The organism is Ralstonia sp. RRA (genome assembly GCF_037023145.1).
Taxonomy (GTDB): domain Bacteria; phylum Pseudomonadota; class Gammaproteobacteria; order Burkholderiales; family Burkholderiaceae; genus Ralstonia.
The window spans coordinates 2897587-2953614 of sequence record NZ_CP146091.1 but is presented as its reverse complement, the minus strand read 5'-3'; the positions used below and the strand labels follow the sequence as shown (position 1 = coordinate 2953614).

52 protein-coding genes (2 of these 52 cut by a window edge) are annotated in these 56028 nt (G+C 64.4%); 27 read left to right on the top strand and 25 right to left on the bottom strand.

From position 1 onward, the window contains the following. Positions 1–1595 carry the 5' portion of an alkaline phosphatase family protein gene (locus V6657_RS14205; RefSeq protein WP_048933109.1) on the bottom strand. 427 nt of this gene lie to the left of the window's left edge, so the window shows 1595 of its 2022 coding nt (coding positions 1–1595); the start codon lies at positions 1593–1595; the stop codon falls past the left edge of the window. A gap of 648 nt (positions 1596–2243) precedes the next feature. On the opposite strand from V6657_RS14205, the gene V6657_RS14200 reads away from it, so the two are divergent. The 4 genes from V6657_RS14200 (at position 2244) to V6657_RS14185 (ending at position 8388) form a co-directional block, all read left to right on the top strand. After that, positions 2244–5219 (top strand): ribonucleoside-diphosphate reductase subunit alpha, encoded by a 2976-nt coding sequence (locus tag V6657_RS14200; RefSeq protein WP_048933108.1) that lies wholly within the window; start codon positions 2244–2246, stop codon positions 5217–5219. 154 nt (positions 5220–5373) lie between these two features. After that, positions 5374–6582 (top strand): ribonucleotide-diphosphate reductase subunit beta, encoded by a 1209-nt coding sequence (locus V6657_RS14195; RefSeq protein ID WP_048933107.1) that lies wholly within the window; start codon positions 5374–5376, stop codon positions 6580–6582. Positions 6583–6731: 149 nt separating this feature from the next. Next, on the top strand, positions 6732–7163 hold the full coding sequence (locus V6657_RS14190; protein ID WP_048933106.1) for a DUF1090 domain-containing protein: 432 nt from the start codon (positions 6732–6734) through the stop codon (positions 7161–7163). 142 nt (positions 7164–7305) lie between these two features. After that, entirely contained in the window at positions 7306–8388 is a 1083-nt protein-coding gene (locus V6657_RS14185) for a M14 family metallopeptidase (protein ID WP_048933105.1), read from the top strand. 1 nt (position 8389) lies between these two features. On the opposite strand, the gene V6657_RS14180 is transcribed toward V6657_RS14185, so the two are convergent. From V6657_RS14180 to V6657_RS14155, 6 genes are all read right to left on the bottom strand, one after another. Further along, on the bottom strand, positions 8390–9286 hold the full coding sequence (locus V6657_RS14180; RefSeq protein ID WP_048933104.1) for a DMT family transporter: 897 nt from the start codon (positions 9284–9286) through the stop codon (positions 8390–8392). A 107-nt stretch (positions 9287–9393) separates the two neighbouring features. Further along, complete coding sequence (locus V6657_RS14175) at positions 9394–10749, bottom strand: hypothetical protein (RefSeq protein ID WP_048933103.1); 1356 nt, start codon at positions 10747–10749, stop codon at positions 9394–9396. A gap of 135 nt (positions 10750–10884) precedes the next feature. Then, the gene (locus V6657_RS14170) at positions 10885–12432 is read right to left on the bottom strand and encodes a methyl-accepting chemotaxis protein (protein WP_048933102.1); all 1548 of its coding nucleotides are present in this window, start codon (positions 12430–12432) and stop codon (positions 10885–10887) included. Between the two features lie 228 nt (positions 12433–12660). Then, a complete protein-coding gene (locus tag V6657_RS14165; protein WP_048933101.1) occupies positions 12661–13116 on the bottom strand; it encodes a DUF2147 domain-containing protein in 456 nt (151 codons plus the stop codon). 65 nt (positions 13117–13181) lie between these two features. Beyond that, positions 13182–14294, bottom strand: coding sequence for a collagen-like triple helix repeat-containing protein (locus V6657_RS14160; protein WP_048933100.1), 1113 nt, complete (start codon positions 14292–14294; stop codon positions 13182–13184). 140 nt (positions 14295–14434) lie between these two features. Beyond that, entirely contained in the window at positions 14435–15277 is an 843-nt protein-coding gene (locus V6657_RS14155; RefSeq protein ID WP_048933099.1) for a collagen-like triple helix repeat-containing protein, read from the bottom strand. A gap of 1771 nt (positions 15278–17048) precedes the next feature. Here V6657_RS14155 and V6657_RS14150 point away from each other — a divergent pair. Further along, a complete protein-coding gene (locus V6657_RS14150; RefSeq protein ID WP_048933096.1) occupies positions 17049–17657 on the top strand; it encodes a histone H1-like DNA-binding protein in 609 nt (202 codons plus the stop codon). 253 nt (positions 17658–17910) lie between these two features. Here V6657_RS14150 and V6657_RS14145 read toward each other — a convergent pair whose 3' ends face one another. The 10 genes from V6657_RS14145 to V6657_RS14100 all read right to left on the bottom strand — a co-directional run bounded on the left by V6657_RS14145 (position 17911) and on the right by V6657_RS14100 (position 26602). After that, positions 17911–18378: a membrane protein gene (locus V6657_RS14145; protein WP_031329719.1), complete on the bottom strand. Its 468-nt coding sequence runs from the start codon at positions 18376–18378 to the stop codon at positions 17911–17913. Between the two features lie 9 nt (positions 18379–18387). Next, on the bottom strand, positions 18388–19323 hold the full coding sequence (locus tag V6657_RS14140) for a carbohydrate kinase family protein (protein ID WP_048933095.1): 936 nt from the start codon (positions 19321–19323) through the stop codon (positions 18388–18390). Positions 19324–19418: 95 nt separating this feature from the next. Continuing rightward, positions 19419–19919, bottom strand: a complete 501-nt coding sequence (gene tpx / locus V6657_RS14135; RefSeq protein WP_048933094.1) for a thiol peroxidase — start codon at positions 19917–19919, stop codon at positions 19419–19421. Positions 19920–20074: 155 nt separating this feature from the next. Continuing rightward, a complete protein-coding gene (locus tag V6657_RS14130) occupies positions 20075–21574 on the bottom strand; it encodes a DUF3426 domain-containing protein (protein WP_082170146.1) in 1500 nt (499 codons plus the stop codon). A gap of 108 nt (positions 21575–21682) precedes the next feature. Beyond that, complete coding sequence (prmA, locus tag V6657_RS14125) at positions 21683–22579, bottom strand: 50S ribosomal protein L11 methyltransferase (protein ID WP_048933092.1); 897 nt, start codon at positions 22577–22579, stop codon at positions 21683–21685. Continuing rightward, positions 22576–23943, bottom strand: a complete 1368-nt coding sequence (gene accC / locus V6657_RS14120; protein ID WP_048933091.1) for an acetyl-CoA carboxylase biotin carboxylase subunit — start codon at positions 23941–23943, stop codon at positions 22576–22578. Before accC ends, prmA begins: the two co-directional genes overlap by 4 nt. 139 nt (positions 23944–24082) lie before the next feature. Further along, positions 24083–24550 carry an acetyl-CoA carboxylase biotin carboxyl carrier protein gene (gene accB, locus V6657_RS14115; protein WP_048933090.1) on the bottom strand — a complete coding sequence of 156 codons (468 nt, stop codon included), beginning with the start codon at positions 24548–24550 and terminating at the stop codon, positions 24083–24085. A gap of 135 nt (positions 24551–24685) precedes the next feature. Further along, the gene (aroQ, locus tag V6657_RS14110) at positions 24686–25153 is read right to left on the bottom strand and encodes a type II 3-dehydroquinate dehydratase (protein WP_048933089.1); all 468 of its coding nucleotides are present in this window, start codon (positions 25151–25153) and stop codon (positions 24686–24688) included. 182 nt (positions 25154–25335) lie between these two features. Then, a complete protein-coding gene (locus tag V6657_RS14105; RefSeq protein WP_048933088.1) occupies positions 25336–25860 on the bottom strand; it encodes a TlpA disulfide reductase family protein in 525 nt (174 codons plus the stop codon). A 64-nt stretch (positions 25861–25924) separates the two neighbouring features. Then, positions 25925–26602 carry a UDP-N-acetylmuramate--alanine ligase gene (locus tag V6657_RS14100; RefSeq protein ID WP_171017952.1) on the bottom strand — a complete coding sequence of 226 codons (678 nt, stop codon included), beginning with the start codon at positions 26600–26602 and terminating at the stop codon, positions 25925–25927. 82 nt (positions 26603–26684) lie between these two features. On the opposite strand from V6657_RS14100, the gene mpl reads away from it, so the two are divergent. From mpl to mtgA, 7 genes are all read left to right on the top strand, one after another. After that, positions 26685–28070, top strand: coding sequence for a UDP-N-acetylmuramate:L-alanyl-gamma-D-glutamyl-meso-diaminopimelate ligase (gene mpl, locus V6657_RS14095; RefSeq protein ID WP_048933087.1), 1386 nt, complete (start codon positions 26685–26687; stop codon positions 28068–28070). Between the two features lie 7 nt (positions 28071–28077). Beyond that, positions 28078–28710 (top strand): YqiA/YcfP family alpha/beta fold hydrolase, encoded by a 633-nt coding sequence (locus V6657_RS14090; RefSeq protein ID WP_048933171.1) that lies wholly within the window; start codon positions 28078–28080, stop codon positions 28708–28710. Further along, a complete protein-coding gene (locus tag V6657_RS14085; protein ID WP_048933086.1) occupies positions 28707–29285 on the top strand; it encodes a chorismate lyase in 579 nt (192 codons plus the stop codon). The genes V6657_RS14090 and V6657_RS14085 overlap by 4 nt, the downstream gene beginning before the upstream one ends. Positions 29286–29452: 167 nt before the next feature. Further along, positions 29453–31558 carry an RNB domain-containing ribonuclease gene (locus tag V6657_RS14080; RefSeq protein ID WP_048933085.1) on the top strand — a complete coding sequence of 702 codons (2106 nt, stop codon included), beginning with the start codon at positions 29453–29455 and terminating at the stop codon, positions 31556–31558. A 62-nt stretch (positions 31559–31620) separates the two neighbouring features. Continuing rightward, positions 31621–32535: an energy transducer TonB gene (locus V6657_RS14075; protein WP_048933084.1), complete on the top strand. Its 915-nt coding sequence runs from the start codon at positions 31621–31623 to the stop codon at positions 32533–32535. A gap of 11 nt (positions 32536–32546) precedes the next feature. Continuing rightward, the gene (aroE, locus tag V6657_RS14070; protein ID WP_048933083.1) at positions 32547–33464 is read left to right on the top strand and encodes a shikimate dehydrogenase; all 918 of its coding nucleotides are present in this window, start codon (positions 32547–32549) and stop codon (positions 33462–33464) included. A 22-nt stretch (positions 33465–33486) separates the two neighbouring features. Next, entirely contained in the window at positions 33487–34191 is a 705-nt protein-coding gene (mtgA, locus tag V6657_RS14065; RefSeq protein ID WP_048933082.1) for a monofunctional biosynthetic peptidoglycan transglycosylase, read from the top strand. A 15-nt stretch (positions 34192–34206) separates the two neighbouring features. Here the strand turns inward: mtgA and corA are convergent, their stop codons facing one another. Beyond that, on the bottom strand, positions 34207–35169 hold the full coding sequence (gene corA / locus V6657_RS14060) for a magnesium/cobalt transporter CorA (protein WP_048933081.1): 963 nt from the start codon (positions 35167–35169) through the stop codon (positions 34207–34209). A gap of 212 nt (positions 35170–35381) precedes the next feature. Between corA and pyrF the strand changes: the two genes are divergently transcribed. Both pyrF and V6657_RS14050 read left to right on the top strand, forming a co-directional pair. Further along, a complete protein-coding gene (gene pyrF / locus V6657_RS14055) occupies positions 35382–36197 on the top strand; it encodes an orotidine-5'-phosphate decarboxylase (RefSeq protein ID WP_048933080.1) in 816 nt (271 codons plus the stop codon). 52 nt (positions 36198–36249) lie between these two features. Continuing rightward, complete coding sequence (locus V6657_RS14050) at positions 36250–36453, top strand: metal transporter (protein ID WP_082170145.1); 204 nt, start codon at positions 36250–36252, stop codon at positions 36451–36453. A gap of 277 nt (positions 36454–36730) precedes the next feature. Here V6657_RS14050 and V6657_RS14045 read toward each other — a convergent pair whose 3' ends face one another. Genes V6657_RS14045 through thiL form a run of 3 tightly spaced genes read right to left on the bottom strand, consistent with a single transcriptional unit; the run spans position 36731 to position 38846 of the window. Beyond that, on the bottom strand, positions 36731–37231 hold the full coding sequence (locus V6657_RS14045) for a CinA family protein (RefSeq protein WP_048933078.1): 501 nt from the start codon (positions 37229–37231) through the stop codon (positions 36731–36733). Between the two features lie 32 nt (positions 37232–37263). Further along, entirely contained in the window at positions 37264–37842 is a 579-nt protein-coding gene (locus V6657_RS14040) for a phosphatidylglycerophosphatase A (protein ID WP_048933077.1), read from the bottom strand. Continuing rightward, positions 37839–38846, bottom strand: a complete 1008-nt coding sequence (gene thiL, locus V6657_RS14035; protein WP_048933076.1) for a thiamine-phosphate kinase — start codon at positions 38844–38846, stop codon at positions 37839–37841. The genes V6657_RS14040 and thiL overlap by 4 nt, the downstream gene beginning before the upstream one ends. Before the next feature lie 240 nt (positions 38847–39086). Here thiL and V6657_RS14030 point away from each other — a divergent pair, with 240 nt between their 5' ends. The 3 genes from V6657_RS14030 to V6657_RS14020 all read left to right on the top strand — a co-directional run bounded on the left by V6657_RS14030 (position 39087) and on the right by V6657_RS14020 (position 42959). Continuing rightward, on the top strand, positions 39087–41432 hold the full coding sequence (locus tag V6657_RS14030; protein ID WP_048933075.1) for an NADP-dependent malic enzyme: 2346 nt from the start codon (positions 39087–39089) through the stop codon (positions 41430–41432). A gap of 463 nt (positions 41433–41895) precedes the next feature. Next, positions 41896–42327 (top strand): ribonuclease domain-containing protein, encoded by a 432-nt coding sequence (locus V6657_RS14025; RefSeq protein ID WP_048933074.1) that lies wholly within the window; start codon positions 41896–41898, stop codon positions 42325–42327. Continuing rightward, a complete protein-coding gene (locus V6657_RS14020; RefSeq protein ID WP_048933073.1) occupies positions 42324–42959 on the top strand; it encodes a barstar family protein in 636 nt (211 codons plus the stop codon). The genes V6657_RS14025 and V6657_RS14020 overlap by 4 nt, the downstream gene beginning before the upstream one ends. An 84-nt stretch (positions 42960–43043) precedes the next feature. Here the strand turns inward: V6657_RS14020 and V6657_RS14015 are convergent, their stop codons facing one another. The 4 genes from V6657_RS14015 to gcvA all read right to left on the bottom strand — a co-directional run bounded on the left by V6657_RS14015 (position 43044) and on the right by gcvA (position 45916). Continuing rightward, positions 43044–43610, bottom strand: coding sequence for a YidB family protein (locus V6657_RS14015; protein ID WP_048933072.1), 567 nt, complete (start codon positions 43608–43610; stop codon positions 43044–43046). 88 nt (positions 43611–43698) lie between these two features. Further along, on the bottom strand, positions 43699–44448 hold the full coding sequence (locus V6657_RS14010; RefSeq protein ID WP_048933071.1) for a 16S rRNA (uracil(1498)-N(3))-methyltransferase: 750 nt from the start codon (positions 44446–44448) through the stop codon (positions 43699–43701). A gap of 39 nt (positions 44449–44487) precedes the next feature. Further along, positions 44488–44910: a glyoxalase/bleomycin resistance/extradiol dioxygenase family protein gene (locus V6657_RS14005; protein ID WP_048933070.1), complete on the bottom strand. Its 423-nt coding sequence runs from the start codon at positions 44908–44910 to the stop codon at positions 44488–44490. A 79-nt stretch (positions 44911–44989) separates the two neighbouring features. Then, positions 44990–45916, bottom strand: coding sequence for a transcriptional regulator GcvA (gene gcvA, locus V6657_RS14000; protein WP_048933069.1), 927 nt, complete (start codon positions 45914–45916; stop codon positions 44990–44992). Between the two features lie 176 nt (positions 45917–46092). Here gcvA and V6657_RS13995 point away from each other — a divergent pair, with 176 nt between their 5' ends. From V6657_RS13995 to dgoD, 10 genes are all read left to right on the top strand, one after another. After that, positions 46093–47160 (top strand): porin, encoded by a 1068-nt coding sequence (locus tag V6657_RS13995; RefSeq protein ID WP_048933068.1) that lies wholly within the window; start codon positions 46093–46095, stop codon positions 47158–47160. A gap of 166 nt (positions 47161–47326) precedes the next feature. Then, positions 47327–48346: a 2-dehydro-3-deoxygalactonokinase gene (locus V6657_RS13990; protein ID WP_048933067.1), complete on the top strand. Its 1020-nt coding sequence runs from the start codon at positions 47327–47329 to the stop codon at positions 48344–48346. A gap of 110 nt (positions 48347–48456) precedes the next feature. Continuing rightward, on the top strand, positions 48457–49452 hold the full coding sequence (locus V6657_RS13985; RefSeq protein WP_048933066.1) for an arabinose ABC transporter substrate-binding protein: 996 nt from the start codon (positions 48457–48459) through the stop codon (positions 49450–49452). A 286-nt stretch (positions 49453–49738) separates the two neighbouring features. Then, complete coding sequence (araG, locus tag V6657_RS13980) at positions 49739–51274, top strand: L-arabinose ABC transporter ATP-binding protein AraG (protein ID WP_048933065.1); 1536 nt, start codon at positions 49739–49741, stop codon at positions 51272–51274. 17 nt (positions 51275–51291) lie between these two features. After that, positions 51292–52302, top strand: a complete 1011-nt coding sequence (araH, locus tag V6657_RS13975) for an L-arabinose ABC transporter permease AraH (RefSeq protein WP_048933064.1) — start codon at positions 51292–51294, stop codon at positions 52300–52302. Further along, the gene (locus tag V6657_RS13970) at positions 52299–53210 is read left to right on the top strand and encodes an SMP-30/gluconolactonase/LRE family protein (RefSeq protein ID WP_048933063.1); all 912 of its coding nucleotides are present in this window, start codon (positions 52299–52301) and stop codon (positions 53208–53210) included. The genes araH and V6657_RS13970 overlap by 4 nt, the downstream gene beginning before the upstream one ends. Beyond that, positions 53191–54069 carry an aldose 1-epimerase gene (locus V6657_RS13965; protein WP_048933062.1) on the top strand — a complete coding sequence of 293 codons (879 nt, stop codon included), beginning with the start codon at positions 53191–53193 and terminating at the stop codon, positions 54067–54069. The genes V6657_RS13970 and V6657_RS13965 overlap by 20 nt, the downstream gene beginning before the upstream one ends. A 3-nt stretch (positions 54070–54072) precedes the next feature. Further along, a complete protein-coding gene (locus V6657_RS13960; RefSeq protein ID WP_048933061.1) occupies positions 54073–54870 on the top strand; it encodes an SDR family oxidoreductase in 798 nt (265 codons plus the stop codon). 3 nt (positions 54871–54873) lie between these two features. Next, entirely contained in the window at positions 54874–55509 is a 636-nt protein-coding gene (locus tag V6657_RS13955; protein ID WP_048933060.1) for a 2-dehydro-3-deoxy-6-phosphogalactonate aldolase, read from the top strand. After that, on the top strand, positions 55506–56028 hold the 5' end (the start) of the coding sequence (gene dgoD, locus V6657_RS13950) for a galactonate dehydratase (protein WP_048933059.1). Its footprint extends 626 nt past the window's final position; only the first 523 of its 1149 coding nucleotides appear in the window; the start codon lies at positions 55506–55508; the stop codon falls past the right edge of the window. Before V6657_RS13955 ends, dgoD begins: the two co-directional genes overlap by 4 nt.

The window sequence follows — 56028 nt, the reverse complement described above, 5'->3', positions numbered from 1 at the left end:
CCGGAGTAATAGTTCTTGTTGGAGAGGATCGGCTCACCCGTGCCGTTGCCCTGCGTGCAGTCCGACTTGAACCAGAAGCCGATGGTGAATTGCGGGCTTTGCGCGATGTCGGCGCCAGTCTGCGTGAGCTTGTAGGCATCGATGCGCGAATCGACCGACAGTGCCTTGCCGCCAAACGGGTCGGTCACGGCCGAGCCGCCGTCGGTGCCGGCCACCCACGGGCCCAGCGTCGAACTGTTCTTGCGATCCGTCGGCGGCAGCGGGTCGAAGCTGTAGTACGTCGCCAGGCTGTTGGTCAGCGTCGTCGCCAGCGGTATCGGCGCCACGTAGTTGATCTGCGCCAGCATCGACACCGGCACGTTGTTGCGCACCAGTGTGTAGTTGATGCGGTAGAGGCCGTTTGCGGTGGCGATGGTGCTGTCGGTGTACTGCGTGGCCGTGGCGGGCAGCGTGGCGACTTGCGTGCCGTCGCGCAGCACGGTGATCGGGCCGCTGGCGGTGGTCGGGTTTTGCCAGTTCAGCACCAGCGAGGCGTTGTAGGTGCCCACCGTGCTCTGGAGGTTGCGCACGCCCACCGTGCTGGCCGTGAGCGCGGCGCCGTCGAGCTTGTGTGCCGTAGTCGGCACCGCAGCGTTCAGTTGCGCCAACACGGTCGGCACGATGTCGGCCTCGCTCGGCAGGGCGGCCAGCGCAGCTTCGGTCGTGGGGGCCGCCGTGCCGTTCTTGCCCAGCACTGGGTTGACGGTCTTGTTGAGCGCGATGAATGCGGTGCGGTTTTCCAGCGTGGGCGCCGAGGTGGTGGCGCCGGTGGCATCCAGCCCGTGGCTGGTCGTGACGACCACGAGCCAGTCCTCGTTCGGGTTGGCGGTGCGGCGTTGGGCGATGGCGGCCTGCAGCGTGCCGAGTGCCTGGTCGACGTTGCTCAGGGCAGCGGCATACGCATCGCTTTGCAGGCCCGAGGCGAGTGCGGCCGCGGCCGGTGCGGTGTACTGCGCAAAGACGACGTCATAGCCGGATTGCACGAGGCGCACGCTGTTTTGCGTGACGCAGCTGTCCACCTGGGCGCAGTCGACCAGCGTATCGAGGATACCGGCCTGTTGATCGGCCTTGAGCAGCGCAGGCAGGACCGCTGAGCTGACGGCCGCGCCCAGGCGTTGCGTGGTGCCAGCGGCCTTGGCGGCGGTGCGCGCGTAGCTGAAGACGCTCGGGGTGGCCAGGGTGGTGACAGTGTCGTCGGTGACGCCGTGGCGGTTCTGCCAGGTGCCCGACAGCACGGTGGCCCAGCTCGGCGTATCCAGCGGCGGTTGTGCGGTGGTCGTACCCAGCGTGCCGCCGGTCGAGGCGGGCAGTACGGACAGCGCGCCCAGGTTCGGCAGGCTGCGTTGCAGCAGCGCGCTCTGCACCTGCGCGTAGGTGGCGCCGTCCACGCCCACCACCAGCACCTTCTTGCTGGCGCTGGTGGCCGGCGCGGTCGTGCCGCCGGGGTTGGCGACGGGTGCACTGTCGCTGCCCCCGCCGCAGGCCGTCAGCGTGGCGGCCACGGTTGCGCCCAGCGCGGCCGTGAGCAGGCGGCGGGCAGGTTGGTTCGATGCCATGTTGGTTTCCTCGGTCGTGTGGTGCGCGGCATGTGCGCCGCGGTGATTGCGCTCCCCCGCAATGCGACCGAAGAGTAGGGACGGGGCCTGTCGCTCAGGTGACAGGCGCGGCAAGAATGCTGATGCCGCTATTTGGATTTCTTGAACGCACTAGGAATCGTCGGAAGCCGACGGCGGTGCATCGGCGCACCAGTGCAGTGCACGCCACACATACCCCTACCGCAGATGAGGTGACGTCTATCGAACTTGCGTAGGTGATAGAAAGAATTATTCTGGGAGAGTGCGCATTGCGACGCCGCACGCGAGCCCCGACGACCCGTTGTGCCGCCTGCGATGGCGGGCTTGCGGCACTGCATTTCGATTGCAAAAAAGCCCCTGAAACCCCATCTGTCAAGACTAGGCAAATTCGATTGGCCCACTATACTTAGCGCCAATCCCGGGGTGACACACTAGATGTAGTGGTGAATTTCCGGGATTCTCATTTCGGCGCCCGCGCGGGGGCGAGCGTACGGCAGGTCGAGCCGACGCTTGGGGGCCGAGGAAGGGCAAGGGCCTTTTCCGTCTCTTTTTCTCTGCGCGGCGCAAGGGTTTGCCAAGGGTTCATCACCCCGGGCGAGCCGCCAATCGAACGGTTCAACAGGAGTCCTTATGCAAACGGCCCAATCCGAAATCCACTCCGGCACCGCCAATCCTTCCCAATTTGCGCAAAGCGCCGGCGGCACGGCCGTGGCCTCCGGCACCGCCCTCGGCGTCAACCTGGCCGACTACAAGATCATCCGCCGCAACGGCGCCGTGGTCAGCTTCGAGCCCTCCAAGATCGCTGTGGCGATGACCAAGGCCTTCCTCGCCGTGAATGGCGGGCAGGGCGCTGCTTCCGCGCGTGTGCGCGAGCTGGTCGACCAACAGACGCAGAACGTGGTGCGCGCCCTGCTGCGCAGCCGCCCGAATGGCGGCACGTTCCACATTGAAGACGTGCAGGATCAGGTCGAACTGGCCCTGATGCGCTCGGGCGAGCATGACGTGGCCCGCGCCTACGTGCTGTACCGCGAGCGTCGCGCCCAGGAGCGCGCGCAAGCCGGCGAAACGCAGCAGCAACCGGCCTTCATTGGCCTGAATGTGACCGACGGCGGTATCACCCGTCCGCTGGACATGGCTGCGCTGCGCAACGTGATCGTCTCGGCCTGCGAAGGCCTGGGCGAAGCGGTGGATCCGGAGCCGATCCTCAAGGAAACGGTCAAGAACCTGTATGAAGGCGTGCCGATGACGCAGGTGTACGACTCGGCCATCCTGGCCTCGCGTACCCTGATCGAAAAGGACCCGGCGTACAGCCAGGTCACCGCGCGCATCCTGATGCACACGATCCGCCGCGAGATCCTCGGTGAAGAAGTCACGCAAGCCGAAATGAGCGCGCGTTACGTCGACTACTTCCCGCAGTTCATCAAGCGCGGCATCAACGCCGAGCTGCTCGACGACAAGCTGGCCCAGTTCGACCTGGCCCGCCTGGGTGCGGCGCTGGACGCCTCGCGTGACTTCCAGTTCAACTACCTCGGCCTGCAGACGCTGTACGACCGCTACTTCCTGCACATCAACGAAACCCGCATCGAGATGCCGCAGGCATTCTTCATGCGCGTCGCGATGGGCCTGGCGCTGAACGAAATCGACCGCGAAGCCCGCGCTATCGAGTTCTACCAACTGCTGTCGTCGTTCGACTTCATGTCGTCGACGCCGACGCTGTTCAACTCGGGCACGCGCCGTTCGCAACTGTCGTCGTGCTACCTGACCACCGTGTCGGATGATCTGGACGGCATTTACGAAGCGCTGAAGGAAAACGCGCTGCTCTCCAAGTTCGCCGGCGGCCTGGGCAACGACTGGACCAATGTGCGTGCCCTGGGCTCGCACATCAAGGGCACGAACGGCAAGTCGCAAGGCGTGGTGCCGTTCCTGAAGGTCGTCAACGACACGGCTGTGGCCGTGAACCAAGGCGGCAAGCGCAAGGGCGCCGTCTGCGCGTACCTGGAAACGTGGCACCTGGATATCGAAGAATTCCTGGAGCTGCGCAAGAACACCGGCGACGACCGCCGCCGCACGCACGACATGAACACGGCCAACTGGATTCCGGACCTGTTCATGAAGCGCGTGATGGAAGGTGGCGAGTGGACGCTGTTCTCGCCGTCCACCTGCCCGGACCTGCATGACAAGGTCGGCAAGGCATTCGAGCAAGCCTATCTGGCCTATGAAGACAAGGTCGCGCGCGGCGAGATCAAGCTCTTCAAGAAGATGCCGGCGCTGCAACTGTGGCGCAAGATGCTGGGCATGCTGTTCGAAACCGGCCACCCGTGGATCACGTTCAAGGACCCGTGCAACATCCGCAGCCCGCAGCAGCACGTGGGCGTGGTGCACAGCTCCAACCTGTGCACGGAAATCACGCTGAACACCAACGACAGCGAAATCGCCGTGTGCAACCTGGGTTCGGTGAACCTGGTCGCTCACCTGGTCAAGCAGGCCGACGGCAGCGTCGTGCTGGATCACGAGAAGCTGAAGAAGACCGTGCGCACCGCGATGCGCATGCTCGACAACGTGATCGACATCAACTACTACGCCGTCAAGAAGGCGCGTGATTCCAACCTGCGCCACCGTCCGGTCGGCATGGGCATCATGGGCTTCCAGGACGCGCTGCACGTGCTGCGTGTGCCGTACGCCAGCGATGCAGCGGTGCAGTTTGCTGACACCTCGATGGAAGCCGTCTGCTACTACGCCTACTGGGCGTCGACCGAGCTGGCCGAAGAGCGTGGCCGCTACAGCAGCTACAAGGGCTCCCTGTGGGATCGCGGCATCCTGCCGCAAGACTCGCTCAAGCTGCTGGCCGAAGAGCGCGGCGGCTATCTGGAAACGGATATGTCGTCGACGATGGACTGGGACAGCCTGCGCGCCCGCATCAAGCAACACGGCATGCGCAACTCGAACTGCGTGGCGATCGCCCCGACGGCAACGATCTCCAACATCATCGGCGTGTCGGCCTGTATCGAGCCGACGTACCAGAACCTGTACGTCAAGTCGAACCTGTCGGGCGAGTTCACGGTGGTCAACGACTACCTGGTGCGCGACCTGAAGGCACGCGGCCTGTGGGACGAAGTGATGGTCGCCGACCTGAAGTACTTCGACGGCTCGCTGGCCCGCATCGACCGCATTCCGCAAGACCTGCGCGACCTGTACGCAACGGCCTTCGAAGTGGAGCCGACGTGGCTGGTGGAAGCGGCCTCGCGTCGCCAGAAGTGGATCGACCAGGCACAGTCGCTGAACATCTACATGGCCGGCGCCTCGGGCAAGAAGCTGGACGACACCTACAAGCTGGCCTGGCTGCGTGGCCTGAAGACCACGTACTACCTGCGCACGATCGGCGCCACGCACGTCGAGAAGTCGACCGTGTCGCGCGGCACGCTGAATGCGGTGTCGTCGGGTAGCGATGTGGGTGGTGTGTCGGCTGCAGGTGCAGCCCCGGCCGCTCCGGCCAGCGCGCTGGATGCCGCGGCTGCCACCGCCCAGGCGATGCCGGAAGCTGAAGGCGCCGTGTGCACGATGCGCCCCGGCGACCCCGGTTTCGAAGAATGCGAAGCCTGCCAATAAGGCACTGAGCGGGCTGTTACCAAAGCGCCCCAGGGGCCGCATGGCATCAACAATGCGGCCCATTCACTGACATCGGCGACCGGGCCGGTGTTGCGTGTGTATCGAAACATGCGCTCCACTGGTCGGTCCAACAGAAATACAACGGAGAAACTCCATGCTGAGCTGGGACGACGACGTCAAACCTGCCGCACATCCGCAAGCTGCGCCGCAGCCCGCGTACCAACCGCAGCCGCAACTGCAACCTGTCTCTGCTGACCAGGGTGGCGTGCTGCCGCCGTCGGCCACGCAAGCTGTCGGCACGGGCATCCTGGGCAACAACCCGAACGCTGCCGCCGCACAGAGCAACCGCCGCGTGAACGCCGCCGACAAGCGCGTCATCAACGGTGCCACCGACGTCAACCAGCTGGTGCCGTTCAAGTACAAGTGGGCGTGGGAAAAGTACCTGGCCGGCTGCGCGAACCACTGGATGCCGCAAGAAATCAACATGTCGCGCGACATCGCCACGTGGAAGGACCCGAACGGTCTGACCGAAGACGAGCGCCGCATCATCAAGCGCAACCTGGGCTTTTTCGTGACGGCTGATTCGCTGGCCGCCAACAACATCGTGCTGGGCACGTACCGCCAGATCACTGCGCCGGAATGCCGCCAGTACCTGCTGCGCCAGGCGTTTGAAGAGGCGATCCACACGCACGCCTACCAGTACATCGTCGAATCGCTGGGCCTGAACGAGGCCGAGATCTTCAACGCGTACCACGAGGTGCAGTCGATCCGCGACAAGGACGAGTTCCTGATCCCGTTCATCGACACGCTGACGGACCCGTCCTTCAAGACTGGCACGCCCGAGAACGACCAGAAGCTGCTGAAGTCGCTCATCGTCTTCGCCTGCATCATGGAAGGCCTGTTCTTCTACGTCGGCTTCACGCAGATCCTGGCGATGGGCCGTCAGAACAAGATGACCGGTGCGGCCGAGCAGTACCAGTACATCCTGCGCGACGAGTCGCTGCACTGCAATTTCGGTATCGACCTGATCAACCAGATCAAGCTCGAGAACCCGCACCTGTGGACGGCCGAGTTCAAGGCCGAGATCACGGAGCTGTTCAAGAAGGCCGTCGACCTGGAATACCGCTACGCAGAAGACACCATGCCGCGCGGCGTGCTGGGCCTGAACGCCCCGATGTTCAAGGGCTATCTGCGCTTCATCTGCAACCGTCGCTGCCAGCAGATCGGCCTCGACGCGCTGTTCCCGAACGAGGAGAACCCGTTCCCGTGGATGAGCGAGATGATCGACCTGAAGAAGGAACGCAACTTCTTCGAGACGCGCGTGATCGAGTACCAGACCGGTGGTGCGCTGTCGTGGGAATAATCGAGTCCCGCTCCCAAGCTTGAAAAAAAGGCCCGTTCGGGCCTTTTTTCATTTGTCACGGCCTGTTGAAAATCAGTTGAATCTGATGGGGTGTGGTCACAAGCCGCCCTATCGTGGCGATTCGATGGACTGAATATAAGGACGCTCCTATGAAGAAGACCCTCCTCGTCGCCCTCACGCCATTTGCCTTGCTGGGCACGTCTGCGGCGTTTGCCGACACCACGAACTGCGCCACCAAGATCCGCGCGATTGAAACGCAGATCGAGATGGCCAAGCAATACGGCAACACGTTCCGGGTTGCCGGCCTGCAAGATGCGCTGGCGAGCACCAAAGCCAACTGCACCAACGCCGGACAGGCCGAACACGCTGAGCGCAAGGTGCGTGAAGCCGAGCGGGACGTGCAAAAAGCGCAATTGGAGGTGACCGAAGCCGAGGACAAGCTGAAGGAATCCCGCAGCAAGGGTGAGGTCAAACGCATCGCCAAGGCGCAGAAACGACTGGCCGAGAAGCAGGACAAACTGCGCGAGAAGCAGGAAGACCTACGCAGTGCGCAAGCGGATCTGACCGCGCTGAAGGGCTGAGTTTTTCAGCGGGTGTCATGACTGGACAGACAGGGGTTTCGGCCCCTGTTTTTTATGGACTCGCTGGAATTGCCTGCATTTGGTCGGGCCCTGATAATCCGAAACGTACGACCGTTGTCTTCCCACCATCCCTGGGCCCCAAATGACCGTCGAATCCTTCTTCTCCCAGACCTACGATGAAGCGCGCGCCAAGTTCCTGACGGCCGCCCAGGCCCGGGGGATGGGCGTCGAGCGGCATCTCCACCCGGATGCGCTCGGGCCTTCCGGAGAGCCGCTTTCCATTGACACCGCGCTGTTCTCGCCGGCACAGGCCGACGCGCTGCTGGTCGTCACCTCCGGTGTGCATGGCGTGGAAGGATTCTGTGGCTCGGGTTGCCAGATCGGTTTGCTGCACGACGCCGAACTCTTCGCACGGCTGGCGGCGTCCAGGCTGGCGCTGCTGCTGGTGCACGCCGTCAACCCATATGGCTTTGCCCATTTGCGGCGTGTGAACGAAGACAACGTCGACCTCAACCGCAACAGCGTCGATTTTGCCGAGGCGGCGTCGGCCAATCCGGCCTATATCGAAGTCGATCCGCTGCTGCTGCCGTCAACGTGGCCGCCCAGCCAGGCGGATCAGGCGGCGTTGCAGCACTACATGGTCACGCGCGGCGAGAAAGCTCTGCAGGACGCAGCAACCAGCGGGCAGTACCGCGTGCCAGACGGCATGTTCTACGGTGGCACTGCCCCCTGCTGGAGCACCATGCAGATGCGCGGACTGGTGTCACGGCACGCGGCGGCCGTTTCCCGTTTGATATGGATCGACCTGCATACCGGGCTCGGCCACTACGGCCACGGCGAGAAGATTTTCAACAGCCCCGACCCGGCTGAACTTGATCGCGCCATCCGCACGTGGGGTGCCGATGTCCGGCCGATTGCTGCGCCCGGGTCGGTGTCATCCGTGGTCAAGGGCGATCTGGTGGGCGTGGCATACGAGCTGCTGCCCGAGATCGAGAAAACCTGCATCACGCTGGAGTTCGGCACGCTTGCCCCACTCGCGGTGCTGCAGGCCCTGCGGGCCGACCACTGGCTGCATCGACACCCTGAGCAGGGCGCTGCGCAGGCAGATGGCATCCGCCGCACGCTGCGTGACGCGTTCTATTGCGATGTGCCGGAGTGGAAAGGCATGGTCTACGCGCAGACGCGCATGGCCGTGCTGCAAGCCGTGGCGCGGGTTTCCGGCTAGGTCACTCGCTGTGCGCTGACTTGGGTGCACGCACCGTCAGTGCGCACCCTGCAGAAGCGGCGATGATGGCCAGAATTGCCGTCCACTGCCGTCCGGTCAGTTGCTCGTGCAGCACGATGGCCCCGGCCAGCGCACCGATGGCGGGCTCCAGGCTCAGCAATACGGAGAACGTCTTACCCGGCAGGTGCTTGAGCGCCACCATTTCCAGCGAATACGGAATCGCGCTCGACAGCAGCCCGATGCCCAGCCCCGCCAGAATGAGCGACGGTGTCAGCAGTGCGGACCCCGCCTGCGCCACGCCAAACGGAATCGCGAACAATGCCCCCACGGTCATCCCCAGCGACGTTGCCTGGCCCGCATGCAGGCCACCGAGGTTCTTGCCGGTCAGGATATAGAGCGCCCAGCACACACCGGCCGCCAGCGCATACGCTGCACCCAGGTGATCGACCTGGCCCACCGCCTTGTCGCCCACTGACAGCATCAGCAGGCCCACCACCGCCAGCCCGATCCACACGAAATCGAGCGCCCGGCGCGACAGCACCACCGCCAGCACCAGCGGCCCGGTGAACTCGATGGCGATCGCAATGCCGATCGGCAATCGCTGCAGCGACAGATAGAACAGCAGGTTCATGCTCGCCAGCGTGACGCCGTACATGGCGATGCGACCGGCGTCGGCTCGGGTCAGGTGCAGGCGCCACGGCCGCCAGAACGCCAGCAGGATCGCCGCCCCAATGGTGACGCGGTACGTGACAGTGCCCGCTGCCCCCAACACCGGAAACAGCGTCTTGGCAAACGAGTTGCCCAGGCACACGGAGGCCATCGAACCCATCAGGGCAAGAATGGGCATCCAGGGGGACGACGTGAGGGAGGTGGAAGAGGCGGGGGCAGCGGAAGACATGGGCGGTGCAGCAAATGCAACGCTACAGCATAGCCGCACACCGCCGAGAAAACGTTGCGTTCTCGGAAGTGTGCGTGCGGGTTTTTCTCGAAACGCGGGGGGAGCGCTTACAGGGCAGCGGCGCTGGGGCGGATCACGTCGATCAGCAGCACGCGCTGACCTTCTCGTTCGCCGTCGGGGCGTGGAGTGACGCCGCGCTGCGGGCGTGGGGCGGCCAGTGGTGCCGGGTCTTCTGCGCTCATGCCGAACACGGCCAGCTTGGACGCTGCGATCCGCTGCAGTGTGCTGCGCACGCCGGGCACATCCAGGTCTTCGGGGTCGAAGCCGGTGGTGGCCGTCCAGTCGTCGCGGACAATGTCCTGCAGGCCGTTGGCCATCTCGAATTGCAGCGATGCGCCGAACCCCTTCTGCAGCGAATGCGTGCCGAGCAGGTATTCCGCCGTCAGGAAGCCGCGCAGCCGCGTCCAGAATGCCATCGAGGAGATATTGCCGCTCTTGAGCGCGTGGCTTGGGGCGACTTCCCAGCTATGGTCGAGCAGCTTGTTGATCAGGCGCCCCCAGGTCGGCACTTCGGTGCCGGCGGAGCAGTCTTCACCCGCGCCTTCGGGGCGGGCAAGCTGGCGCAGCAGGCCGGTGAACGAGCCGGTTGCCGGACGCACGCCACCTGCCTGCGGGCCGGAGGGCCAGCGCCATTGCAGCGGCGAGAGCGGCCGGGCGCCGGGCCATTGCGAATGGGCCTGCAGGCCGGTGCACGGTGTCAGGTAACGCCACTGACGCTGGTCGCGGCCGATGCGGCGCAGCGGCTCCAGCTCGGCCGACAGATCAAACTTGCCGAGGAAGGCGGCATTGCGCGACTTGATCGGCGAGCGTGCGTAGACGTTGAAGTCAGGCCAGCCTTCGTACAGGTTGATCTGCGGTAGCGTGTGGTGCTTGTCCAGCGCATCGTCGGGTTGATCGATGCGGCGGGCGGTGAGGAACAGTGCGCGGCAATCGAGCGTGGGCACGGCACCGCGCAGGCGGAACAGTACGAGCAAGTCGCCGAACTCAGCGGGGCGTGCTTCGGCGCGGGCCGGATAGGCGTGCGGTTGCTCTTCGGGCCAGAACGTCGTCAGGCGCAGGGCAGCGCCCGGAAATGCGCTGCGCAGTCCTTGCCGGAGCAGGCGCAGGCCATCGGCACCACGCAGGATACGCAGAATGGAAAGATCGTCACGCAGTGCGGCGTCGGGATGCGGGCCACGGCCGCCGTTCTCTGCTGCCAGGGCAAACCGCCACAGGGCGGTATCGCTGGCCAGATCCTGCGCGGCGGCATCGCGCGCGGTGTTGGGGCGACCGCCAGACATCGGCTCACGGGCGCCGCCGGGCGTGTCTTCAGGGTTGTCTCCTGTTACGGCCTGGGCGCTGGTAGTCGACCCGGCAATCGCGCCAGTAAGGCCCCTGAATGGCGGCCGGTTGCGCTCGGGCATGGCTATTCCAACGTGTTGTTTGTATTGATTCCTCTGCCGCGCAGCATAACACCATGCGGCAACCCCGAAAACGGACCGCCGTCCCTCCACTCGTTGGGGATTTGGGCGGCATTCGGCCCGCTGTCGGGCACTGGATCAGACCGTGCGGAACGACGCCACCGCGTCGCGCAGCACCTGCGCCTGCTCTTCCAGCGATAGCGCTGCCGCCGCGGCCTGTTCGACCAGTGCAGCGTTCTGCTGCGTCACCTCATCCATCTGGTTGACGGCCTGGTTGACCTGCTCGATCCCCGAGCTTTGCTCGTCCGACGCCGAGCTGATCTCGCCCATGATGTCGGTCACGCGCTTGACCGCCACGACGACGTCATTGATCACGCTGCCGGCTTCGGCCACGAGCGTGGTGCCGTTTTCAACGCGGCCCACCGAGTCGCTGATCAGTTCCTTGATCTCCTTGGCTGCCGTGGCACTGCGCTGCGCCAGGCTGCGGACCTCGCCGGCCACGACCGCAAAGCCGCGTCCTTGCTCGCCCGCCCGTGCCGCTTCCACAGCGGCATTGAGCGCGAGGATGTTGGTCTGGAACGCAATCCCTTCGATCACGCCGATGATGTCGGCGATCTTCTTACTGCTGTCGTTGATGCCGGCCATGGTGTCCACCACCCGGCCAACCACTTCGCCGCCCTTGATGGCGATGGACGATGCGTTGCCTGCAAGCTGGCTGGCCTGGCGCGCGTTGTCGGCGTTCTGTTTCACGATGCTGGTGAGTTCTTCCATGCTGGACGCCGTTTCTTCCAGCGAGCTGGCCTGCTCTTCTGTGCGCTGCGACAGATCCGCATTGCCGGCGGCGATCTGCTTGGTGGCGCTGGCAATCGAATCTGCCGACGTCTTGATATGGCCGATGGTGCCGGTCAGTTGCTGCTGCATCTGCGCCATGGCGACCAGCATGCTGTCGCCGTCGTCCGGGCGGGTTTGCACGCGCACGGCCAGGTCACCGGCGGCAATGCGGCGGGCCACCTCGGTGGCGTAGCTGGGTTCACCGCCCAACCCGCGCTGTACGTTGCGGATGATGAGCGACATGGCCACCGACACCACGCCACCCACCAGCAGGATGACGATCAGGTTGGCGATGAGCGAGTGGTGGTAGGCCGCATCCACCTCTTGCAGGAACACCGCACTCGACAGGTTCCAGTCCCACGGCGCAAAGCGCTTCACGTAGCCGATCTTGGGCAGCGCGGTTTCGCTGCCGGGCAGGCGGCCCTGGTATTCGGCAAAGCCAAAGCCCTTGTCCTTGGCCGCATTGACGATGGTCGGGTAGACGGGTTTGCCGGTCGGGTCTTTGAAGCCGGCGGTGCTCTTGCCGACCATGTCGGCCAGTGTCGGATGCATCAGCAGGATGAGCTGCGAATCGACAACGAACAGGTAGCCGGTAGTGCCATAGCGCATCGAGGCGAGGGTGGCCAGTGCGGTCTTCTTGGCGTCGTCTTCGCTCATGGCACCGGATTGCGCTTTGGCGTGATACAGCTTGGCAATGCCCTCGGCCGCATCAACCAGGTTCTGCAGGCCGACCTTGCGCTCATCGAGCATCGTCGAGCGGGTTTCCATGGCACTCCACACGCCGACGCCAATCAGGCCCAACCACATCAGGGCCAGCGCCAGGCGCAGTTTTGCTTTGAGTGTCCACTGTCGCATGTCGCGTTTTCTCCACTTTGTTGTGCCCCTAGCGGGCCGTTCCCTCCGGGTGTAACGGCGGTCGGCGGCTGGTTCTTTAGTGAAGGCTTAATTCAGGTGGAGCGTAGAGCGGCGCTGCGTATGCGCAAAAAAGAAGGCGCCGGCTTGCACCGGCGCCCGAAGAGACGGCGCCCCGCTTACAAGGCGGGGCACCGCCGCGCGTTGGGAGGCTTCTTTATTAGCGGGGGATCACTGCTCGCGAATCCACGTTTGCGAGCGGCCAATCAGGCTGATGCCGATGAAGCCGCGCACGGTGAGTTTCTGGCCCGATTCATCGAGCGACATCTTGGCGCTGTAGACCTTGCCGTTTTCCGGGTCGAGGATGTTGCCGCCATCCCAGTTGTTGTTTCCGTTCGCCTTCAGATCCTTCAGGATGGTCAGGCCCTGGATCGGCTGATCCTTGCGGTCGTCCGTGCACTTGGTGCAGGTCTTGTTCTCGTCGCCCGGCACCAGGATCTTGGTGACCTTGCCCGTGAACACGCCGCCGTTATCGACGATCGTCACCTGGCCTTTCTGCTTGCCCGTGTTGTCGTCGATAGTCTTCCAGGTGCCTGCGGGCGTGGCCTGTGCGAAAGCGCCGCCAGCCGCCAGTGCAAGAGCCAGCGCGCCGGCCAGACGTGCGAGAGAGTGAGGGGTGCGTTGCATCGTGGTGTCTCCTTATCAGGGTAAAAAAAATCGGTGAGGGTGATCGGCCGCGCAGATCGTCTTGATCAATGCGCGCTCAGCGCGCCGGTCAGGGGGGACAGCGGATTGCTGCCGGAGCCGCCGGCGGCGTTCGTGACGCCACCCAGCGCATTCGTGATCGGGGCGAGCGGGTTGCTACCGCCGGCTGCACCACCCAGGGCACCCGTGACCGGCGCCAGCGGATTGCTGCCGCCGGCTGCACCACCGAGGCCGCCGCCCAGCGCATTTGTGATGGGTGCGAGCGGATTGGTGGAGCCGCCGCCACCGCCGTTGACCAGGCCACCGGCGCTGGCCACCGTGCTGCCCACCGCGCCAACGAGGCCACCCACGTCACGCGTGAGTGCATTGCCGCCGGCTGCGCCGACTTGCGCGCCGCCGCTCTGCAGCGCACCGCCCACAGTGTTCAGCGCACCAGCCAGCGGGGCGCCCAGCATGGTTGCCGCGCCCACCTGCTGACCCGCCCCCGCAACCTGTGCAGACAGCGGCACGATCGCATTGCTCAACTGCTGCGTGACCTGCTGCACCGGTCCGCTGGAGGTGCCAATGGTCACCAACCCACCGGCGCCTTGTGCCACCTGGCCGAGTGCCGACACACCGCTGCCCACCGGCGACGTGATCGGATTCAGCGGCGCCAGCGGGCTGCCAGCGGCGCCCAGATCGCTCACGGTTTGCCCAGCATTCACCAGCGTGACGCCTGTCGAGCGCACCACGTCGCCCGAGCTCTGCACCGTCGTGCCGACCGGGTCGGGCGTCGAGCCGATCTTGCCCAGCCCGTTGCTGATGCCACCGCCCAGCGTTTGGACCGTGTTGCCGGCGGAGGTGACTGTTGCACCCAGATCCTTCTGTGCTGCCGTGCCGCCCACGATGGGCACCGATGCGGTGCCGATGGTCGTGCCGAGGTCGCTCACCGTCTTGCCGGTCTGCGTGACGACGTTGCCGCCGTTGCTCGCAACGTTGCCGACCGGCACCGCGCCCGGGCTGTTGTTGGCGTTCGACGACGGGGTGGTATCGCCGTTCGGATTGCCACCCGAGGCGCAACCGGCCAGCGCGAGCACGGCCAGTGCGGCCGCCGCCAGCAGCGTGCGCGATGACGCGGATGACGAAGCAGAAGAGGTTTGGAGCGGGGTTTGAATCTTCATGGTGAGTCTCCTTGTAAGCGCGGCCCGTACCGCGTAATCACCACCGGGTGTCAGAAGAACGCGCATCTGGCGTCCAGTGGGCAGCATCCGCCTGCGTTTGCCGTCGAATGCAAAGAAAGTTTTCCTAAGCGCTGAGGCCCTCAGCGATGTGCACCGGGTGACGTGCCCGACAGCAGCCCGCCAACCAGTCCGCCGACCGTCGAGCCGATGCTGCCCAGCCCGCCGATTCCACTCGCAGGCGAACTCGTGGTTGCGCCGCCACCGAGCGTGCCGACACCGGGAATCGCCGCCGTCAACGACCCGACAGCGGTCGTCACCGGTGCCAGCGCGCCGCCGAGCCCACCAGGCAGCGCACCAGCGAGTGCGTTGCCCGGCGCAGTAGCGCCGCCGCCGGCAGAAGGCGCAGTCGGCGTGATCACCGCCGACAGCCCGCCGGTGATCGCGCCGAGCGCAGTCACCGCATTGCCCAGCGTCGACACCAACGCATCGCCCTTGCCAGCCGTGGTGATCGTCTTGCCTTCGCTGCCGAGTGCGCTGCCCAGTGTCGTCAGCACACCGCCGACCGGCGTGCCCAGACCTGTTGCCGCGCCCAGTGTTTGCGTAGCGGAAGTCAGCGTGGTCGTGAGCGGTACGATGGCTGCCACGGTGGTCGTCGTCACCTGCTCGACCGGACCGGTCAGCGTCGCGATCGGCGTGCTACCGCTCGACGTGCTGCCGGTGCTGCCCGATGTGGTGCCGCTGCCGTTGCTGTTCGACCACGTGGGCGAACTCGACGCCGTAATCGTCGGCTTCGATCGCGCATCGCTGCCGCCGCCTAGCGACGTTCCCATGTCACCACTGCCCGAATTCGCACACCCGGCCAGCAATGCCAGCGACGCAGTTGCCAGAGCGCAAGGCATCCGGCGCAACGCATGACGCTGGAGCCGCGGGAAAACCCCACACTCCGGTGGGTTCGAACTGAACAAGAACGCTGGATCGCGCATCTTGTGCCTCCACTGCTTAGAACGCTTCTGTTGGACCCCTTCTGTCTTGCGCTCTTTCTTCGTCGGGTAGCTTGCTCACCGCGTGTCTGACACGTGGGGTTGGCAACGACTTCCCTGTCTCATCGCGGACCACGCGCCGGTCCGCACCACGCCGCGCGATCGATGCCGTGCTGACGTGGTGATCGGATCGTGAAGTGAAACTGAATGGCATGACAATCAGCGCCAACCTGACACGCCGATATGCGATTGCAGCATTCCAACTAGGTCGATCCGTGTAAAACGCCAGCTGAAGCTGGTCTCGGAGTATCGACGCTGCAGCAAAGTTGGCGCCCGGATTGCCGTAGAACAATCCTTCTATCGTCGCAAAACCGCCTCGTTTCAAACGCGATCGCGCGCGGTTTTCAGTCGCTGCTGAACAGGGTTTTCCCGCGATGAGCGACATGTCGGCGCGTGCGTGCGTCGCTGTGATCGCGCGTTTGTGCCCACGATGCATGTGCATATGTTCGTTTGCGCGTTCACCGACATGCACGACGACGTTGGTGCGTCCTCTCGCATCGACATCGATGCGAATGCGCCGACGCGGTTCACCTCGACACGCATCCCGCCCTCGGCGATCACGCATCCGATGCGCGGCACGCGAATTGCGGCACGAGCATGCGTTGCGTCGGCCGTGTTGGTCATCGCGATTGCATCGTGCTCGCACATCGCGCGTTGCACGCGAGCGAGGCGTGAGTGAGAAGCGCGTCATCGATGTCGATGAACACGCTCAACGTGTCGATGTGCATGCGTGTCGCGCGTCGATTGCGTGCCATCGCGCGAAAAAATCGCGCGCGTTGTCGTATCCGCGCATCGTTTTTTTAGACACGCATCGCGCTGCTCGCGCAACCGACACACACGACATCGCAGAGTGCACGCGTTGCGCGCGTGCATGCTTGCGAGCGAGACGGTCGCAACATTGCGTGTTGCTGTAAACCGGCATGAACATTGGGTTCGCGGGAAGCGAGTGTCTGCGCGAAGCAACGCGTTGACGTGATGTCACGACGCAAGAAAATGCGCATTCGAGAGGTCGACATGCATGCGTGCGCGATCCAAATCGCGACGACGCACAGACGCGGCGCAATCCTTCACCAAAACTCGCCGCGCTTTTTGCATAAATCTCTTAACATCACCGCGCAAACGAATTATGATTCGCCTTGACAAGACGTTGACTTCGATGCAAGGACGGTTCGCGCGATCAACGACGATGAACTTCCAAGCAAGCGGCAAGTGAAAGGTAGTCGAGGAGCGTAACCACTTTGATGCACGCCACGCCGACAGGGCTGTTTGAACTCGGTGCCGTCTCTGCGATCCCTTCGTTGGGATGGGCGTACTACCCCCAAAAGAAAACGCGCGCTCTCCAGATTTCCGCTGTCCGCAAAGTCACGCTGCAAGCGGCTTTGCACTCTACACAGCGACTCGCGCAAGATCAGGTTTCAACCGGTGTGGCCACGATGCCCCGGTTCTCTCAATTGATGAAGACTCGCCGGATGCAGTTTGTCCGGCCGGCTGCGGCTGCGCGTGTGTGCCCGGCCGAGGTGTGCAACTTGCTGCGTGCGTCCACCGCGCGGGTTGCGGGTCTTCCTACCGAATTCATTAGCGTGCGACTGCAGTTTGGTGGCGCGCCGATGAATCGCTCGCTCGGTTGGTCTGGCGATGCCAATGCATCGTGGGATCGGGCCGGTCGGGTTGCTCAATCTCGATAGTTCGATACCCAATCTCGAAGGAGTTTCCCATGGCAACTGCTGCTAAGAAGAAACCGGCCGCCAAGGCCCCGGCCAAGAAGGCCGCTGCGAAGAAGGCTCCGGCCGCTAAGAAGGTCGCTGCAAAGAAGGCTGCTCCGGCCGCCAAGAAGGCACCGGCAAAGAAGGTTGCTGCCAAGAAGGTTGCAGCTAAGAAGGTCGTTGCCAAGAAGGCACCGGCAGCCAAGAAGGCCGCAGTGAAGAAGGTTGCTGCCAAGAAGGCACCGGCAGCTAAGAAGGCCGCAGTGAAGAAGGTTGCCGCCAAGAAGGCACCGGCAGCTAAGAAGGCTGCAGTGAAGAAGGTTGCTGCCAAGAAGGCACCGGCTGCCAAGAAGGCTGCAGTGAAGAAGGTTGCTGCCAAGAAGGCACCGGCTGCCAAGAAGGCTGCTGCTAAGCCTGCTGCGAAGAAGGCTCCGGCTGCCAAGAAGGCTCCGGCTGCTAAGAAGGCTGCTGCCAAGCCTGCTGCGAAGAAGGCTCCGGCGAAGAAGGCTGTCGCTAAGCCCGCTGCTGCTCCGGCCGTTGCACCTGCTGCTGCACCCGCTGCCAAGACCGCGCTGAACCCGGCTGCTGCATGGCCGTTCCCGACTGGCAACCGTCCGTAAGTCATTCTTGCGACGGTGATCCTCCGGGACCACAGCGGCGCGCTGGTCGCGCCCACCTGATCGGATACAGCGTATCCGGTCCGCAAGACCTGGTGTCTTGCACCGCCCGCCGATCGGCTCACGCCCCGGCGGGCTTTTTGTTGTCCGTGCGATGGGCTGAGCGTCTTTCGCATGCAAAAAAAACCGCACCGGCGCGATGCCGATGCGGTCTTGCTGATGCGTCATGTCGCCAGCCCAATCGGCCAGCGATCGATCAGTGCGTCACGCGAGTCACGCCGCCCGACGACAGCAGGCGTACACGCTCGCCGGGGCGGAAGGCCTCGTCGGCGTCTTGCGTGATAGCGCGGTACTCGCCGTTGTCCAGCTTGACGGTGATTTCCAGGCCGGGGCGCTTGTTCATCTGACCTTCGATCGCGCTGCCTGCAACGCCACCCAGAATCGCACCCAGCACACCCGCTGCCACCGAACCGTTGCCGCGGCCAATGGCAGCTGCGGAACCGATGCCGCCGATGGCGCCGCCGGCAATCGTGCCCACGCCGGTCTGCTCGCGATCGATCACGACGTTGCGGACCGAATCCACCGTGCCGAAGCGCACGGTCTGCTCGCGCTGCGCCTGCCCCGAGGTATAGGCGCTGTTGGAGTTGGTGCCCATGGCGCAGCCTTGCAGGCCAAGGGCGGCGACCAGCATGGTCGCAGCGCCGATGCGATAGATGGGTTTCATGTTCATTCCTTATTGATACCGGTACCCGAAAGCAGATTCGAAGCGTCGGGCAATCTCGTCGACGGGCAGGCCGTGATTCTGCGGGCCTTGGCAAGCGATCTTGAGGGAGCCCATCAGGCTGGCGAGCCGGCCGGTGGTTTCCCAATCCAGACCGTTCTCGATGCTGTAGAGCAGGCCGCCGCGGAAGGCGTCGCCGCAACCGGTCGGGTCGACCACACGTTCGGCCGGCACGACCGGAATAGTGTACTGCTTGCCGCCGGCGTGAATTTCCGCCCCTTCTTCCCCGCGCGTGACGATGAAAGCCTCGACGCGTTGCGCAAGCTCCGTCGCACTGTAGCCCGTGCGTGACAGCATGACCTGCGCTTCGTAGTCATTGACCACCACGTACGTGGCGAGTTCAACGAAGCGACGGAGGTCGGCGCCGTCAAACAGCGGCATCGCCTGGCCCAGGTCGAAGATGAACGGCACGCCGGATTCGGCAAATTGTGTGGCGTGGTGCAGCATGCCGTCGCGGCTGTCGGGGCCGACCAGACCCAGCTTGGCCGGCAGCGCATCCTTGACCGAATTCACGCTCGACTGGCTCATCGCGCCCGGGTGGAACGCGGTGATCTGGTTGTTGTCGCGGTCGGTCGTGATCATGGCCTGTGCCGTGAACGTGTCCGGAATTTCCGTGACATGCGCGGTCGAGATGCCGAGCTTCTTCAGGTAATCCAGGTACGGCCCCGCATCCTGGCCGACCGTGCCCATGATGATGGGCTCGCCGCCGAGCAGCTTGAGCGTATAGGCGATGTTGCCTGCGCAGCCGCCGAACTCCCGGCGCATGGTCGGCACCAGAAAGGAGACGTTAAGAATGTGGATTTTGTCCGGCAGGATGTGTTCACGGAAGTGCCCGTCGAACGTCATGATGGTGTCGTAGGCAACCGAGCCGCAGATCACGCTGGCCATATTGGAAGGCTCCAGATGTGAACGCGGCCGTCCAAGCGGACGGCCGTGTGATAAATGCGAGACCGGAGGCCGGTCTCACGGCAATACGAGTGAGCTTACTTCAGCGCGGCCAGGGCGGCGTCGTAGTTCGGCTCTTCCTTGATCTCGGGCACGAGCTGCGAGTACAGGACGTTGTCGTTGGCATCGAGCACGACCACGGCGCGGGCGGTCACACCGGCCAGCGGGCCCGACGTGATGTCGACGCCGTAGGCTTGCTTGAAGCCCTTGTCACGGAAGGTCGACAGCGGCACGACGTTCTCGATGCCTTCAGTCGCGCAGAAGCGGCCGGCCGCGAACGGCAGGTCAGCCGAGATCGAGAACACCACCGTGTTGTCCAGCTTGGCAGCGGCTTCGTTGAACTTGCGCGTGGAGGTGGCGCACACCGGGGTGTCCAGGCTCGGCACGATGTTCAGGACTTTGCGCTTGCCGGCAAAGTCAGCCAGCGACACGTCCTTCAGGTCTTTGCCAACCAGCGTGAATGCCGGGGCCTTCGCGCCAGCCGACGGGAATTGGCCGCCGACTTCGATCGGGTTGCCGCCAAGGGTCACGTTTGCCATGGTGTTACTCCTTCCTTTGATGCGTGTTGGGGGTCAGAGCCGCTAACAAAACCCGCCTGGCGTCGTTGCGCCTCCTTGCCGTACTCCAGTACTGTCTGCGTCGGCACGCCTAGCCAGGTGGGTCTTGTTAGCGGCTCTAGGCCAGGGGTGAAAATTCAGGGGTAAAAAATCAGGACCCGGTAGTTGGCCGTCGGGCGCTGGGACTGGAATCGTACCCGAATCGGCAGTTCGGCGCGGGCGGGCAGACCTGACGTGCCGTATGCACTGTCGGTCGGGTTCAGGTAGTCGTTGGGCAGCAGCGCGCGTCGCGAGAGCAGCTGGTCCTGTAGATCGGTCGTCACCAGCTCGATGGCCGGCAAGGCGACCGGGTTGCCCGCACGGTTGCGAAGCGTAGCGGTCAGCACGTACTGGTCGGACGCATCACCTTCCTGGCGCTGCAGTTGCGACGATTCGATCTGCAGTGCGTCGAGGTCGCGCGGCGGGGCGATCTTGCAATGCAGCGGCTGGCACAGCACTTCCCACAACGGGCGTGTGGACGGCACGCGGCGGGCGATTTCCGAACGGCCAAGGAAGAGCACCTGTGCCGCGGCCAACACGATCAGGAATCCGAGCGCAATACGCGCCATCGCACGGCGCCCGGTCGACTTGCGCACCTGCTCACGCGCCTGCGCGGCACGCAGGAAATCGAGTGTGGCGGCCGAGACACCGTGGTTCGGCCCGCGCGCCTTGCGCGGACGTGGTGCGCCGGTCAGCGTACGCTGCGGCGTCGGGCCGTCGTGTTCATCATGCGCGCGGCGCGCGTGCTGGTTCCGGCGCGGCACCGGCGCAAACATCGTGTGCGGATCGGTCTCGTGACGCATCCAGACCGAATCGTGCTTGTCCTGGTTCTCTGCGGCGGCGGGTGCTGGTGCGGGTGCGGGCGTTTCGGGCTTCGTTACCGCAGGCGCGGGTACGCGTGTGACGGCCGGCGCGGGCGGCAAATCTGCCGACGGTTGCTTGGGCAGGGCCGCCGCGAACGCATCTTCGTCGTCCTCGAATTCACGGATCGGCGGTAGGCCGTGGAACGGATCTGCCGGTGCTGCGGGCGGTTCCGGCTCGGCGGGAGCAGCGGTAGGTACGTCGGCAGCGGGTTCAATGGCTGCCGGTGCGGGTTCCTCTGCGGCTTCTGCTTCTGCTTCGGCCGGAGCTTCATCCGCCAGCGGACGCGTATCGGGAGCGGTGGGATGCGCGTCGGGAATTGGCGTCGCACCTTCGACTTCGCCCAGATGCACTTCGGCGACGCCGTCTTCGGCAACGTCTTCTTCCCAGATCAGCGTCATGCCGAAGCCGTGGTCGTCTTCGGCCGTGGGCGTTGCCGGAGAAGCTTCGGCTGGTGCCTCAGTCGGCGGAGTGGAAGGCTCTGCGGGTACGGGTGCAGGCGTGGTTCCGACGGCCGGTACACGTGGATCCGCTTGCTGCGGTGCTGGGGTGGCGGGTGTTGCTGTCGGCGGCGTGGGCGTAGCGCCCAGCTCGATCAGATGCGCGCGTCCGTCAAAGACGTGATTGCAGCGCCCGCAACGGACGAGTCCGCCCCGTAGCCGAAGCTGGTCGGCGACGACGCGGAATGCGGTTTGGCAATTGGGACAGCGGGCGGCGAGACGTGGCGCGGATGCCATGCAGAACAAGGAGAAAAAAGCCGACCGCGCGAGTATTGCAGACAGTGACGCCAGCGTCGACCTTTGCAGGTGACGCCGGCGCCGAATGTTGCGAACAACGCCGTGAAATTACGCGGGTTTCACACCGTGCAGGCAGACCCAGCCGTCACGTGCGCGCCACACCGTGAGCGGAATGGCGGAAGCGTACGCCGCGGCAACTTCCTCCGCCTGGCGCTCCAGCACGCCCGACAGAATCAGCCGGCCGCCCGGGCGCACGCGTGCGCACAGCATGGCCGCCATCAGCTTGAGCGGGTTCGACAGAATGTTGGCGACGACCAGATCGAACGTACCTTCCGGCGCATCGTCGGGCAGGGCGAACGTGGCTTCGACGTGGTTGCGCTCAGCGTTGTAGCGCGACGCTTCCACGGCGTTCGGGTCGATGTCGACGCCGACGGTTTCACCGGCACCGAGCTTCTTGGCGACGATGGCCAGAATGCCCGAGCCGCAGCCGTAATCGAGCGTGCGCTCGCCGGGCTGGACGTGCTGCTCCAGCCATTCCATGCACAGGCGCGTTGTCGGGTGGCTGCCGGTGCCGAAGGCGAGGCCCGGGTCCAGTTCCAGCACCACGGCGTCGGGCTCCGGTGCGTCATGCCACGAGGGCACGACCCAGATGTGCTCGCCGATGTGGATCGGCTCGAACTGCGATTGCGTGACGCGCACCCAGTCCTGCTCTTCGACCTCGCGCACGGTGTACGCAGGGATAGGCGAGAGCTTGATCTCGTTGGCTGCGGCTGCCACCAGCAGTGCCGGATCGGCGTCGTCGGCCAGCAGCGCGACCACGCGCGAGCGGTTCCACGCCAGGCGGGTCGGCTCGTGACCGGGCTCGCCGAAGAGCGGTTGTTCTTCCGGCGTGTCGGCATCGGCGTCTTCCACCGACACCGACAGGGCGCCCAGGTCGAACAGCGCCTCGGACAACGCTTCCGCGTCGTCACGAGACACCTCAAGTACGCATTCGCGGTACGTCACTTGCCGCCACCCTTGGCCACTTCCTGTTGCGCCAGACGGTGCTCCAGGTAGTGGATGTCGGTGCCGCCTTCAACGAAGTTGGCGTCGAGCATCAGGTCGCGGTGCAGCGGCACGTTGGTCGAGATGCCTTCCACCACCATTTCCGACAGGGCGATGCGCATGCGGGCAATCGCCTGCTCGCGCGTGGCGCCGTACGTGATGACCTTGCCGATCATCGAGTCGTAGTTGGGCGGCACGAAGTAGCCGTTGTAGGCGTGCGAATCGACGCGAACGCCCGGGCCACCCGGCACGTGCCACGACGTGATGCGGCCCGGCGACGGCGTGAACTTGAACGGATCTTCCGCGTTGATGCGGCACTCGATGGCGTGGCCCTTGAGCGTGATGTCCTTCTGGCGGAAGCGCAGCTTCTCGCCGGCGGCCACGCGGATCTGCTCCTGCACGATGTCGACGCCGGTGATCATTTCCGTGACCGGGTGCTCAACCTGCACGCGCGTGTTCATTTCGATGAAGTAGAACTCGCCGTTCTCGTACAGGAACTCGAACGTGCCGGCGCCACGGTAGCCGATCTTCTTGCAGGCGTCGGCGCAGCGGTCACCAATGCGTTCGATCAGGCGGCGCGCGATGTGCGGTGCCGGCGCTTCCTCAATGACCTTCTGGTGGCGGCGCTGCATCGAGCAATCGCGCTCGCCCAGCCAGATCGCATTGCGGTGCTGGTCGGCCAGGACCTGGATCTCCACGTGGCGCGGATGCTCCAGGAACTTCTCCATGTACACCTCGGGGTTGCCGAAGGCACGGCCCGCTTCTTCACGTGTCATGTTGACGGCGTTGATCAGCGCGGCCTCGGTGTGCACCACGCGCATGCCGCGGCCACCGCCGCCACCGGCGGCCTTGATGATGACCGGATAGCCGACCTTCTTGGCCGTTGCCAGGATTTCCTTCGGGTCTTCGGGCAGGGCGCCTTCCGAGCCCGGCACGCACGGCACGCCGGACTTGATCATGGCCTGCTTGGCCGACACCTTGTCGCCCATCAGGCGGATCGACTCGGGCGTCGGGCCGATGAAGGTGAAGCCGGATTGCTCCACGCGCTCGGCAAAGTCGGCGTTTTCCGACAGGAAGCCGTAGCCGGGGTGGATCGCCTGGGCGTCGGTCACTTCAGCCGCCGAAATGATCGCCGGCATGTTCAGGTACGACAGCGGCGACGGTGCCGGGCCGATACACACGGCTTCGTCGGCCAGCTTGACGTATTTGGCTTCCTTGTCCGCCTCGGAATAGACCACCACGGTCTTGATGCCGAGTTCGCGGCAGGCGCGCTGGATGCGAAGCGCGATCTCGCCGCGGTTCGCAATCAGGATCTTGTCGAACATCGTGTTCTCGCTACAAAAAGGGGAGGCGAGGGCGCTGTGGCTAGGCCGTTTTCAACGGACCTGTGCACTCGGTTGCGTCAACTCGCGCTCGGATGCGGCAGGGGAGCCCGCCGCACGATGAGGGTCAGATGCCGGAAGATCAGCCGATCACGAACAGCGGTTGGCCGTATTCCACAGCCTGGCCGTTGTCGATCAGGATTTCCTTGATCACGCCAGCCTTGTCCGCTTCGATCTCGTTGAGCAGCTTCATCGCTTCGATGATGCAGATGGTCTGGCCTTCCTTGACGGTGTCGCCCACCTTGACGAACTCGGCGGCGCCCGGCGACGGCGAACGGTAGAACGTACCGACCATCGGCGACGTCACGATATGGCCGGCCGGCAGGGCCGGGGCAGTGGCTTCAGCGCTGACCGCAGCCGGAGCGGCAGCGGCGGGCACGCCCACAGCGGGTGCAGCCTGCATCGGCATCGGCGCGTATTGCATCGGGGCCACCACTTGCGGCGCCGACTTGACGATGCGGACCTTGCCTTCGCCTTCGGTCACTTCGAGTTCCGAAATGCCCGATTCGGCCACCAGGTCGATCAGCGTTTTCAGCTTGCGCAAATCCATGAACGTTCTCCTGCAGCGTCGGCGGTCTGGGGCAAAGAAGGGTCGCACGCGAATGGCTCTTCAGCGTACGTGCTCCAGGCGCTGGCGTCGTTGCGTTGGTTAAGTGGTTGAAATGAAGGGGAAGAAGACGGCTGATCAGCCGCCGTGTTGATCGATTGCGTAGTCGAGCGCGGCGACGTAGCCGCGCCAGCCCAGCCCACAGATCACGCCCACCGCTTGGTCCGCCAGGTACGAATGATGGCGGAACGGCTCGCGGCGATGCACGTTGGACAGATGGACTTCGATGTACGGAATCACCACTCCGGCCAGCGCGTCGCGCAGGGCCACGCTGGTATGCGTGTAGGCCGCCGGGTTGATGATGATGAATTCGACGCCTTCGCTCTTGGCCGCGTGGATACGATCGACCAGCGCGCCTTCGTGGTTCGACTGGAAATGCGCCAGCGTGACGCCGCGCGCCTTGGCACGTTCGGCCAGGGCGGCGTTGATGTCGGCCAGCGTGGTTGCGCCATAGACTTCCGGTTCGCGCGTCCCCAGCAGATTGAGGTTCGGGCCGTGCAGTACGAGCACGTTACGAAGCGCTTTTGCGGTCGGTTTTTCAGCCACGATTTGACTGGTTGAGCGAAGTTGGGCGCAATTTACAGCAACTTAGAATGCTTTGTCTAGTTTTTGCTGAAAAGAGTTCGAGAAACTGGTGTTTTCACCGATCTTGCCAACTGCACAACCAACTTTGCGTAGAAAGAAGGGTAGTTGCGCGCACATGACCGTCGTATGACGATTTTGCATATTCACGTGCGTTGCAGTGCCTGACGCAGTTCGTCAGCGTGCACGCGGCCCATCTTTCGGAATGTGATGTCGCCTTGTGCGTTAAGAATCACAGTAAATGGCAGGCCGCCCATCTCATTGCCAAACTGCCGGCCCAGTTCCGTGCCGCCGAAACCGGCCACCGCAATCGGATAAGTGACAGGCACTTTACCCAGGAAAGCCTGGATATTGGCCGCCGTATCGATACCGATGCCGACAAACTTTGCGCGGGCCTTCTGCTCCTGGGCGAGCGCGGACAGCTCCGGCATCTCTTCCACACAGGGGCCGCACCACGGCGCCCAGAAATTGATCACCACCTGCTGCCCCCGGAATGCCGCCAGATCGATCGGCGTGCCATTGGCGTCCGGCAGCTTGCTGCTGTAGAACGTGGCGACGACATTGTCGGCCGGCGTCTTGGGTTCGGTGGCCTTGTGTCCGGTGTAGATGCCCAGGGCTGCGGCAATCGCGCCGGCAATCAACAGGGCAATCAGAGCGGTACGGCGGGACATGGTTCGGGCGGTCTCTCTATATAGACAGAGGCGAAGCGTGCCGGATTGTACTCCTCTTGACGGATTACCCCTTCGATAGGAGGGCGCGCACGGCTGCGGCATCGCCGCGTGCAGCCTTGCCGCTGGCGTCGGTGCGCCGGGCGCCGCGCACATCGTTCATGTCATAGAGGGCAATGTGCACACCGACTGGCGTACCGGTTTCGGTGCGCAGTTCCTGAGCGAGTTCGCGGGCTTCGCGGCTCGCGGGCCACTGGCCACGCCACAGGAAGCTGAGCGTTTCCACTTCGTCGCGGCCAGCGAAGTGAGCGCTCTCTGTTGTGTCGAAGTCCACGCCGGCGTTGAGCAGGAAGATCGCCACGTCCTTCGGGCTATCGCAGAAGACCTGCAGGTGGATGTCGGAGTGCTCGCTGGCGGTGCCATTGAAGACCGCGCCGGCCAGGTACGGGTTGTGCACCTGCAATCCCTCCATCAGCACCAGCGCGATGCGACGCAGCAGCGCCAGCACGCGCGGCTGGGAATCCGCCTGGAACAGCGCTTGGTATTCGCGGACTTCGGTTTCGACCTGTTCGTTGTCGGGCAGCCATTCGCCAGCAGCGCGCGATTCCGTGCCGAGCACCTGGCGCGCGGCCTTGCGCTTGGCTGTAGCGTAATCGGCACCGTCCTCCGCAATCATGCGGGCGGCAACGGCGGCAATTTCTTCCCGAACTCGGGTCGGATCGAGGAGGGGGCGTTTGGATGACATGATTTCTATTTTACTGAACCGCGCGCGTCTGCCCGTGAGCATGCCCGGTACAATGCCGCGCAACGTAGTTGAGATGGCTCCCATGCATATCCACATCCTTGGAATCTGCGGCACCTTCATGGGCGGCATTGCCCTGATCGCCCGCCAGGCCGGTCACCGTGTTACCGGCTGCGACGCCAACGTCTATCCGCCGATGAGCACCCAGCTCGAAGCCCAGGGCATCGAGCTGATTGAAGGCTTCGACCCCGAACAGCTGTCGATCGGGGCGGATTTGTACGTGATCGGCAACGTGATCTCGCGCGGCAACCCGCTGATGGAAGCCATCCTGGATCGCAACCTGCCGTACGTTTCCGGCCCGCAATGGCTTGGCGATAACGTGCTGCGGCAGAAGTGGGTGCTCGCCGTGGCCGGCACGCACGGCAAGACGACCACCACCTCGATGCTCGCCTGGATCCTGCAAGACGCCGGCTACAACCCGGGTTTCCTGGTGGGCGGTGTGCCGCGCAACTTCGGGTTGTCGGCGCGGCTGACCGAATCTGACTTCTTCGTCATCGAGGCCGATGAGTACGACACGGCCTTCTTCGACAAGCGCAGCAAGTTTGTCCACTATCGCCCCCGCACGGCCATTCTGAACAACCTGGAGTTCGATCACGCTGACATCTTCCCGGATCTCGCTGCAATCGAAACGCAATTCCATCACCTCGTTCGCACTGTGCCTGGCCAGGGGCGTTTACTTGTCAACGGCCGCGAAGACAGCATGAAGCGCGTGCTTGCGCGTGGATGCTGGTCAGAAGTCGAGTATTTCGGCGCAGAAGAGGGTGATGGCTGGAAGATCGCCAATTTAGGCGCCGACGACAGCTTCGACGTGCTTTTCAATGGCCAGACCCAGGGCCGGGTGCACTGGGCTCTGCAGGGCGACCACAATCGCATGAACGCGCTGGCCGCCATTGCCGCCGCGCGCCACGTGGGCGTGCCGGCGCCTCAAGCCATTGAAAGCCTGGCCCGTTTCGAAAATGTGAAACGTCGTATGGAAGTGCGCGGCACCGTTGACGGCGTGACCGTCTACGACGATTTCGCCCATCACCCGACCGCCATCCGCACGACCATCGACGGCCTGCGCCGTCGCGTCGGTAGCGCGCGCATCCTGGCGGTGCTGGAACCGCGCTCGAACACCATGAAGCTGGGTGTGATGAAGCAGGCGCTTCCCGATAGCCTGACCGGCGCCGACCAGGTATTCGCTTACGGTGCTGCCAGCGGCAAAGATGCCATCGGCTGGGACCTGGCCGGTGCGCTGGCGCCGCTGGGCGAGCGTGCGAGGGCCTTCTCCGACCTGACCACGCTGGTTGAAGCCGTGACCGCTGCAGCCCGCCCGGGGGACCACGTATTGGTGATGAGCAACGGCGGCTTCGGCGGCGTGCACCAGAAGCTGTTGGATGCGCTGGCAGAGCGCGTCGGCGCCGCCAACTGATCCAGATATGCCGGCTTCCATTGTCTATCTGCACGGATTCCGCTCGTCGCCGCGCTCGTTCAAGGCGCAAATGCTGGGCAAGCGGATGGCTTCGGTCGGACGGGCGGACCAGTATGTCTGCCCGATGCTGCCCGTCTCGCCGCGCGAGGCGATGGCAGAAGTTGAGGCGTTGATCGCTGACTTGAGTACGCGCGACGGTGCCAAACCGGTGTTGATCGGCTCGTCGCTGGGCGGCTATTACGCCACCTGGCTGGCTGAGCGCCACGGCTTGCGTGCCGCGATGCTGAATCCGGCCACACGCCCGGAACGGGATCTGGCCAAGTACGTGGGTGAACAGCCGCTCTGGCATGGCGGCGGCACGATCCGCGTCGAGCCGCATCACCTGGATGAGTTGCGCGCGCTGGCCGTGCCTGCCATTACGCAGCCCGAGCGGTACTACCTTCTGGCCTCGACCGGTGATGAGGTGCTCGACTACCGCGAGATGCTCGCCCACTTCCCGGGCGCCGCCACCCGCGTGATCGACGGCAGCGACCACGGCATCAGCGATTTCGCGCAATACATGGACGAAGTGCTCACCTTCTGCGGCGTTCCTGCCGACTTGTTGGCCGCGCCCCCATTTGACGACGACGCGTCCGCATGACCGAATCCCCGTCGTACCCGCGCAGCCTGTGGCGTAGCGCGTTGCCGCCGGCCGTCGTGTACGACCGCCATTGGGCGCTCTGGGCCGTTGGCGCAAATTCACTGACGGCGCGCCTGCGTGCGGCATCGTCCACGTTTCGGGTGCAACTCCTTGGCCAGAAACGGGCGATGCCGTTGCGTGACGAATGGCGCTGCCTTGGCATGGCACGCCCCGCGGAGACGCTGGCGCGCGAGGTTTTGCTGATCTGCGACGACATCCCCGTTGTCTACGCGCACACCATCGTGCATCCGCGCAGCGTGGCGCTGGACTGGCCATTCCTGAAGGCACTGGGCACGCAGCCGCTCGGGCATTCGCTGTTTGCGGACCCGCGTGTCGCCCGGGGCGATTTTGAGTTCGCGCTGCTCGACACGCATCACCCGCTGGTACGCCGCGCGCACCACGCGTTGAGTGATGCACCCATCACTGGCGTCGAGCGCCTGCCGGCGCGGCGTTCCGTGTTCCGGCGCGGGGCGAGCGCGATGCTGGTGACGGAGGTGTTCTTGCCGGCACTGGCCGGGTTCAAGCCGCCAAGGTAGGCGCGAAGTTGGCGTATTTTCGGCGGTTCGGACGTCGTCCCAGTGCGGTATCATCGCCCCCAACTTTTTGTCGCCGTGCACCGGGTTTCTGACGTTCGGGCGCACGGTCAGTCCATCTCATTCAAAGCGGCGTTCGCTTATGCGAGTGCGGCAATCCAGACATATCCATGCAGTTGCTGTTTGAAGAAGGCGGCGAGATCCGCGCAGGCACCGTTTTGTCCCAACAGGGCGAGGCCTACCAGGTCGAGCTGCCCAGCGCCAAGCGCACCAAGGTCAAGTCGCGCGATGTGTTGCTGCAGTTTGCCCAGCCGTCGGCCGGTGAACTGTCGAAGGCCGCGCACGCGCTGTCGACGGACATCGATCTGGATTTCCTCTGGGAATGCGCACCGGCTGACGAGTTCGGCTTTACCGACTTGGCCGGCGAGTACTTCGGCGCGGGCGCAGATGCCACGCAGCAGGCCGCGCTTGCGATTGCACTGCACGGTTCGCCCATCTACTTCCGCCGCAAAGGCCGTGGCCGCTACCAGCGCGCGCCCGAAGACCAGCTAAAGGCCGCTCTTGCCGCCGTGGAGCGCAAGAAGCAGCAGGCCGCCCTGCAGGCCGAGTACGAAGCCGAGCTGAAGGCGATGTGCCTGCCCGAGTCCTTCCGTGGCAAGACGCTGCAACTGCTGTTCAAGCCGGATAAGAACAGCCTTGAGTTCAAGGCGCTCGACGCGGCGTGCACGGCGCTGGGTCTTTCGCCGATGCGACTCATGGTTGCTGTGGGCGGCATCGCCAACGCACGGGCGCTGCACGAGGCGCGTTTCCTGTCGGAGTGCTTCCCGAAGGGCACCAGCTTCCCGGACGTGATCGTGCCGGAGCCCACGCTTGAATTGCCGAACGCTGACGTGCGCGCCTTCTCGATCGACGACGTGACCACCACGGAAATCGACGACGCCATCTCCGTCACCCCGATTGACGATGCCACCGTGCGCATCGGCATCCACATCGCGGCGCCGGGTTTTGGCATCCAGCGCGGCGATGCGCTGGACGCGATTGCGCGTCAGCGTCTGTCGACCGTGTACTTCCCGGGCGACAAGATCACGATGCTGCCGGAATCGGTGGTCGATCGTTACACGTTGCAGGAAGGACGCGCGTGTCCGGCGCTGTCGCTGTATGCAACGGTCGACCGCGCCACGTGGACGGTCACCGCCAGCGAGACGCGCTGCGAATCCGTGACGGTGGCCGCCAACCTGCGCCACAACCTGCTCGACGACGTGATTACCGCCGAAGCGCTGGCCGATGGTTCGGGCGACTACCCGTTCAAGGCTGAGTTGGCCGTGCTGTGGCCGTTTGCATGCGCGCTATACGACGGCCGTCAACAGGCGCGTATTGCCAGTGGCCTAAAGCCGGAAGGCGCGCAGAAGGGCGACTACTCGTTCTATATCGACCCGATTCCCGAGGCCGAAGGCGGCGGCGAGCGCGTGCGCATTGAACAGCGCAAGCGCGGCTCGCCGCTGGACAAGATCGTCGCCGAGATGATGATCCTGGCCAACAGCACCTGGGGCCGCATGCTGGCCGACGCCGGCGTGCCCGGCATCTACCGCACGCAGAAGGCGTGGGGCATGCACCGCACGCGCATGCAGACGTATCCGGCGCCGCACGAAGGGCTGGGCGTGGCGCAGTATGCGTGGAGCACCTCGCCGCTGCGCCGCTATGTCGATCTGGTCAACCAATGGCAGATTGCGGCGGTGGCGCAGCACGGCGTGACCGCCAAGCTGATCGCCCCATTCAAGCCGAAAGACGCCGACCTGCTGGCCGCCGTGGCCGACTTTGAAGGCACCTACGCTGCCTATGCCGACCACCAGTCGACCATGGAGCGCTACTGGTGCCTGCGCTGGCTCAAGCAGGAAAACCGCACGCGCATGCAGGCCGTGGTGCTCAAGGAAGGCGCGGTGCGCTTTGCCGACATTCCGCTGGTGACGAAGGTGCCGGAGCTGGCACAGACCGCGCGTGGTACGCATGTGGTGCTCGACATTCTCGACACCGACGAGATCAGCCTGGAAGTATCGTGCCGCGTGGTGGAAGTGCTTGCCCCGGCTGCCGATGCGGAGGCCGAAGCCGCGGCAATCGAAGAGGAACTGGCCGAAGCGGAAGCCGCGGCTGCCGAGGTGGATGCGCCGGCTGAACCACAACCGGCCGCTGATGAGGAAGAGGCCCGTGCGGAAGCTGATCCCGCTGTGGCGTCGCCGCCGCAGGACGGTGAGAGCGGTGGAACGCCTGCCGCTGCCTAACTACAATCGCAGTCTGACTGTCTTCTCGCGCTTCTCTTCCTCCGCCCCAGGAATCGACCCTCATGGCCGCCCTCGCATACCGTCCGGATTGGTCCGGCAGCAGCACGCTCACCAAGGCATTGGTGGTGTCGCTTGCCGTGCACGTCCTGCTGCTGTTCGTGCGCGTGGTGGCGCCCGAGGCCTTCGACATCAAGCGCGATGATCCGGGGCTGGACGTGGTGCTGGTCAACGCCAAGTCATCCACCGCGCCGGCCAAGGCAACGGCGGTGGCGCAGGTCAATCTGAACGGTGGCGGCGAGTTCGATCAGCAGCGCGCCACCACGCCGCTACCTGCCGATACCAACGAGCAGACCGGCGATGCCATCAAGCTCACGCAGCGCCGTGTCGAATTCCTGGAGCAGGAACAGCGCCGCCTGCTGACGCAGGCGAAAGACCGCGCGCCGATGGTGAACGATCGTCAGGTCAAACCGGGTGAGCGCCCGGTACCGTCGCCCACCAACGGCACGGATGACCGCACCACGCAGGACGAAATCGCCCGCCTGCAGGCCGAGATCGATCGCAACCTCGAGAACTACGCCAAGCGCCCACGCCGCAACGTGCTGACCGCCGCCAGCGCACGCCAAGTGGATTACGCCCGCTACTACGATGCCGTGCGCCGCAAGATCGAAGTGCGCGGCACGGCCAACTTCCCGAGCCAGAATGGCCGCCCGCTATATGGTGAGCTGATCCTCGTGATCAGCATCAACCGCGAGGGCCAGCTCGGCTACAACCAGGACGGCTACAAGATCGAAGGCATCGAGATCGCCAAGAGCTCGGGCAACCCGGCGCTGGATCGCCAGGCGGTGGCCATCGTGCGGTCGTCCGCGCCGTTTGGCGGCTTCCCGGCGGAGATGCGCAAGCGCGTCGACATCCAGGATGTGGTCGCCACCTTCAAGTTCACCCGCGCGGGCCTGGAAACTCACCTGCAGACCCGCTGAGGTCGTTGTTTATGCCGTCGTCGTTTCAAGAGGCCATCCTCGCAGCCGTCAATGCGCCGCCCACAGACCGCTATGGCGTGATCGGCAATCCGATTTCGCACAGCAAGTCGCCCACCATCCACGCCGCGTTTGCGCAGCAGACCGGTGAACTCATCCGCTACGACCGCATCTATGCCGAGCTGATCGCGTTTGAAGAAACCGTGCTGACCTTCGTGCGAGAAGGCGGCAAGGGGCTCAACGTGACGGTGCCATTCAAGCTCGATGCGTATTCGATGTGCACGTCGTTGTCGCTGCGGGCCGAATCGGCCGGTGCGGTCAACACGCTCACGTTCGACGGCGACGAGGTCTTCGGTGACAACACCGATGGCGTTGGCCTGATGCGCGACATCACGCACAACATCGGTAATTCGCTCGAAGGCGAGCGTGTGCTGCTGCTGGGCGCGGGCGGCGCGGCGCGTGGCGTGCTGCTGCCGCTGCTGGAACACAAGCCGTCGCGTGTGTTCATCGCCAACCGCACGGCGGATCGCGCCAACATGCTGGTCGATCGTTTTGAAATCTCGGCCAAGCTGCATGACGCGGAACTGGTAGGGGGTGGCTATGACGAGCTTGCCGTCGACGACGTGTTCGACGTCATCATCAACGCCACGGCCAGCAGTCTGCAGGGCGGGGTGCCGCCGATTCCGGGCACCGTGTTTGGCCCGAACGCGCTGGCCTACGACATGATGTACGCCGCACAGCCAACGCTGTTCATGCAGTTTGCCAAGCGCTACGACGCCCGCACCTGGGACGGCCTGGGCATGCTGGTCGAGCAGGCGGCGGAGTCGTTCTTCGTCTGGCGCGGTGTGCGCCCGGACACCGCGCCCGTGTTGCTCGGTATGCGTGAAGCGCTGCAGGGCGAGGCCGTCGTGGCCGCCCGCGCGCGTCGTTGAACGCCCGCCCAGGATACGCACGATGATGCGCTGGCTCGGCTACGTGATCGGTTGCTTTGTGGCAGGCGTGGTCGCACTCAATCTCTATTTTTTTGCTGCGATTGCGAGCTGGCAGACGCTTGATCCGTCTTCCACTGCCTTCATGCGTGCGGAGCGCATGCGCCTGTGCGGTGCCAATGTCTTCACCTGCAAGGTCGATCATCGTTGGGTCGACTACGACCAGATCTCGCGCAACCTCAAGCGTGCCGTTATCGCCAGCGAAGACGCCGATTTCGTCTCGCACAGCGGCTGGGAAGTCGACGCCATGCTCGACGCGTGGGAGAAGAACAAGCGGCGCGGTCACGTGGTCGCCGGCGGTTCGACCATCACGCAGCAGCTTGCCAAGAATCTGTTTCTCTCCGGTGAGCGTCACTACCTGCGCAAGGGCGAAGAACTGGCCATCACCTGGATGCTCGAGTTCTGGCTCGACAAGGAGCGCATCCTGGAAATCTACCTGAACTCGGTGGAGTGGGGCGAAGGCGTGTTCGGCGCAGAAGCCGCTGCGCAGCACTACTTCAAGCGCCCGGCCTCACAACTGACGGTGGGTCAGGCAGCGCGTCTGGCCGCGGCATTGCCTGCGCCCAAGTGCTTCGACAAGAAGAGCTACTGCGCCAACGTGCACGTGAACTTCACGCGCAAGGCCACCATCATCGCCAACCGGATGGGCTCGGCAACGCTGCCGGATTGAGTGTGACTGGCCGGCTTACTTGAGCCAGCCCTTGCGCCGGAAGTACACCAGCGGAATCGCCGCCGACACGATCATCATCACGATCGCATACGGATACCCTTCGGCCCAGTCCAACTCCGGCATCACCTTGAAGTTCATGCCGTAGATCGAGGCGATCAGCGTGGGCGGCATCAGCGCCACCGACACCACCGAGAACAGTTTGATGATCTTGTTCTGGTTGATGTTGATGAAGCCGACCGTGGCATCCATCAAGAAGTTGACCTTGTCCGACAGGAACGCCGTGTGGTTCTCGATCGAGTCGATGTCGCGCAGCACCTGGCGCGCTTCGTCCTGCTGATCGGTTGAGAGCAACTGGCTGCGCAACAGGAACGACACCGCGCGGCGCGTATCCATCACGTTGCGGCGGATGCGGCCGTTCAGGTCTTCCACGCGAGCGATGATCTCCAGCACATCGGCGGCGGCAGCGTCCGTCACCTCGTCGGCCAGCACACGTTTGCTGGCGTCCTCCAGGCGTTCATACACTTCTTCGATGGAGTCCGCCGAGTATTCCGCGTCGGTGGCGTACAGGTCCATCAGCACGTCCTTCGCGTTGCGTACCGAACCCGGGCGCAACCGCGCACGCATGCGCACGAGGCGGAAGGCGGGCAGATCTTCGTCGTGAATGGAGAAGAGCACATCCTTGGTCATCACGAAGGCCACGCGCACGTTGCGCGAGGTGGTTTCTTCGTCGAGCAGGAAATCGGTACGGATGTGGATATGGCCGTCTTCGCCCTCAAAGTAACGCGCCGACGCTTCCAGGTCCCCTAATTGCTCCAGTTCGGGCAGGACCACGCCATAGGCTTCCTTGATCCAGGCCAGCTCTTCGTCGTCCGGGTCGATCACATCGATCCAGATCGGCTTGTGCTGCAGCAATTCGCTGCGTTCTTCGACCTGTTCTTGCGCGAGACGGCCTTTTTGCACGACGAACAGGTTGATCATGGAGGTTCCTTGAAGCGGGTATTGAGCGGGCGAGGCGAAAAATCGCGCCGAGTGTAGCGTAAAGATGCAGCGGGTTCAGCCACAAACAGTGGCTTGGCGCGCACGCGTCGGATCAATGCCACGCCCGGAAGATCGGGCCGCCGGATCGCCCGACGGGTAAAATGCGGTGAAGTCATGCGGCAGTCCGGCCGCGCCCTCACATTCCCGACATCATGCGATTTACCGAACAACTGGCTGCCGCCTGGCAGCGCAACAACTCCCTGCTGTGCGTCGGGCTCGACCCCGATCCGGCACGCCTGCCGGCGTCGCTCACCGGCACGGGCGGGGCGATCTTCTCGTTCTGTCGCGCCATTGTCGATGCCACGGCGGATCTGGTTTGCGCGTTCAAGCCGCAGATCGCCTATTTCGCCTCGCAGCGCGCCGAAGACCAGCTCGAGCAGCTCATCAACTACATCCACGAGGCGTATCCGGGCATTCCGGTCATCCTCGACGCCAAGCGCGGTGATATCGGCTCTACCGCCGAGCACTACGCCAAGGAGGCCTTCGAGCGCTATCAGGCCGACGCCATCACCGTCAGCCCGTACATGGGCTTCGATTCGATGCAGCCGTACCTCGCGCACGCCGACAAGGGCGTGATCGTGCTGTGCCGCACTTCCAATGCCGGCGGCAGCGACGTGCAGTTCCTGGAAACCGGCAGCCGCCCCGTCTACCAAGTCGTGGCTGAGCGCGCGCGCAATGTCTGGAACACAAGCGGCCAGATGGGCCTGGTAGTGGGCGCGACTTTCCCGCAAGAGATTGCCAAGGTGCGCGAGATCGTCGGTGACATGCCGCTGCTGATTCCGGGCATTGGCGCCCAGGGCGGTGACGTTGAGGCCACCGTGCGTGCGGGGCGCACTGCAGATGGCACCGGCATGATGATCAACTCGTCGCGCGCCATTTTGTACGCCAGCAGCGACAGCGATTTCGCCGATGCTGCCCGCAAGGTTGCAGAGGCAACGCGCGCCCGGATCAACCAGTACCGCAACTGACCTGCCTCACGACACGGTGGCGGTCCGGTTGCCCGGTTTAGGCGAGGACACCATGACCACGCATTCCCAGCACCCCGTCACCGGCCTGCGCCGCGAGGAAGAGGGCAAGGACCCGGACCGCAAGTTTGAGAAGGAACGTGACGACGGCCACGAACACGATCGTGACCGCCGTCGTGAACATGACCATGAGCACCAGCCGGAGCACGAGCACGAAGAGCGCCACCGGCCGGATCACCCGAGCGAAGCCCGGGTGTAGGGCCTGTCAACCAATCAAACGTACGCGCGTTGATCCGAGCCGGGGCCAGCTACGCGAAGGGTGTCGCCGCAAAGGGCTATTCCCTTTGCAAGGCGCCCGACAAAGTAGATGGCCCCGGATCGGACCAACCCGAAGGGCAAGGGGAAATTGGGCCACACGGCGTCGTTGCGGCCGGCTTGCTTAGCCGGCTAAGCGGCACCGCCCGCGCCTAGCCCTGTGCCCCAATTTCCCCTTGCGCGCGCACGTTTGATTGGATGACAGGCCCTAGGTCCAGGGCTTAGGACTCCGCCGAGTCCAGAAAGTCGAGCAGGCCCCGCAACGCGTGCTCGGCGGCCTGCAGGCGTACCTGCTTGCGGTCGCCCTTGAGGTGGCGCGTTTCCACACGTGTCTCCAGGCGGTTGCTCCAGCCAAAGCAGACCATGCCAACGGGCTTATCGGGTGTGCCGCCGGTTGGGCCAGCCACACCAGTAATCGCTACGGCCACCTGTGCGCGACTGTTGAGTACCGCACCTTCCGCCATCGCGTGCGCCACCGGCTCGCTCACCGCACCGTGTTCGCGGATCAGCGCGGCCGGCACGCCCAACATCTGCGATTTCGCCTCGTTCGAATACGTCACGAAGCCGCGCTCGAACCACGCGGACGAACCCGACACATCGGTAATGGCGGCGGACACCAGCCCGCCCGTGCACGATTCGGCGGTCGCCACCATCAAGCTGCGCTTGTTCAGCGTATCGGCAACCAGTTCGGCCAGTTGGGCCAGGGCGCGGGATTCAGCCATCGCAACACCTTCGGGACTTCAAGACTTCGGGTTCAGAACGAGCGCCACAGCGCAAACACGAGCAGCGTGTAGAACGCCGCGAGAATGTCGTCGACCATCACGCCGTAGCCGCCGCGCACGCCAAAGCCTTTGAGCGTGCGGTCGTAGTAGCGGATGGGCGCGGGTTTGACCATATCGAAGAAGCGGAACAGCAGGAACGCCCCGAACTGCCCGCCCAACGTGGTCGGTGTGACGAACGCCAGCACCAGCCAGAAGGCGACCATCTCATCCCACACCATCGCACCGTGGTCAGCCACGCCCAGGTCACGCGCCGTGCGGGCGCATGCCCAGATGCCGATCACGAAACCGAGGGCGGCGATCAGCAGCCAGGTCGGTCCGGCAATCCAGCGGGCCAGGACAACGTAGATCAGCCACGCGTACAGCGTCCCCATCGTGCCCGGCAGGATGGGCGACAGACCCGAGCCGAACCCCAGCGCCAGGATGCGCGCCGGATGGCCGAACATGAAGCGTGCGGTCGGGCGGCGGACTTGAGCGGTCTGCCCGGCTTCGAGCGTCACGGCCTCAGGTTGGCCCGGCGGGTTGGAGGGCGGAAAGGGGGCAGAAGACATCATGATGCGGATGAGAAATGATCGAAGCTGCCGTGCGTAAAGGTGACCGGCGCACCCTGTGCATCAACAAGTCGTAGGCCGGATTCGGCATCGATGCGGCCGATGCGTGTAACGGCAACCCCCGCGCGCTGGCCAGCTGCGAGCACGGCGTCGCACGCCTCGGCGGGCGCGGTAAAGCAGAGTTCGTAGTCATCGCCCCCGGCCAGTGTGCATTGCAACTGGCGTGCGGCCGGTTGCGCTGCGAGCGTGGCGGAGCGCGGCACGCGATCGACCTCGATGGTTGCACCAACGCGCGATTGCGTCAGGATATGGCCCAGATCACCGAGCAAACCGTCGGACACGTCGAGCGCCGCACGCGCGATGCCGCGCAATGCCAACCCGAGTGCGATGCGTGGTGTCGGCATGTCCATGCGCGGCTGCACTTGGGCGAGAGCCTCGGGTGTGAGCGGCCATTCGGCACGCAATGCCCCCAGCGCGAGTCGCGCATCGCCAACGGTGCCGGACACCCACAGGTCGTCGCCCGCGCGGGCAGCGTCACGGCGTAACGCCGCAGCGGCAGGTACATCGCCGAAAACGGTCAAACTGAGCGTGAGTGGTCCGCGTGTGGTGTCACCGCCGATCAGCTCGCAATGAAAGGCGTCGGCCAGCGCCAGCAGGCCTTCGGAAAACGGCTTGAGCCAGGCGGCATTGGCTTCCGGCAACGCCAGGGCTAGCGTAAACGCGCGCGGCTCGGCGCCCATGGCAGCCAGATCGGATAGGTTGACAGCCAACGCTTTGTGTCCGAGTGCTTTTGGCTCCGCATCGGCAAAGAAGTGACGACCGGCGACCAACATGTCGGTGGAAATCGCCAACTCATGGCCGGGCCGGGTGCCGAGCAGGGCGCAGTCGTCGCCGACGCCTAAGATTGCTTGCCGGGCTGGTCGCGTGAAATAACGTCGGATCAGTCCGAATTCGGACAGTTCGGCGGCGTGATCAGCGGAGTTGGCGGAAGCGGCGGGCTTGGACACGGCAGCGGCAATGGTAGAAAGAGGGCAAGCCCGATGGTGCCGTGATAGGACGGTGAAATATTGTAGCGGTTGCGCACAGCACTCCCACCCAAAATCCCGTTGTGAGATCGCTTTTCACTATATAAAATGACGGGCCCAAGGAGGCGGACCGCAGTACCGTGACCCTCATGTGGTTTCTCGGTGGCCCGCTAGATGCGACGGCCGGCGCGCGCGCTGGCCACCCATGACGAGAGACACCCCATGACCACGGTGGATACCCAGCCTCAGCAGCCCGCCCGCACGGATGAAGAACTCAAGGCGCAGCAACGCGCCGCCTTGCGCAAGGCCGCGCTGGAGTATCACGAGTTTCCGACCCCGGGCAAGATTTCCGTTACGCCGACCAAGCCGCTGTCGAACCAACGCGATCTGGCCCTGGCGTACTCCCCTGGTGTGGCCGCGGCGTGCGAAGAGATCGTCGAAGACGTCGCCAACTCGTTCCGCTACACCGCCCGCGGCAACCTCGTCGGCGTGGTGACCAACGGCACCGCCGTGCTCGGCCTGGGCGACATCGGCCCGGAAGCCTCGAAGCCCGTCATGGAAGGCAAGGCCGGCCTGTTCAAGAAGTTTGCCGGTATCGATGTGTTTGACATCGAGATCAACGAAAAAGACCCGCAGAAGCTGGTCGATATCATCGCCTCGCTGGAGCCGACCTTCGGCGGCATCAACCTGGAAGACATCAAGGCACCGGAGTGCTTCTTCGTCGAGCGCGAACTGCGCAAGCGCATGAAGATCCCCGTCTTCCACGATGATCAGCACGGCACCGCCATCGTGGTGGGCGCGGGCATCACCAACGCGCTCAAGGTGGTCGGCAAGGACATCAAGAAGGTCAAGCTGGTGGCATCGGGCGCGGGCGCTGCGGCGCTGGCCTGCCTGGACCTGCTGGTCGACCTGGGCCTGCCGCGCGAGAACATCTGGGTGACGGACTTGGCCGGCGTCGTGTACGAAGGCCGTACCGAGCTGATGGACCCGGACAAGGCGCACTTCGCACAGAAGACCGACCTGCGCACGCTGGCCGAAGTCATCGATGGCGCTGATATCTTCCTGGGGCTGTCCGCGGCGGGCGTGCTCAAGCAGGACATGGTCAAGAAGATGGCCGACAAGCCGATCATCTTCGCGCTGGCCAACCCGAACCCGGAAATCCTGCCGGAGCTGGCCAAGGAAGTGCGCCCGGACGTCATCATGGGCACCGGCCGCACCGATTACCCCAACCAGGTCAACAACGTCCTGTGCTTCCCGTTCATCTTCCGCGGCGCGCTGGACGTGGGCGCGACCACCATCACGCGTGAGATGGAAGTCGCCGCCGTGCACGCCGTGGCGGAACTGGCTCGCCAGGAGCAGAGCGACATCGTCGCCTCGGCCTACGGCATCCAGGACCTCTCGTTCGGCCCCGAATACCTGATCCCGAAGCCCTTCGACCCACGCCTGATCGTCAAGATCGCGCCGGCCGTAGCGCAGGCCGCCATGGATTCCGGCGTAGCGAAGCGCCCGATCGAAGACATGGACGCGTACCGCCAGCACCTGCAGCAGTTCGTCTACCACTCGGGCACGCTGATGAAGCCGATCTTCTCGGCTGCTCGCAAGGTGCCGATGGAGAACAAGCGCATCATCTTTGCCGAGGGCGAAGAAGAGCGCGTGCTGCGTGCCGTGCAGATCGTTGTGGATGAAAAGCTCGCCAGCCCGATCCTGATCGGCCGCCCGGCGGTGATTGCCCATCGCATCGAACGCTTCGGCCTGCGCCTGCGTGAGGGCGTGGACTTTACCGTGGTGAACCCCGAGCACGACGAGCGCTTCCGCGACTATTGGGAGACGTACTACAAGCTGATGGCGCGCAAGGGCGTGACGCCGCAGTACGCGAAGCTGGAAGTGCGCCGTCGTTCGACGCTGATCGGCGCCGTTATGATCCACAAGGGCGAAGCCGACGGCATGATTTGCGGCACGGTCAGCACCACCGCAGCGCACCTGCGCTACATCGATCAGGTCATCGGGGGCACGAACTGCGTGTACGCCGCCATGAACGGTCTGGTCCTGCCGGGCCGTCAGATCTTCTTGACGGATACGCACGTCAACGTCGATCCGACTGCCGAACAATTGGCTGAGATCACCATCATGGCCGCTGAAGAGCTGTGCCGTTTTGGTATCAAGCCGAAGGTTGCGCTGATGTCGCACTCGAACTTCGGTTCGTCGGAGGCGCCTTCCGCCGTCAAGATGCGTGAAACGCTCGCCATCCTTCGCGAACGCGCTCCGAACTTGGAAGTGGATGGCGAGATGCACGGCGACGCCGCGCTCGACGAGAAGCTGCGCGATTCGCTGGTGCCGGACTCGACGCTCAAGGGTGAGGCCAACCTGTTGGTCATGCCCAACATCGACGCCGCCAACATCGCGTACAACCTGCTGAAGGCCGCTGCCGGCAACAACATCGCCATCGGCCCGATCCTGCTGGGCGCCAAGAAGCCGGTGCACATCCTGACGCCGTCTGCCACGGTGCGACGCATCCTCAACATGACGGCGCTGACCGTTGTGGATGCGGCGGCACAAGCGCAGCGCTGATCGACACTGCACCAAAAAGGGAGCGCACGATGCTGCGCTCCCTTTTTTGGTTTGCTAAGTGTGCGTGCGCTTACATTTATTCTATCTCAGTCGTGGCTTCATAAACCCCTTCGAGTCTGTGTCGCCGGTTGATTGTTGTCATCGATGAGCGTACCCTTACGGGCTGAAGGGGTGCTTCTGAGCACATGAGGTCCGTACCGGGACAGACGGGGTTTAAGGAAGCGATTTTCCATGCACACGTCTGACCAAGTCGCCTCGTTTGGTGCGCGCAATTTGCTGGCGGAAGGATTCCCCAAGTCTTCGGCAGTCGCCCGACTTGTCATGTTCCCGCAAGCTTTTACGCATTGAGCCGCTTCGCTTTTCAGCTGCAAATCGGCCGTCCGTTTTCTATTGGATGGTCACCTGCGCTTGTGACCTGCGCCGGTCTGTCCGGCTGGCGCGATTCTCCCGTTAGGGCCTGCTGATGACAAAGCGACTTGGAGCGTGGATCGGCCGCTCCGTATCTCAGGCAGTGGCGCGCGGCGCGCTGGCGGCAACGCTTGCGTTGGCCGTGGTCGGCTTGCCTACCCACGCGGTTGCCCGGGACACCACCGGCATGTCTGCCGTCGTGGGAACCATTCGCTCAGCAGACTTGCCAAATGAGGCGCAGCGCACGCTGGCATTGATTGAGCAAGGCGGCCCGTTCCCATATGGGAAAGATGGCACCACGTTCGGCAACTATGAACGACGTTTGCCGGCACAGCGGCGCGGGTACTACCACGAGTACACCGTCAAGACGCGTGGGGCGCGCAACCGGGGTGCCAAGCGCATCATTTGCGGCGGCGATCAGCAGGCAGCCAACGACTGCTACTACACGGACGATCACTACAACAGTTTTCAACGGATACAGCGATGACGACCAACATGTTTGGGCTGGACGACTCGCTCACCGCACGCGATGAGCGCGTGGCCCGCGAGGTGTGGCACAAGGCGCAGAATCTGTACGATGGCGTGGTGGGGATGCAATCCCTGGGCGCACGCATCGGCGGCGCGGCCAAGTTGCCCCAGAACGCGCCGCACAATGCACCGCACAACATCATGACGCAGGACATCACCAAGACGGACGACGACGGAGCGCGTGAAGACGCCATGAACCTGTTCAAGACGGTGCGTCCGAATATCGTGCAATCGATCCGCGCGTTCCGGGTGGCGGATCTGGCGGAATCGGCGGCGAGCCTCGGTCAGCATTTCCTGTATGCGAACTGCGCGGCGGCAACCACCAAGAGCGAAGTGCTCGACGTGATCGCGCGCGAATTCCTGTTCCCCAAGCACTTTGGCAAGAACTTCGACGCCCTGGCAGACTGCCTGACCGACATGATCTACAAGGCCGGCCCGCAGCCGGGTTTCGTGATCGTGCTTGAAGGCCTGCCGTGCCAGCCGAAGTTCGACAAGGAAGCGCGCGAAGTGCTGCTGGATGTGTTCCGCGATGCCGCTGAGTTCTGGGGCGAGCGCAAGGTGCAGTTCCGCGTGTTCTACTCGTTCGCGTGAAGTTGAGTTGACTCAGCGCTGATTGATCGGCGTTGCACCAAAAAAGCCCGCAGATGCGGGCTTTTTGCTTTCTTGCGGCGATGCTCAGGCTGCTGGCAGCGCACCTTGCGGCGTGAGATGGTTCACCGCTTCCGGCAGACCTTCGGCGAGCTGGTTGGCGAGATCGCTTTCATTGATGCCGAAGGTGGAGGCCAGTTTCGACACTTCCTCCAGCGCACCGGTGCCGCTCAGCGCTTGCGTGATCTGCTCGCCCGACACTGGCAGGTTCTGGCCGTTGCCGATCCACGATTTGACCTGTTCGCCCAGGCCGGCTTGTTCCAGGATCTGCTGCAGCGGGCCGAGGCCGCCTGCCGCAGCCTGATCTGCGTTGCCGCTGCCGCCACCCAGCAAGCCGCCAAGCAGACCGCCCAGGCCACCTGCGCCGCCGGCACCGCCCAGCAGGCTGCCCAACGCACCGGCACCGCCTGCCGCGCCCAGCAGGCTACCTAGCGAACCCAACAGGCCGCCGTCTTGTTCTTGCTGCGGTTGGGCGCCGTTGCCGGCGTCTGGCGTTTTGCCGTGCTTCATTGCCAGATAGGCCAGCACGCCCACGGCAAGCAGCACTTTCTTGTTGGGTTGGCCTCCGCCGAGGAGTGAATCGAGTAGACCCATGATGAAGCTCCTATGGTCAATGGCGGGACAGGGATAGGCGCCCGCCGGGGGATCAAACGGTCAGTGTTGCGTTGTTAGAACACGAAACTTAAAACTCGCCGAGCACGGCGTGCAGCGCGGACACGGCAACCAGCGCCGCCGACTCCGTTCTCAGAATACGTCGCCCGAGTGTCAGCGGTAAGAAACCTGCACTTTCGGCCAATGCCTCTTCGTCGGGGGAAAGGCCGCCTTCGGGGCCGATCAGCAATTCGACGCCAGCGCTCTCGATACGCTCGCGCGATTGCACGGCCCATTGCGTGAGCGATTGTGTTCCGCGCGGCGACAGCAAGACGCGCGGCGTGTCCGTCGACTTGGCCGTCGCCAGCCACTCGCGCAGCGTGGCGACCGGCGCGACAGCCGGCACGCGTGCGCGACCGCATTGTTCGCAGGCGGCCTGCACGAGGGCTTGCCAGTGCTGCACGCGCTTGGTGGCGCGTTCACCGGAGAGCCGCACCACGCCGCGCTCGGTTTGCAGCGGGGCGATGGCGTGTACGCCCAATTCGACCGCCTTCTCGATTAGCCAATCCATCTTGTCGCCGCCGGCAATGCCTTGGGCGAGCGTGATGTTGTAGCGCGCTTCGGTGTCAGGGCGCGTGGACTCAGCGAGGCTGGCGGTGGCATCGCGCTTGTTGATGGCATCGAGCCGCGCGTGGAATTCGTGGCCGGAGCCATCGAACAGGCAGACCTCGTCGCCGATGGCCAGGCGCAGCACGTGGATGTGGCGCGTGACGGCTTCAGACAGGGTGACGGCGGTGTGCGGGGCGAGCGGTGTGTCGACGTAAAAACGGGGAAGCCCCATTGAAGCAATCCTTGTGATGATTCGGGTCAGGCGAAGCCATCAGCCTTCGGTGGCCGGGCGGCAGGCGAGGCCCCAGCGATAGCCGTCGGGGTCGCGCACGGCGGCATAGCGTTCGCACCAGAAGGCGTCGTGCGGTGCCATGATGGACGTGGCGCCCTGGTCCAACGCACGCTGGTAGGCGGCGTCCACGTCTTCGCAGTACAGGTGAAAACTCTGCGGACATTCGAAGCCGGCGGCTGCCGGGGCTTTGGCGGTGGTGCCGAATGCGCCTTCGGGTGCGAACATCAGCATCAGTTCGCCCTGGTAGGTCATCTCGACGTGGATGGGGCGCCCATGGTCGTGCACCTCATCCTGCACCTCAAAGCCAAAGGCATTGCGATAGAAAGCGATGGCGGCCGATGCGTCATGCACGGTCAGGTACGGGACGAGCCACGGAGTATTGGCGGGGCGGGGGAAGCTCATGGTGTTGCTCCTGCAGCCGGTGCAAGATGACCTCGGACGACTAGTGTAGAGCGCCTGCAACGCCACAATCAAAAAGAAATCAAAACACCTCGCCCGGCATCTGCTGGTTGCGCGCGCGGCCACCGCTGCGTGCGACTTCATCGGCAAGCCATTGGCGGAACAGCGCGAAGCCCGGATGTTCCACCGCCTCGTGCGGATGGATCAGGTAGTACGACAGGCGCAATGACGCCTCCGTCGCCAGCGGCCGCACGAGGCGCCCGGCCGCGATGTCGTATTCAACAAGGATGCCCTGGCCGAGCGCCACACCCTGACCATCAATGGCCGCCTGCAGCGCCATCAGCGCTTCAGAGAAGGCCGGCCCGCGCGTGGCATTGATCTGGCGCACGCCCACTTCATCAAGCCATTGCTGCCACGTCGGGTGGTGTGCGAGATGGCGCCCGCCGCGCTCGTGCAGCAGCGTGTGCGCGGCCAAATCCTGCGGCATGCGGATTGCCTGCTGCAGCGCGGCGTTGCACACGGGGAAGAAGTCGGTGGAGGTGAACCACTCGACGCGCAGGTTGGGCGCGTTGACCTGGCGGTCGTCGATGCAGAGGTCGAACTGGCCGTGATCCTGCACGTCGGCGGTGGAGACCTCGACGCGCACATGCGGATGCTGGTTGAAGAAGCGGTACAGACGTGGCACCAGCCACTTGGCGCCGAAGGTTGGAGGCACCGCCACGCGCAGCGGGGCGTCGGCGGTGTCCATCAGCAGGTCGGTGGCTTGCTCGATCGCGCGCAGGGCATCACGCACGCGGGGGAGGTAGTTGTCGCCGGCATCCGTCAGCGCGAGCTGGTTGTTGCGGCGGAGGAACAGCTTTTTACCCAGATGGTCTTCGAGCTGCTTGATCTGGTGGCTGACCGCGGCATTGGTCACGCACAGCTCATCAGCGGCCCGGCTGAAGCTCAGGTTGCGGCCCGCGACTTCAAAGACGCGCAATGCATTGAGGGGAGGAAGGCGCCGTGCCATGCGTTCTCGTTAAGAAAAATTTAACGTCTCGCGAAGAATTTGTAGTTTGCCACGTTAAGGCCCGGGCGACTACAAATGCGCCTGGGGACGGCGCGAGCTACGACTCGGTTTGCACAAGCGATCTCAATCACGCGAACCAGCCGGACCCCACCTAAAAAAACATCACAGGAGACGTCATGAATCGAACCACCGCTGTTCGCGGGATGCTGGCGTGCGGGCTTGCGCTGGCGGGCTGGACCGCCGCTCCCGCCCTCGCACAAACCAACGTCACGTTGTACGGCCGCGTCGCTGCCGGCATCGACTACCAGAACAACGTCGCGCCCACCGCGACATCGTCCGGCGGCAGCCTCTGGCGTGGTGCTGACAACCAGTGGGGCACCAGCATGTTCGGTCTGATGGGCAAGGAAGACCTGGGCGGTGGCCTGAAGGCCGTGTTCCGCCTGGAGTCGGGCTTCCACTCCACCGATGGCACCACCAATGGCAACGCGCTGTTCAACCGCCGTTCGTACGTCGGTCTGTCGAGCCCGACCTGGGGCACGTTGACCGCCGGTAAGAACCTGTTCATCAGCAATGACGTCTGGTTCCTGGACCCGACGGGCCAGCAGTTCATCGGCTCGGCCACGCTGGTGCGTGGGCGTAACTGGCCCGGCGCCAACAACATCGTCGAATACCAGAGCCCGACCTGGGGCGGCTTCCAGATTGGCCTGCAGACCGGGCTGGGCGAGCAGCCGGGTTCGTTCAAGAACAGCCGCCGGGATGGCGTGTCTGCCGTCTACACCGCAGGGCCGGTGGAAGTGCGCGCGATCTACGACGTCATCCGCGATGCGAACGGCAAGTTCAGCGACCTCTTTAACTTCTCAAAGGAAGCGACGATCGGCGGCACGTACACCCTCGGCAAGGCGAAGCTGTTTGCCGTGTACGAAAACCTCTCTGCGCCGGATGCCCCGGTCGGTGCGCCCACCAAGGCCAACCACTACTGGCTGGGCGTGAACTACGAGCTCACACCGGCGTTGACGCTGATCGGTGCCGCCTACCGCATCAACGTGAACAACGGCGGCGGCAACGCCAACCTGTTCATGCTGGGCGCGAACTACAACCTCTCGAAGCGCACGATGCTGTACGCCAGCGTCGGCACCGTGCAGAACAGCGCCACCGCCAACTTCTCGGTGGAGGCGACCAACAACAACCCGGCGCCGGGTAAGAACCAACTGGGTGCCTATACGGGTGTCGTCCACTCGTTCTGAAAAACCTGCACATGATCCTACTGCGCGTCCCGATCTTGCCCCTGCGATGCTCACCGTACCCATGTACGGTTGCGCTTCTCGGGTCAACCTCGGGCCGCTCGCTACGGATCCTGAGCCGGCTTCACCCCTGGGCCATGTCCTTCGTAACACCCAAGCAATGCCACGCATGAACATCCTCACCATCGACACCGGTACCACCAACACGCGCGTCACGGTGTGGCGTGATGACGTTGCACTCTGCCAGGCCGCGCGCCAGGTCGGGGTGCGCGACACCGCCATCACCGGCAACAAGACGACGCTGCAGCGCGGCGTGCAGGACACTGTCGAAGCCGCGCTGCAGAAGGCCGGCCTCGTCATCAACCAGGTCGACCTCGTGCTGGCGTCCGGCATGATCACCTCCAATGTCGGCCTGCACGAAGTGCCGCACCTGGTGGCGCCGGCCGGCCTGCGCGATCTGGCTGCCGGCATGGTGCAGGCGAGCATCCCCGAGGTGTGCGCCCAGCCGATCTGGTTTGTGCCGGGCGTGCGCAATCCGGTGGATAACCTCGGCCTGCACAACATCGAGTCGATGGACATGATGCGTGGCGAAGAGGTCGAGACGATGGGCCTGGTCTCGCGTCTCTCCATCACCGAACCGGCGGTAATCGTGCTGCCGGGCTCGCACTCGAAGTTCGTGCATCTGGATGCCGACCAGCGCATCACCGGTTGCGTGACGACGCTGGCCGGTGAGTTGCTGCACGTGATCACGCACAACACCATCCTGGCCGATTCGGTGGATTCCGACTTCGCCAGTGAGGTCGATCCGGAGATGTTGCTGGCCGGCGCGCGCAGCGCCAGCAGCATCGGGCTGGGGCGCGCCTGTTTCATGGTGCGCACGCTGGGCCAGTTCACGATCTACGAGCGCAATGCGCGGGCCAACTTCCTGCTGGGCGCGGTGCTGGGCGCGGATTTGCTCACGCTCAAGAACAGCAGCGCGATCCGCATGAACCCGGGTACGCAGTTCGTCATCACCGGCAAGCCGCTGCTGCGCGAGGCGCTGGCCGTGCTGGTGTCGGACGACGATTTCTTCTCGGGCAAGGTCACAGTGACCAGCAGTGAACAGCAGGAACACCTGGCCGGCAGCGGCGCGATTGCCATCGCCCGCGAGCGGGGTCTGGTGAAGACGTTGAAGGTGGCGCAAGCCTAGCGCTGGCGCGGCCTGGCCGATTTATCCACAACGGTTATCCACAGCAGTTGTCCACAGTGGTTATCCACAGCAAAACAGGTGCCGCCAAGACGGCGCCGAAAGGAGACAAGATGAACCAACAACGACGTGTTACCTTCAAGGCCATCGCGGCCGCCACGCTGTTTGCCATCGCTGGTGGGTTTGCCCACGCGGCAGACGACGTGAAGATCGGCTTCCTGGTCAAGCAGCCGGAAGAGCCCTGGTTCCAGGACGAATGGAAGTTCGCCGACCAGGCCGCCAAGGAGAAGGGGTTCAAGCTGGTGAAGATTGGCGTGCCCAGCGGTGGTGAGGTGCTGACCGCCATCGACAACCTAGGCGCGCAGCATGCGCAGGGTTTCGTGATCTGCGTGCCGGACGTGAAGCTCGGGCCGGCTGTGGTGGCCAAGGCCAAGCAGAACAACCTCAAGCTGATGACGGTGGATGACCGTCTGGTCGACGGCGCCGGTAAGCCGATCGAATCGGTGCCGCACATGGGCATCTTGGCCACGAAGATCGGCGAGCAGGTGGGCGACGCGATTGCGCAGGAGATGAAGAAGCGCGGCTGGAACCTCGCTGACGTTGGCGCCATCCGCATCGCCTATGACCAGTTGCCGACCGCCAAGGAACGCACCGACGGCGCCGTGGCCGCGCTCACCAAGGCGGGCTTTCCTGCTGCCAACGTGTTGACCAGCCCGCAGGCCAAGACGGACACGGAAGCCGCCTTCAACGCCGCCAACATCACGCTCACCAAGAACCCGAAGTTCAAGCACTGGATCGCGTTCGGCCTGAATGACGAGGCGGTACTCGGTGCGGTGCGTGCGGCGGAAGGTCATGGCGTGAAGCCGGCCGACATCATCGGCGTGGGCATCGGCGGCAGCCAGTCGGCACTCAACGAATTCTCCAAGCCTGAGAAGACCGGCTTCTTCGGCACCGTGCTCATCAGCCCGAAGCGCCACGGCTACGAGACCTCGCTGAACATGTATGAGTGGATCAAGGCCAACAAGGCGCCGGACCCGCTCATCCTCACCAGCGGCCGTCTGATGACGCGCGACAACGAGAAGGCCGTCCGCCAGGAAATGGGCCTTTGAGCACCGGCGGGTGACGGTAGTACGCCAGGAGCCAGCGGCGGGACAGAAAGCCCCAACGTTGGCTCTCCAGCGTGCCAACGTTGGGACAAAAAGAGCCGGTAGTGGCTCTCAGAGCGTCAGCTTCGGGACAAAAAGGCCCAGTAGTGGCTCTCTGAGAGTCAACTTCGAGACAAAAAGACCCGGGTAGTGACACTCAAAGTGTCAGCTTCAAGCCAAAAAGACCCGGTGATGGGACGCAAGGCACCAGCGGTGGGACAAATGAAGACGGTAGCGAAGGAGACTCGCCATGTCGGCGTTTCTTGAGTTTCGTGGCATCAGCAAGGTGTTTCCGGGTGTGCGGGCGCTGTCCGATGTGTCGTTCGGCATCGAATGTGGCCGCGTGCACGGCTTGCTGGGCGAGAACGGCGCGGGTAAGTCGACGCTGTTGAAGATCCTCGGCGGCGACTACCAGCCGGATGGCGGCCAGATCGTCGTCGAGGGCAAACCGACCGCGTTCCCGACCACGCGGGCGGCGCTCGATGCCGGCATTGCTGTCATCCATCAGGAGCTGCAGACGGTGCCCGAGCTGACGGTGATGGACAACCTGCTGCTTGGCCACTTGCCGGCCAGCGGCGGGTTCATCCGCCAGCGCGAGGCGATGGCCTGGACGCGCGAACAGCTCGGCCGCATCGGCGTCGATCTGGACCCGCGTGCCAAGCTGAAGCACCTGTCGATCGGCCAGCGCCAGATGGTGGAAATCTGCAAGGCGATCCTGCGCGATGCGCGGGTGATTGCGCTGGATGAACCGACGAGTTCGCTGTCGATCCGCGAGACCGACATCCTGTTCCGGCTGGTCAAAGACCTGCGCGCGCAGGGCCGGGCGCTGATCTACATCTCGCACCGGCTGGATGAGATTTTCGAGCTGTGCGACGGCTGCACGATCTTCCGCGATGGCCGCAAGGTGGCGGATTTCCCGTCGATGGCGAACGTCACACGCGACGAACTGGTCGCGCAGATGGTCGGGCGCCAGATCGACGACATCTTTGATTACCGCGCGCGCCCGCTCGGTGAAGTGCGCTTGCAAGTGGAGGGCCTGATGGGCCCGAAGCTGGCGGAGCCGGCGAACCTGTCCGTACGGCGTTGCGAGATCGTCGGCCTGTTCGGGCTGGTAGGCGCGGGGCGCTCGGAGTTGGCACGGTTGATCTACGGTGCCGATCGCAAAACGGCCGGCAGCATCGCGCTGGACGGCGCGCCCATCCGCATCCGCGATGTGGCCGACGCCATCCGCCAGGGCATCGTGCTGTGCCCGGAAGACCGCAAGGAAGAGGGCATCATCGGCTGCCGCTCGGTGTCGGAGAACATCAACATCAGTTGCCGGCGCAACCAGCGGCGCTTTGGTTTGTTCGTCAACGACAAGCAGGAAGCGAAGACCGCCGACCACTACATCAACCGCTTGCGCATCAAGACGCCCAACCGCGAACAGCAGATTCGGCTGCTGTCCGGCGGCAACCAGCAGAAGGCCATTCTGGCGCGCTGGCTGGCGGAAGACGACATGCGCGTGCTGATCATCGACGAGCCTACGCGCGGTATCGACGTCGGTGCCAAGAACGAGATCTACCAGGTGCTGTACGAGCTGGCCGAGCGCGGCGTGGCGGTGCTGATGATCTCCAGCGAGTTGCCGGAGATCCTCGGCGTGGCCGACCGTGTGCTGGTGATGAGCGAAGGTCGCATCGCCGGCGAACTGCCGCGCGAACAGGCCAATGAGCAAGCGGTCCTCAAGCTAGCCCTGCGTCCTGAATCCGCGCCGCTGCCGTCCGCACCTTTGCCGCCGCTGGCGGCATGAGAACCCCGGAGTCCAAGATGTCCCAGTCTCAACGTTTGCAACATGCCGACGCCCTGGCTGCGTCGGCCCGTTCCTCTATGAACAAGACGCGCCTGCTTCGCCTGCTGGACGATTTCAGCCTGCCGCTGATCTTCGCCATCCTGTTTGCCGCGCTGTCGTTCTCGGTTGAGTACTTCTTCTCGTGGCAGAACATGGTGGGTTTGGCGCTGTCCGTGTCGCAGATCGGCATGGTGGCCTGCACCATGATGTTCTGCCTGGCCTCGCGCGACTTTGACCTGTCGATCGGCTCGACGGTGGCGTTTGCCGGCGTGCTGTGCGCCATGATCATCAACGCGACCGGCAGCATCGCGCTCGGTATCGGGGCCAGTCTGGTGGCGGGCGCGGTGATCGGCGGCATCAACGGTTTCGTGATCGCCAAGCTGAAGATCAACGCGCTGATCACCACGCTGGCCACGATGGAAATCGTGCGTGGCCTGGCCTTCATCGCCTCCCACGGGCAGGCGGTGGGCGTGTCGGACATGGCCTTCTTCGATCTGGGCAACACCATCATCCTGGGCGTGCCGACGCCGGTGTGGGTGGCGGCGCTGTGCTTCGTGGTGTTTGGCGTGCTGCTCAACAAGACGATCTACGGGCGCAATACGCTGGCTATTGGCGGCAACCCGGAAGCGGCGCGTCTGGCGGGCGTGAACGTCAACATGACGCGTATCGTCATCTTCCTGATCCAGGGCGTGATTGCGGCGCTGGCGGGCGTGATTCTGGCGGCGCGCATCACCAGCGGTCAGCCGAACGCGGCGCAGGGCTTCGAGCTGAACGTGATCTCAGCTTGCGTGCTGGGGGGCGTGTCGTTGATGGGCGGCCGCGCGAGCATCAGCGGGGTGCTGGTCGGCGTGCTCATCATGGGCACCGTGCAGAACGCGATGAACCTGCTGAACATCGACGCGTTCTATCAGTACCTCGTGCGCGGCGGCATTCTGTTGGCAGCGGTGCTGGTCGATCAGTTGAAGAATCGCGGAGGGGCGGAACGATGAACGCGACCACGCTTTCCGATCTGCGCTGCACGCTGGGCGAAGGCATCGTCTGGGACGACGCCCTGCGTGTGCTGTGGTGGACCGACATCCAGGAATTCCTGCTGTGGCAGCACGATCCGGCGACAGGGCAGGAGCGCCAGTGGCCGCTGCCGCAGCGGGTGGGCTCGTTCGTGTTGACGGACGAACCCGGTGTGCTGATCCTCGGGCTTGCCAAGCAGGTTGCACGCTTCGATACACGAACCAACGTGCTGGAGTTGCTTGCTCCGGTGGAACCTGATGTCGCGGGCACGCGGGTCAACGACGGGCGCGCGGACCGTTACGGCAACTACGTTTTCGGCACCATGCACGAAGGCGGCCCAGAGCCTACCGGCAGCTTCTACCGTTTTACGCCGCTGGGCGTGCTGCAACGCCTGGCCTTGCCCAACATCACGGTCGCCAACAGCATCGCCTTCAGCCCCGACGGCACGACGATGTACTGGTGCGACACGCACAGCCGCCGTATCCATGCCTGTGACTACGACGGCCAGACCGGCGCAGTTGGCCACGTCCGTGTCTTTGCCGACTTGCGTGACGCGGATGACGGCGTGGGCCACAAAGGCTCACCCGACGGCTCCACCGTCGATGCCGAGGGCTGCCTGTGGAATGCAGAGTGGGGCGGCAACCGCCTTACGCGCTATGCGCCGGATGGGCGGGTGCTGGTGCATGTGGCGGTACCGGCGTCGCAGCCTTCGTGTCCGGCATTCGGTGGCGCCGCATTGGACACGCTGTATGTCACCAGCGCCCGCGAGGGTTTGTCGGCGCGCCGCCTGGCTGAAGATGTGAACGCGGGCGCGGTGTTCCGACTGCCTATTTCGAATGTGCGCGGATTGCCGGAGGCCCGGTTCGGTCATGCCTACGCTCCGGCTTGAGAACGGTGTGCTGCGCGCTGACGTGCTGCCCCAGTCGGGCGGCGGGCTGCTGCGCTTTGATCTGCTGCGTGGGAGTGAGGTCGTGCCCGTTTTCCGCCCGGCCCAGCTTGACGAGGCATTGCACGAGCCGAAGGCGCTGGCGTGTTACCCGCTGGTGCCGTGGTCCAACCGCATCGGCGGAGGGCGTTTCCTCTTTGAGGGCCGGACCATCGAGGTGCCCCTCACGCGCGACGACGAAACCTATCCACTGCACGGCCACGGCTGGCTGATGCCGTGGCATCAGGTGGCGAAGGGTGAGACGTTTGTCGAGTTGGCGGCCATGGTCGACCACGGCCAGCCGTTTCGTTATCTGGCGTTGCAGCGTTATACGCTGGCGGGCAACACGCTGCAGATGGCACTGACGGTGCGCAACGAGGGCGCGCCGTTACCGTTCGGGCTGGGTGTGCATCCGTTCTTCCCGCGTACGTCGGACGTGCGCCTGCAGGCGCGCGCCACCGGTATGTGGCAAGCCGCGCCTGACCATTTGCCAACGGTGTTGCAGGCACCGCCGCCGCATGCGGACTTCCGCAAGCCCCGACAACTGGAGCCCGGCCGCACCATCGACCACAGCTTCGAGGGCTGGGACGGCGCTGCCGACATCGTTTGGCCAAGTCGCCGCTTGTCGGTGCGAGTGAGCGCCACCACCTCGCGCTATGTGCTGTACACCCCGGCCCAGTACGACTTCTTCTGCTTTGAACCCGTCGACCACACCATCAACGCGCACAACCTGCCCGGCTTGCCGCAAGACCACGGCCTGACCATTCTCGGTACCGGCCAGAGCTTGCAGCGCGGCTACCAATTCACCGTCACATCGATCTGACGCATGACTGTTTGTCCGACGTCTTTCCCGCCGCGCCTCGCTGGCAAGGTCGCCCTGGTGACCGGCGCCACGCAGGGCATTGGTGGTGCCATCGCCAAGCTGTTTGCGCAGCACGGCGCCCGCGTGATCGTCAACGCGCTGGTGCGCGACGAACGCGCCGAAGCCTTTGCCGCATCCATCGGCAGCGACGACAACATCCTGCTCGTCCAAGCCGACGTGCGTGACCGCAGCCAGATCGGCGCGATGGTCGCGGCGGGCGTCGAGCGCTTCGGCGGTATAGACGTGCTGGTCAACAACGCGGGCATCAACGTGTTCTCCGATCCGCTCAAGCTGAGCGAGGAGGATTGGGCGCGCTGTCTTTCCGTCGACCTCGAAGGCGCCTGGCACTGTGCTCGCGCCGTGCTGCCGCACATGCTGGCGCGTGGGGCGGGCAGCATCGTCAACATCGCGTCGGTGCACGGGCACAAGATCATTCCGGGCGCATTTCCGTATCCGGTGGCCAAGCACGGGTTGATTGGACTCACGCGGGCACTCGGCATTGAATATGCGGCGCGTGGAATTCGCGTGAACTCGATCTCGCCGGGGCTGATCCTCACGCCGATTGCCGAAGCGGGCTTTGCCGCCGCGCCAGACCCAGAAGCCGAGCGCCGTCGCCAGGCCGAACTGTTGCCCTGCAAGCGCATTGGCGAGCCCGAAGAGGTGGCCTACACCGCGCTGTTCCTCGCCTCCGACGAGGCGCGCTTCATCAACGCGACCGACATCCTGATCGATGGCGGCCGGTCGCAGCTTTATCACGAGTAACGCATGACCTGGACCGCTCATCTTCCCTTGATCGCCATCCTGCGCGGCATCCGGCCTGACGAGGTATTGGCGCACACGCAAGCACTTGTCGACGTCGGCTTTGATGCCATCGAAATCCCGCTGAACTCGCCCGATTGGGCGCAGAGCGTGCGACTGGTCGCCCGTGCCTTTGGCGATCGCGCGTTGATCGGCGCCGGCACCGTGCTGAAGCCCGACGACGTTGAACTGATGGTCGCCGCAGGCGGCAAGCTGGTTGTCACGCCCAATACGAACGCGGACGTTATCCGCGCTGCCGCCGCGCGCAAGCTCGTCACCTGCATCGGCTGCATGACCGCCACGGAAGCCTTTGCTGCGCTTGATGCGGGCGCCGAGGCGCTGAAGATCTTCCCCGCCGGCAATCTCGGCCCTGGTTACGTGCGCGCGCTCAAGGCCGTGCTGCCGGCCGAGGTGCCGGTCTTCGCCGTCGGCGGCATCACACCGGAGAATCTCGCCGATTACCTGGCCGCCGGCTGCATCGGCGCGGGTCTCGGCAGTGATCTGTATCGCCCAAATCAGCCCGTCGAACGCACCGCCGAGCGCGCACGCGCCTTCGTCACTGCATATCGCACTGTTCAACCCGATCGCACCATCCACCCATGAAAATCACCCGCCTGACCACCTACCGCCTGCCGCCGCGCTGGATGTTCCTGAAAGTCGAAACCGACGAAGGCGTCACCGGCTGGGGCGAGCCCGTCATCGAAGGCCGCGCGCGCACGGTGGAAGCGGCGGTGCATGAGCTGTCCGACTACCTCATCGGCCAGGACCCAAGCCGTATCAACGATCTCTGGCAGACCATGTACCGCGCCGGTTTCTATCGCGGCGGGCCGATCCTGATGAGTGCCATCGCCGGCATCGACCAGGCGCTGTGGGACATCAAGGGCAAGGTGCTGGGCGTGCCAGTGTATGAACTGCTCGGCGGCCTCGTGCGCGACAAGATGCGCACCTATAGCTGGGTCGGCGGCGATCGCCCGGCCGATGTGATTGCCGGCATGAAAGCGCTGCAGGCCGGCGGTTTCGACCACTTCAAGCTCAACGGCTGCGAGGAGATGGGCATCATCGACACCTCCCGCGCGGTGGACGCGGCGGTGGCGAAGGTGGCGGAAATCCGCTCGGCGTTCG

What these genes read in the sequence shown, in the direction of transcription:
- V6657_RS14200 (WP_048933108.1), top strand. Translation starts at nt 2,244, where the DNA reads ATGCAAACGGCCCAATCCGAAATCCACTCCGGCACCGCCAATCCTTCC.
- V6657_RS14195 (WP_048933107.1), top strand. Translation starts at nt 5,374, where the DNA reads ATGCTGAGCTGGGACGACGACGTCAAACCTGCCGCACATCCGCAAGCT.
- V6657_RS14190 (WP_048933106.1), top strand. Translation starts at nt 6,732, where the DNA reads ATGAAGAAGACCCTCCTCGTCGCCCTCACGCCATTTGCCTTGCTGGGC.
- V6657_RS14185 (WP_048933105.1), top strand. Translation starts at nt 7,306, where the DNA reads ATGACCGTCGAATCCTTCTTCTCCCAGACCTACGATGAAGCGCGCGCC.
- V6657_RS14180 (WP_048933104.1), bottom strand. Translation starts at nt 9,286, where the DNA reads ATGTCTTCCGCTGCCCCCGCCTCTTCCACCTCCCTCACGTCGTCCCCC.
- V6657_RS14175 (WP_048933103.1), bottom strand. Translation starts at nt 10,749, where the DNA reads ATGCCCGAGCGCAACCGGCCGCCATTCAGGGGCCTTACTGGCGCGATT.
- V6657_RS14170 (WP_048933102.1), bottom strand. Translation starts at nt 12,432, where the DNA reads ATGCGACAGTGGACACTCAAAGCAAAACTGCGCCTGGCGCTGGCCCTG.
- V6657_RS14165 (WP_048933101.1), bottom strand. Translation starts at nt 13,116, where the DNA reads ATGCAACGCACCCCTCACTCTCTCGCACGTCTGGCCGGCGCGCTGGCT.
- V6657_RS14160 (WP_048933100.1), bottom strand. Translation starts at nt 14,294, where the DNA reads ATGAAGATTCAAACCCCGCTCCAAACCTCTTCTGCTTCGTCATCCGCG.
- V6657_RS14155 (WP_048933099.1), bottom strand. Translation starts at nt 15,277, where the DNA reads ATGCGCGATCCAGCGTTCTTGTTCAGTTCGAACCCACCGGAGTGTGGG.
- V6657_RS14150 (WP_048933096.1), top strand. Translation starts at nt 17,049, where the DNA reads ATGGCAACTGCTGCTAAGAAGAAACCGGCCGCCAAGGCCCCGGCCAAG.
- V6657_RS14145 (WP_031329719.1), bottom strand. Translation starts at nt 18,378, where the DNA reads ATGAAACCCATCTATCGCATCGGCGCTGCGACCATGCTGGTCGCCGCC.
- V6657_RS14140 (WP_048933095.1), bottom strand. Translation starts at nt 19,323, where the DNA reads ATGGCCAGCGTGATCTGCGGCTCGGTTGCCTACGACACCATCATGACG.
- tpx (WP_048933094.1), bottom strand. Translation starts at nt 19,919, where the DNA reads ATGGCAAACGTGACCCTTGGCGGCAACCCGATCGAAGTCGGCGGCCAA.
- V6657_RS14130 (WP_082170146.1), bottom strand. Translation starts at nt 21,574, where the DNA reads ATGGCATCCGCGCCACGTCTCGCCGCCCGCTGTCCCAATTGCCAAACC.
- accC (WP_048933091.1), bottom strand. Translation starts at nt 23,943, where the DNA reads ATGTTCGACAAGATCCTGATTGCGAACCGCGGCGAGATCGCGCTTCGC.
- accB (WP_048933090.1), bottom strand. Translation starts at nt 24,550, where the DNA reads ATGGATTTGCGCAAGCTGAAAACGCTGATCGACCTGGTGGCCGAATCG.
- V6657_RS14105 (WP_048933088.1), bottom strand. Translation starts at nt 25,860, where the DNA reads ATGTCCCGCCGTACCGCTCTGATTGCCCTGTTGATTGCCGGCGCGATT.
- V6657_RS14100 (WP_171017952.1), bottom strand. Translation starts at nt 26,602, where the DNA reads ATGTCATCCAAACGCCCCCTCCTCGATCCGACCCGAGTTCGGGAAGAA.
- mpl (WP_048933087.1), top strand. Translation starts at nt 26,685, where the DNA reads ATGCATATCCACATCCTTGGAATCTGCGGCACCTTCATGGGCGGCATT.
- V6657_RS14090 (WP_048933171.1), top strand. Translation starts at nt 28,078, where the DNA reads ATGCCGGCTTCCATTGTCTATCTGCACGGATTCCGCTCGTCGCCGCGC.
- V6657_RS14085 (WP_048933086.1), top strand. Translation starts at nt 28,707, where the DNA reads ATGACCGAATCCCCGTCGTACCCGCGCAGCCTGTGGCGTAGCGCGTTG.
- V6657_RS14080 (WP_048933085.1), top strand. Translation starts at nt 29,453, where the DNA reads ATGCAGTTGCTGTTTGAAGAAGGCGGCGAGATCCGCGCAGGCACCGTT.
- V6657_RS14075 (WP_048933084.1), top strand. Translation starts at nt 31,621, where the DNA reads ATGGCCGCCCTCGCATACCGTCCGGATTGGTCCGGCAGCAGCACGCTC.
- aroE (WP_048933083.1), top strand. Translation starts at nt 32,547, where the DNA reads ATGCCGTCGTCGTTTCAAGAGGCCATCCTCGCAGCCGTCAATGCGCCG.
- mtgA (WP_048933082.1), top strand. Translation starts at nt 33,487, where the DNA reads ATGATGCGCTGGCTCGGCTACGTGATCGGTTGCTTTGTGGCAGGCGTG.
- corA (WP_048933081.1), bottom strand. Translation starts at nt 35,169, where the DNA reads ATGATCAACCTGTTCGTCGTGCAAAAAGGCCGTCTCGCGCAAGAACAG.
- pyrF (WP_048933080.1), top strand. Translation starts at nt 35,382, where the DNA reads ATGCGATTTACCGAACAACTGGCTGCCGCCTGGCAGCGCAACAACTCC.
- V6657_RS14050 (WP_082170145.1), top strand. Translation starts at nt 36,250, where the DNA reads ATGACCACGCATTCCCAGCACCCCGTCACCGGCCTGCGCCGCGAGGAA.
- V6657_RS14045 (WP_048933078.1), bottom strand. Translation starts at nt 37,231, where the DNA reads ATGGCTGAATCCCGCGCCCTGGCCCAACTGGCCGAACTGGTTGCCGAT.
- V6657_RS14040 (WP_048933077.1), bottom strand. Translation starts at nt 37,842, where the DNA reads ATGATGTCTTCTGCCCCCTTTCCGCCCTCCAACCCGCCGGGCCAACCT.
- V6657_RS14030 (WP_048933075.1), top strand. Translation starts at nt 39,087, where the DNA reads ATGACCACGGTGGATACCCAGCCTCAGCAGCCCGCCCGCACGGATGAA.
- V6657_RS14025 (WP_048933074.1), top strand. Translation starts at nt 41,896, where the DNA reads ATGACAAAGCGACTTGGAGCGTGGATCGGCCGCTCCGTATCTCAGGCA.
- V6657_RS14020 (WP_048933073.1), top strand. Translation starts at nt 42,324, where the DNA reads ATGACGACCAACATGTTTGGGCTGGACGACTCGCTCACCGCACGCGAT.
- V6657_RS14015 (WP_048933072.1), bottom strand. Translation starts at nt 43,610, where the DNA reads ATGGGTCTACTCGATTCACTCCTCGGCGGAGGCCAACCCAACAAGAAA.
- V6657_RS14010 (WP_048933071.1), bottom strand. Translation starts at nt 44,448, where the DNA reads ATGGGGCTTCCCCGTTTTTACGTCGACACACCGCTCGCCCCGCACACC.
- V6657_RS14005 (WP_048933070.1), bottom strand. Translation starts at nt 44,910, where the DNA reads ATGAGCTTCCCCCGCCCCGCCAATACTCCGTGGCTCGTCCCGTACCTG.
- gcvA (WP_048933069.1), bottom strand. Translation starts at nt 45,916, where the DNA reads ATGGCACGGCGCCTTCCTCCCCTCAATGCATTGCGCGTCTTTGAAGTC.
- V6657_RS13995 (WP_048933068.1), top strand. Translation starts at nt 46,093, where the DNA reads ATGAATCGAACCACCGCTGTTCGCGGGATGCTGGCGTGCGGGCTTGCG.
- V6657_RS13990 (WP_048933067.1), top strand. Translation starts at nt 47,327, where the DNA reads ATGAACATCCTCACCATCGACACCGGTACCACCAACACGCGCGTCACG.
- V6657_RS13985 (WP_048933066.1), top strand. Translation starts at nt 48,457, where the DNA reads ATGAACCAACAACGACGTGTTACCTTCAAGGCCATCGCGGCCGCCACG.
- araG (WP_048933065.1), top strand. Translation starts at nt 49,739, where the DNA reads ATGTCGGCGTTTCTTGAGTTTCGTGGCATCAGCAAGGTGTTTCCGGGT.
- araH (WP_048933064.1), top strand. Translation starts at nt 51,292, where the DNA reads ATGTCCCAGTCTCAACGTTTGCAACATGCCGACGCCCTGGCTGCGTCG.
- V6657_RS13970 (WP_048933063.1), top strand. Translation starts at nt 52,299, where the DNA reads ATGAACGCGACCACGCTTTCCGATCTGCGCTGCACGCTGGGCGAAGGC.
- V6657_RS13965 (WP_048933062.1), top strand. Translation starts at nt 53,191, where the DNA reads ATGCCTACGCTCCGGCTTGAGAACGGTGTGCTGCGCGCTGACGTGCTG.
- V6657_RS13960 (WP_048933061.1), top strand. Translation starts at nt 54,073, where the DNA reads ATGACTGTTTGTCCGACGTCTTTCCCGCCGCGCCTCGCTGGCAAGGTC.
- V6657_RS13955 (WP_048933060.1), top strand. Translation starts at nt 54,874, where the DNA reads ATGACCTGGACCGCTCATCTTCCCTTGATCGCCATCCTGCGCGGCATC.